Raw genomic sequence first — 57,671 nt, 5'->3', positions numbered from 1 at the left:
CGCCGGCCACGCGCACACGCGTTCCGTCCAGGAATTCATGTTTCACGTTGACGACGCCGTAGACGTTCGATGACCTGTTCACGCCGGCTGTTTGCCAATTGCTTTTGTAGTCCAGCGCGATGCCGAGGCGGCCCAGCAAGCTGTCGCCCTTGTCGCTTTCGATATGCGCGCCGAACTTGTCGTTGAAGCTGTCGAAGCGGGTCGCGGCGTATGTCAGTTGCGCCTGCGGGATCAGGGAGAGTCCCTCTGCCAATCCGAAAGCCTTGCCCGCTTCGACGCCCAGCCCGTAGCTCTGGGCCTTGCGGCCCTTCTTCAGCGTGCCGGCCAGCCGGGAATCGAGGTCGCTGTCGAACCACGCCGCCTGGGCCTGGGTATCGAGGTAGACGCCATTTTCGCCGTACCAGGTCAGCGTCGGCGTCAGGCCATAGGAGGTGGTGTCGATCGCGCCGTCGCCGTACGCCGACGACACGCGCGTGTCGGCCTTGCCGTAATGAAAGGCCAGGCCGCCCACCAGACGGGAGCCCTCTGCCTGACCGGCCAGGACGCGGTCAACGCCGAATTGCGCCTTCCAGCTATCGATGTCCTGCCGCGCGCCCGTGGTGGACACAGAAGGTTCGAGCCGGCTCGTCGTGCCCTCCAGGCGGCTCCATACGCCGTTGCGGCGTGCGTCCGCGGGATCGTAGACGCGATTGCCGACGCGCTGGCGCAGGGTGGGCAACCGGCTCAGGTGAAGCAGCGTATTGGCATAGGCTTCATAGACCGGCACGCCGGGCTGATAAAGCAGGGGAGGCTCCGCGCCCGGCGAACCGCCGCCGGCGGGCGGGGCGCCGGGGCCGGCCGGCGGCGCCCCGGGATCGGTAGGGGGCGCGCCGGGATCGGTCGGCGGGGAGCCTGGATCGGTCAGGGACGACCGCAAGTACCAGCCGCCGTCAGCCTGATCCTGTTGCAGCACATAGCCATAGGCGCCCGCCACCAACGCCGGACGTCCCGCGATGACGTAGTCGCCGTTGGCCAGGTCGAATTGTCCCGCCGAGACGCCATCGACCTGCACGACCTGTATGCCTCGCTGGGTCTGCGCGCCAACGCCTCCCATGTTCTTCACCGTGACCGGCGTCGTGCCGGCGCTGTCGCCCGTGATCACCAGTTTGTCCGTCGGCGAATCGTCGGCGCCAAGCCGCGTGCGGACTTCCAGATTGCCGCCTTGCGCCGCATAGTCGCCGGCGATCGTCAGGGTGCCGAAGCCGCTGCGCGGACCCGGCGCGATCGTGCCCCGATTGGCCGTCGCGCCCACGCGCCCGGTGCCGGTGAGCCGCGCGCCCGCGAACACATTGACCGGTCCGCCGAGGGTGCCATCCACCTGCAGCGTTCCGGCCTGGGCATCGGTGGTCCCCATGAACGCGGCGCTGTTGCCCGACAAGGTCAGCGTGCCCGCGCCCAGCTTGGTGAAGCGCGAGCTTCCGGAGAAAGCGGTCGTCACGCCGACGTCGTGTCCGTTCGTGTCGAACCATGCGCCTTCGCCGCCCACGGCCTGCGTGGCGAAGCCTTTCAGGAAGTCGCGTTCGTCACGATTGGCGCGCAGGACGCCGCCATCCAGGTTGAAGGCGGCGTTGCCGGCGCCCTTGATCACGGAGCCGGTTTCCAGCACGCCGCGGCCGCTGCCATCGCCGGTCAGGTTCAGCGTGCCGGTGGCGGTGCCGGCAATGGCGACCCACGTATTGCTCGCTGCAACCGCCAGCCCGCCTTTTTCGATAGTGAGGGCGCCCGTGCCTTCCGAGCCGACTTCAATGCGGTCGCTTGCCGAGAGCGTCGAGATGTCGGCCGTCGCGCTGGATACGGTCACCGTGCCGACGCCGCCTGCGCCTGCGCCGATGTAGACCGTCGCCGCGGCGCCGGGCCCGGTCGAGCCTTCGGTGTGCACGGCGGCGCCATCCTGGACGCGCAGATCCCCGGTTCCGTAGAAACCGACGTAGATGTTGTTCAGGGGGGCCCAGACCGATGCGCGGCCCGATACCGTGACGCGTCCATCGCCGCTGGCGTCCCAGCCGATGATCCCCTGACCGCTATGCACGGCGCCGCCGTTGTCGATTTGCAGCGTGCCGCGGCCGGCCCCGCCGATGTCGAACGCGCTGACCGGAGCGAGGTTCCAGGCCGACCCCGGTCCGGAAACGACGACGCTTCCGATGCTGCCGTCGGCGGAGCCGATGCTGCCCGATGCGCTTTGCGCCACGCCTCCGTTCAGAATGCGGAGCGTGCCGTTACTGCCGGGGTCGTTGCCGACATATACCGGGCCGAGGCTGGTCCAGGTCGACGGGCCTGACACCGTCAGCGTGCCCACGCCGCCATTGAGATTGCCTATGAATGCCCAGTCGTTGCGGACGGTTCCGCCATCGCTGATGGTCAAGGTCCCGGTGAGGGAATTGCCAACGATCAGATCGCCCCCGACAGACCAGTCCGGCGTCTGGACCGTCCCGGGCTGCACGTCCCCCGTACCGGAGACTGTTTGAGCGCTCGAGGCGGTTGCGAAGCCGGTCGCGGAGGCGACCAGGATTATCCATTTCGACCACCCCGCGCCATTGCAACTCGCTGCGACCACGGCAAATCCTCCCCGAAATAATTGAGAACCTTATCGGTATCGATACGGCACGCGGCGCGCCGTTTTCATAGGTAATTACCCGCGTCGACCGGCGCGGACAGGCCAAGCGCGGCGCCGGCGACCGTGCAGTTCCGTCCTTTCCGCTTTGCCGCATAGAGCAGGTCGTCCGCGCGCTTCAAGGCGTGGGCCAACGGTTCCCCCGCCTGTACCAGCGTCACGCCCATGCTGGCCGTGAAACGCGAATTGGGCGCGTGCGGCGTCCAGCGCTGCGCCACGAAGTTCGCGCGGATATCCTCGGCGACTGCGGCGGCGCGCTCCAGGCTGGTTCCCGGCAGCAGCACCAGGAACTCTTCTCCGCCCAGCCGAGCGGCGAAATTCCCTGCCTCTGCCGCCGTTCTGAGCAGGCCGCCAAATCGCGCCAGCACCATGTCGCCAAACGGATGCCCGAACACATCGTTGATGCGCTTGAAATTATCGATGTCCGCCATGATCAACGCGGTCGGCGTGGCGGACCTGGCGACGGTGCTGAAAAGACCATCGAGGCCCTGTCGGTTCAGCAGGCCTGTCAACGCGTCGGTATGGGCTTGTTGGCGGTATTTCTCTATGGCGTCGTAGCTCGTCGCGATGAACACCGCGAACGTCAGGACGATGCTCCCCAGCAGCCCCGTGTATTGGATCAGGGTTCCCCAGACGGACGTCCTCCATTCGTCCATGGCGACAGGCGTCGGCGCGGCGATATACAGGATGCACTGTCCGGTCAGCACCAGCGCGATGAAGAGAAACGCGGCGGTGAGCACCTTGTCTGACGTGGTCGCGACCTGCCTTGCAAAGGAGACAGTGGCCCGCCAGATCACGAGCGCGCAACAGGCCTGGACGAAGAACGTCTCCAGTTTTGCGCTGGAGAATAGGACGACCGAGACGATCACCATCGCCGTCGAGGCCAGCAGGACCGCAATATCGATGTAGGGAGAGGGCGGTGCGCGGCGACGGCTCTGGAGCGCGCGACAGGCCAATATGACGCCGCCCAGAATGAACGCGTCCTCGACCACTTGTTTGTAAGGGGAAAGCGCGTTGGCCGGCACGAGCATGACGGCGTACCCGGTGCCCAGGCAGGCGAGGGCGCTGCCCCACCGGACGGTATTGAAGCCCACCATGCGCGCGGCCCAGAGTCCGATGGCGCACATCAGGATCGCCGCGGGCACGGACCATTCAAGCAGGGTTGCGGGCATAGACGGGTGAGACCGTGGAACGGATGCAGCAAATGTTGTGTCGGAAAAGATTACAGTGTGTAGCAATGTATCGCTAGCGGCCAACCGTCAAGGATTGCAAGCGATGCGGGCACTGGACCGGGTTTGGCCGCCTCGGGCCTGCGCTTACAATGCCGCCCATGGAAAAAGTACGTATCTCCAAGCTCATGTCCGAGCGTGGGCTGTGTTCGCGCCGCGAGGCCGACGCCTATATCGAGCGCGGCTGGGTCCGCGTGGACGGGGTGGTGGTGTCCGAGCTGGGCGCCCGGGCCTTTCCCGATCAGGTCATTACGCTGGAGCGCGCCGCGCAGGCGCGCCAGACCGCGCGCGTCACGATTCTGATCAACAAGCCGGTGGGCTATGTGTCGGGCCAGGCCGAAAAAGGCTATACGCCCGCGGTCGCGCTGATCGACGCCCGGTCGCGCTATGCCGGCGACCGCGAACCGCGCCGGTTCGAGCGCGGCCACCTGGACGGGCTGGCGGTGGCCGGCCGGCTGGACATCGATTCGCAGGGCCTGCTGGTGCTGACGCAGGACGGGCGCATCGCCAAGCACCTGATCGGCGAGGACTCCAGCGTGGACAAGGAGTATCTGGTGCGGGTGCAGGGCAGCCTGTCGGAGAACGGGCTGGCGCTGCTCAACCACGGCCTGTCGCTCGATGGCAAGCCGCTGCGCCCGGCGCAGGTGCGCTGGCAGAACAGCGACCAGCTGCGTTTCGTGCTGCGCGAAGGCAAGAAACGCCAGATCCGCCGCATGTGCGAACTGGTCGGCCTGAAGGTGGTGGGCCTGAAGCGCGTGCGCATCGGGCGCGTGGCGCTGGGCGACCTGCCGCTGGGGCAATGGCGCTACCTGCGCGAAGACGAGCGTTTCTGAACGCCGGGCCGCGCGGCCCGATTGGTCGTGTGCGCCGACATCTGTAGTCGGGGCCCGCCAGTTTTTTCAGTCTGTTTCCGGCACAGGCTTATGTCATCAAACCGGGAGTATCCTTCGCCTGCCCGCTGCTTCCCAGGCGCTCCATCAGGAATTCGATGAAGATCCGGGTCTTGGCGGGCAGAAGCCGGGTCTCGGTCACCGCATACACCGGAAACGGCCCCAGTTGCCAGTCCGGCAGCACACGCTGCAACTGGCCCGACTGCTGTTCGGCCAGTTGGCCGCCCACCAGCACCGCGATGCCGGCCCCCAGCATGGCCAGGCGCCGCGCCATGGCCACGCCGTTGACGGAAAAGCGGTTGCCCGGCGTGAATTCGATGTGCTGAATGCCGTCGGTCAGCGGCCAGCGGGTCACCCGTCCTGCGCCTTCGGCGCGGAACTCGATGCACTCGTGGCGGGTCAGGTCGCTGGGGTGCCGGGGTTCTCCGTGCTTCTCCAGGTATTCGCGCGAGGCGTACAGGTAGGCGGGCAGCATGCCCAGCAGCCTCGCGATCTGCGTCGAGTCGGGCAGTTCGCCGATCTCGATGGAAACATCGCAGGTCTGGAACACGCGCGAAGCGTGGTCCGGATTGGCCAGGTCCAGGAAAAACGTGACGTCGGGGTAGCGGCGGGAAAACTCCATGAACGATTCAGCCAGGAAGTCCGTGCCGAAATCCGCGGGCATGTTGACCCGCAGCGGCCCGGCCGGCGTGTCCACCAGGTTCTGCAGTTCCTCGTGGGCGATCTGCGCCTCGGCCACGATGCGCTGGCAGCGTTCGAAGTACAGGCGGCCGGCGTCGGTCAGCTCGACCTTGCGGGTGGTGCGGCTCAGCAGCCGCAGCCCGACCGAGCGCTCCAGGTCGGCGACCTGGCGCGAAAGCGTCGATTTGGGCACCCCGAGGGTGGCCGCGGCGCGGCTGAAGCTGCGGGTTTTCGCGACTTCGACGAAAAGTTCCATGCCTTGCAAGCGTTTCATGGCGGAATTCTGTCATATCAAGGGCTTGGAAATTGTCCCATATATGGAATGAAGTTTTCTCTAGATGACTCTTTGTTTCTCGGGCGGGATAACGCAGAATGCGAGTTCTGCAATGCAGCAATGCGACAAAGCCCAGCCTGCGTGTTCTAGGCAAATCCATCCGGCCAATCCACGCGGACCGCGCGACAGCGGTCCCGGGGACGCGTTTTCTTCCGGGGCCCGCCCGGCAGGCGACGCCTACGGGCCGCAGGGCCCGCGCAGCGGGTGCGGCATGGGTAATTTTTTGGAAATCGGGAATGCAATCTATGAATAAGAACAGCGCTATGTGGCGCGGCGCGGCGATCGCCACGCTGACGGCATCGGCACTTACACTGGCGGCCTGCGGCAAGCAGCAAGAGGCCCCCCAGGCAGGCAAGCCACAGGTGACCGTGGTGACCCTGGCCACCCAACCCGTTTCCCTGACCACCGAACTGCCGGGCCGGACTTCGCCCTTCCGGGTGGCCGAGGTCCGGCCCCAGGTCAATGGCATCGTCCAGAAGCGCCTCTTCACCGAGGGCGGCGAGGTCAAGGCCGGGCAGCAGCTCTACCAGATCGATCCCGCGCTGTACCAGGCCAGCCTGGACAGCCAGCGCGCCGCGCTGGCGCGCGCCCAGGCGCAGCAGAAGACGGCCGCGCTGCTGGCCGAGCGCTACAAGCCGCTGGTGGCTACGCGCGCGGTCAGCCAGCAGACCTACGACAACGCCGTCGCCGCGCGCGACCAGGCTGCCGCCGACGTGCTGTCGGCCCGCGCCGCGCTGGACACGGCGCGCATCAACCTGGTCTACACCAAGGTGCTGTCGCCCATCGACGGCATCATCGGGCGCTCCACGGTGACAGAGGGCGCGCTGGTCACGGCCAACCAGACCGGGGCGCTGGCCACGGTGCAGCAGATCGATCCGATCTACGTCGACGTGACGCAGTCCACCGTGCAGCTGCTGCGCCTGCAGAACGCGCTGGCCAGCGGCGAGCTGAAGAAGGCCGACGGCGAACAGGCCGCGCTGGTGACGCTCACGCTGGAAGACGGTTCGCAATACGCGCAGCAGGGCAAGCTGCAATTCTCCGAAGTCACGGTCGATCCGGGCACCGGCTCGGTCACGCTGCGCGCGGTGTTCCCTAACCCGGACCGCCGCCTGCTGCCGGGCATGTTCGTGCGCGCCCGCCTGGCCGACGGCGTCGCCGCCGACGGCCTGCTGGTGCCGCAGCGCGGCGTGACCCGCAACCAGCGCGGCGTTCCGACGGCGCTGGTGGTCAACGCCAAGAACCAGGTCGAACTGCGTGAACTCAAGACCGACCGCGCCATCGGCGACAAGTGGCTGGTCACCGAAGGCCTGGCCGCCGGCGACAAGGTCATCGTCGAAGGCGTGCAGATGGTGCGCCCGGGCGTGGAAGTGATCGCCACCGAGGCCAGCGCCAAGGCGCCGCAAGCGGCGCAGCCGCAGGCGGCCGCGGCGGCGAAGCAGTAGTCAGGGAGCTCGCATGGCAAAGTTTTTCATAGATAGGCCGGTATTCGCCTGGGTGATAGCAATCGTGCTGATGATGGCCGGTGCGCTGTCCATCCTGGGGCTGCCGGTCGCCCAGTACCCCAACATCGCGCCGCCGGCCATCGGCATCGCGGTGACCTACCCGGGCGCCTCGGCGCAGACCGTGCAGGACACCGTGGTCCAGGTGATCGAGCAGCAGATGAACGGCCTGGACGGCCTGCAATACATCTCCTCGGAAAGCAATTCCGACGGCAGCATGTCCATCACGCTGACCTTCGCGCAGGGAACCAACCCCGACACCGCGCAGGTGCAGGTGCAGAACAAGCTGTCGCTGGCGCAGCCGCTGCTGCCGCAGGAAGTGCAGCAGCAGGGCATCCGCGTCACCAAGGCCACCAAGAACTTCCTGATGGTGGCCGGCTTCGTGTCCACCGACGGCTCGATGACCAAGGACGACCTGGCCGACTACGTCGCGTCCTACGTCCAGGACCCCATCAGCCGCACGCAGGGCGTGGGCGACTTCCAGCTGTTCGGTTCGCAGTACGCGATGCGCATCTGGCTGGACCCGGCCAAGCTGGTGAACTTCGGCCTGACCACGGTCGACGTGGTCAACGCCATCAAGGAGCAGAACGTACAGGTGTCGTCCGGCCAGCTGGGCGGCCTGCCGTCAGTGCGCGGCCAGCAGCTCAACGCCACCATCATCGGCCCGTCGCGCCTGGAGAAACCGGAAGACTTCGAGCGCATCCTGCTCAAGGTCAACACCGACGGCTCGCAGGTGCGCCTGGGCGACGTCGCCAGCATCGAGCTGGGCGGGCAGACCTACGCCATCGACAGCTACTACAACGGCAAGCCGGCCTCGGGCCTGGCCGTCAAGCTGGCGCCGGGCGCCAACGCGCTGGACACGGCGCAGGCGGTGCGCGACACCATCAACAGCCTGAAGCCTTACTTCCCGCCGGGCATGGACGTCGTCTATCCGTATGACACGACGCCGTTCGTCAGCCTGTCGATCCATGAAGTGTTCAAGACGCTGATCGAGGCCATCATCCTGGTGTTCCTGGTGATGTACCTGTTCCTGCAGAACTTCCGCGCGACCATCATCCCCACGCTGGCCGTGCCGGTGGTGCTGCTGGGCACGTTCGCAGTGCTGGCGGCGTTCGGCTATTCCATCAATACGCTGACCATGTTCGGCATGGTGCTGGCCATCGGCCTGCTGGTCGACGACGCCATCGTGGTGGTCGAGAACGTCGAGCGGGTGATGGCCGAAGAAGGGCTGTCGCCCAAGCAGGCGACGCGCAAGTCCATGTCGCAGATCACCGGCGCGCTGATCGGCATCGCCATGGTGCTGGCCGCCGTGTTCATTCCCATGGCGTTCTTCGGCGGCTCCACGGGCGTGATCTATCGCCAGTTCTCCATCACCATCGTGTCGTCCATGGTGCTGTCGGTGATCGTGGCCATCGTGTTCACGCCGGCGCTGTGCGCCACGCTGCTCAAGCCGATTCCCAAGGGCCATCACGGTTCCAAGAAGGGCTTTTTCGGCTGGTTCAACCGCAGTTTCGACCGCAGCAGCAACGGCTACGCCAACACGGTGGCGCGCGGCCTGAACCGCAGCAAGCGCCTGATGCTGATCTACCTGGCGCTGGTGATCGCCATGGGCTGGATGTTCACGCGCATTCCCACCGCCTTCCTGCCGGACGAGGACCAGGGCATTCTGTTCGCCCAGATCCAGGCCCCGGCCGGCTCGACGGCGCAGGCGACCCAGGCCGTCATCGACGACGCCACCGCCTATCTGCTGAACGAAGAGAAGGACGCCGTGGTGTCGGTGTTCGCGGTCAACGGCTTTAACTTCGGCGGCCGCGGCCAGAACGCCTCCATGCTGTTCATCAAGCTGCGCGACTGGGAAGAGCGCGGCGACGCCAGCCTGAAGGCCGGCGCCGTGGCGGCGCGCGCCAACGCGCACTTCGCCAAGACCGAGCGCCGCGCGCAGCTGTTCGTGGTGCCGCCGCCGGCCGTGATGGAGCTGGGCAACGTCACCGGCTTCGACTTCCAGCTGATGGACCGCGCCGGCGTGGGCCACGAGAAGCTGCTGGCCGCGCGCAACCAGCTGCTGGGCGAAGCGGCCAAGAGCCCGGTGCTGCGCGGCGTGCGTCCCAACGGCATCGAGGACGCGCCGCAATACCAGCTCGACATCGACCGCGAAAAGGCGCGCGCGCTGGGCGTGGCGGTGTCGGACATCAACGCCACGCTGGCCACCGCCTGGGGCTCGTCGTACGTCAACGACTTCATCGACCGCGGCCGCGTGAAGAAGGTGTTCGCGCAGGGCGAGGCTTCCTCGCGCATGCTGCCGGAAGACCTGGACAAGTGGTACGTGCGCAACAAGGCCGGCGACATGGTGCCGTTCTCGGCCTTCTCCAAGGCCACCTGGAGCTTCGGCCCGCAGAAGCTGAACCGCTACAACGGCGTGCCGTCGTACAACATCCAGGGCCAGGCGGCGCCGGGCTACAGCTCGGGCGCGGCGATGGAGGAAATGGAGCGGCTGGCGGCCAAGCTGCCGGTGGGCGTGGGCTTCGAGTGGACCGGCCTGTCGTTCGAAGAACGCCTGTCCGGCGCCCAGGCGCCCGCGCTCTACGCGATTTCGCTGATCGTGGTGTTCCTGTGCCTGGCGGCGCTGTATGAAAGCTGGACCATCCCGTCGGCGGTGATGCTGGTGGTGCCGCTGGGCATTATCGGGGCGTTGCTGGCGACCATGATGCGCGGCCTGTCCAACGACGTGTACTTCCAGGTGGGCCTGCTCACCACCATCGGCCTGGCGGCCAAGAACGCCATCCTGATCGTGGAGTTCGCCAAGGAGCACTACGAAGCCGGCGCCAGCCTGACGGAATCGGCCATCCACGCCGCCCGCCAGCGCCTGCGTCCCATCCTGATGACGTCCATGGCGTTCATCCTGGGCGTGACCCCGCTGGCGATCTCCACCGGCGCCGGCTCGGGCAGCCAGAACGCCATCGGCACGGGCGTGATCGGCGGCATGCTGACCGGCACCTTCCTGGCCATCTTCTTTGTTCCGGCCTTCTTCGTGGTCATGCTGCGCGTGTTCAAGGTCAAGCGCATGAGCGAAAACGTCGACGAGCACGACGCCAGCGCCACGGAAGGACAATCGCAATGAAATACCCGATGAGAACCTTGCTGTCTGTATCCCTGGCGGCGGCCCTGGCGGGCTGCTCGCTGGCCCCGACCTACGAACGGCCGGAGGCGCCGGTCGAGTCGGCCTATCCCACCGGCGCGGCCTACGACTTGGCCCAGCCGGCCGACGCGGGCGGCCTGGCCACGGCCGATATCGGGTGGCGCGACTTCTTCGAAGACCCGCTGCTGCAGCAGCTGATCGAGCAGTCGCTGGCCAATAACCGCGACCTGCGGGTGGCGGCCCTGAACGTCGAGGCCGCGCGCGCGCAGTACCGCATCCAGCGCGCCGACCTGATGCCCAGCGTCGGCATCGCCGGGCAGGAGAGCGCCCAGCGCACGCCGGCCGACCTGTCGCCCAGCGGACGCGCCACCACCAGCCACAGCTACCAGGTGGGCGCCGCGATGTCGGCCTGGGAGCTGGACCTGTTCGGCCGCATCCGCAGCCTGAGCGACCAGGCGCTGGAGACCTATCTGGCGCTGGACGAAACGCGCACCGCGGCGCAGCTCACGCTGATCGCCGAGGTGGCCAACGCCTACCTGACGCTGCGCGCGGACCAGGAACTTCTGGCGTTGACCCGCGACACCCTCAAGAGCCAGGAGGATTCCTTCAAGCTCACCCAGCAGAGCTACGACCAGGGCCTGTCCACGGCGCTGGACCTGAGCCAGGCCGAAACCTCGCTGCGCACCGCCCAGCGCAACCTGTCGCAGTACACGCGGCAGGCCGCGCAGGACCGCAACGCGCTGGTGCTGCTGGTGGGCCAGCCGCTGTCGCCCGAAATCACCGCGGCGCTCGACCAGGCCCAGCGGCTGGACGACGGCATGCTGCCGACCACGCTGCCGGCCGGGCTGCCCTCGGACCTGCTGGTGCGGCGTCCGGACATCCGCGCCGCCGAGCACCAGTTGAAGGGCGCCAACGCCAACATCGGCGCGGCCCGCGCGGCGTTCTTCCCGACCATCAGCCTGACCGGCTCGGCCGGCACCGCCAGCGCCAGTCTGGGCGGCCTGTTCGAAGGCGGCTCGGGCGCCTGGAGCTTCGTGCCCCAGATCACGATGCCGATCTTCGCCGGCGGCTCGCTGCTGGCTGGCCTGGACCTGGCCAAGGTGCAGAAGAACATCCAGGTCGCGCAATACGAGAAAGCCATCCAGACCGGCTTTCGCGAAGTGGCCGACGCCCTGGCCGGGCGCGGCACGCTGGACGAGCAGATCGAGGCCCAGCGCCTGCTGGTGGCCGCCAACCAGCGCGCCTATGACGCGTCCGACCAGCGCTTCCGCCAGGGCATCGACGACTACCTGAGCGTGCTGGACTCGCAGCGCTCGCTCTACAGCGCGCAGCAGGCGCTGGTGGAGACCCGGCGGGCCCGCCTGTCCAACCTGGTCACCTTGTACAAGGTGCTGGGCGGGGGCTGGACGGAACGCACCGCGAGCGCGCAGGCGGGGTCCTGATGGGTTTCGCGCGATCGAGTCCGGGGGTACTGGCTGCAGGGTGCCGCGCTGCACCCATCCTACGATTGGCGGCGCTACCTGCGTAGGATGGGTGCAGCGCGAGACCTGCTAAGCAAGAACCCGGACATCCACCGCGCGAAACCCATCAGCCGGCGCCAGCCGGCAACACCCTCTACAAAAAAAACGGGGCTGGTCGAAAGACCAGCCCCGTTTTTCATCCATTCATACCGTCAAGCCCTTTTCTTGGCGATCAGGCCCACCACGAACAGCACGATGATCGCGCCGACGACCGATCCGATCCAGCCGGCCGGTTCGCCGGGGGCGTACCAGCCCAGCGATTGCCCGAGGAAGCCGGCGACGACGGCGCCGATGATACCCAGAATCGTGGTCATGATGATCCCCATGTTCTGGTCTCCGGGCATGATGGCGCGGGCGATCAGGCCCACGATGAACCCGACGATGATCATGATGATGATGCTCATGCGCGTACTCCTTACTAGAGTAAAAGGGGGCAGTGTGCACAGATGATACCCATGCCCGGGTCGCGCCGGCTGTAACAACAAGTATGCGGCGCGCGCCGGCTCAGGAAGTCAGCTCGATCAGCTGGCGCACATCCTTGGTCAGCGCCTCGACGCTGTCGGTGTCCGAGGCCAGCAGGCGGGCCTTGCCGTCCTTGTCGAAGATGTACACGCCGCGGCTGTGGGTGACCTCGTACATGTCGGCGTCGTCGCCCGGGCGCGGCTTTTCGATCTGGTAGGCCACGCGGTAGCGGCGCGCCAGGTCGGCGATCTGCTTTTCGTCGCCGGTGACGCCGATGGCGTTGCTGTTGAAGGCGTTGACGTAGGCCTGCAGGATGTCGGGCGTGTCGCGGTGCGGGTCCACGCTGACGAACAGGATGCGCACGTCCTTGGCCTCGTCGCCCAGGTTCTGCAGCACGGCCGTCAGTTGCGCCATGGTGGTGGGGCAGATGTCGGGGCAGCTGGCGTAGCCGAAAAACAGCAGCACGGTCTTGCCCTTGAGGTCGTCGCTGCTGACCGTTTTGCCGCCGGCGCCGGACAGCGAGAATTTCAGGTCGGGCAGGTGGCCCTTGACGTTGTAGAGGGTCCAGTCGACGTTTCTTTCGCCGCAGGCGGCAAGGAATACGCAGAAAGCCAGCAGCAGGCCACGCCAGGCGCGGCCGGAAATGAGGTGTCGCATGAGTCCAAAGGCCGGTTGCAGGGTAAACCTCTGGATTCTACCCGCAAGCCGTGACCGCAAAATACAAACGGCCCGCGCGCGGCGGGCCGTCAGGCGTCGTGGCGTCGTGGGATCAGGCCGGCGTCATGCCGCTGTGGCGCAGCAGCGCGTCGATGCGCGGGGCGCGTCCGCGGAAGGCGGCGAAGGATTCCGCCGCCGGGCGCGAGCCGCCCACGGCCAGCACCTCGCGCCGGAAGCGCGCGCCGGTGGCGGGGTCCAGCGTGCCCAGCGCGTTGCCGGCCTGCAGGGCGGCGGCTTCCTCGAAGGCCTCGTAGGCGTCGGCCGACAGCACCTCGGCCCACTTGTAGCTGTAGTAGCCGGCGCCGTAGCCGCCGGCGAACAGGTGCGAGAAGGCATGCGGGAACCGGTGCCAGGCCGGCGGGAACAGCACCGCCACTTCCTTGCGCACTTCCTGCAGCAGCTCCATCACCTCGGCGATCGAGGCGCCGGTGGCGCGGTCGTGCATCAGCATGTCGAACAGCGCGAACTCGATCTGGCGCACCGTCTGCATGCCGCTCTGGTAGTTGCGGGCGGCGACCAGGCGGTCGTAGAGCGCGCGCGGCAGCGGCTCGCCGGTGTCGACGTGGGCAGACAGCTTCTGCACCACGGCCCATTCCCAGCAGAAGTTCTCCATGAACTGCGAAGGCAGTTCGATGGCGTCCCATTCCACGCTGGCGAACGCGGACGCGCCCGGCTCGTCGACCTCGGACAGCAGGGCATGCAGTGCGTGGCCGGTTTCATGGAACAGCGTGATGACGTCGTCGTGAGTCAGGACCGCGGCCTTGTCGCCGTTGGGGCGCGAGAAATTGCAGGTCAGGTAGGCGATGGGCGTCTGCAGGCGGCCGGCCACGACCCGGCGGGTGCGCTCGCTGTCGACCCAGGCGCCGCTTTGCTTGCCGGCGCGCGCGTACAGGTCCAGGTACAGATGGCCGATGAGCTTGCCGTCCGGGCTTTCCACGCGCACGCCGCGCACGTCGGCATGCCAGGACGAGACCGGGGTTTCCTGCAGGCGCACGTCGAAAAGCGTCTCGATGACCTCGAACAGGCCGGCCAGCACGCGCGGTTCGGTGAAATACTGCTTCACCTCGTCCTCGGAATAGGCGTAGCGCGACTCGCGCAGGCGTTCCGAGGCAAAGGGCACGTCCCAGGGCTGCAGTTCGTCCAGGCCCAGTTCGGCGCTGGCGTAGGCCTTGAGTTCGGCCAGGTCGCGTTCGGCGAACGGCTTGGCGCGCGCGGCCAGGTCGCGCAGGAACACGGTGACTTCGCGCGCGTCACGCGCCATGCGGGTCTGCAGGCGCAGCGCCGCGAACGTGCCCAGGCCCAGCAGGCCGGACTCTTCGGCGCGCAGCGCCAGCAGTTCTTCGATCAGCGGGGAATTGTCGTAGCGCGCGTCGCCCTGTTCGGAGGCCACCGTGCCGTAGCCGCGGTACAGCGCCTCGCGCAGCGAGCGGTCCTGCGCGTACTGCATCACGGGCAGGTAGCAGGGCATTTTCAGCGTCAGCTTCCAGCCCGGCTTGCCGTCTTCCTCGGCGGCGGCGCGGGCCGCGGCCCGCACGTCGGCGGGGATGCCGGCCAGGCGCGATTCGTCCTCGACCAGCAGCGACCAGGCGTCGATCGCGTCCAGCACGTTCTCGGAGAACTTCTGCGAAGCCTGGGCCTCGCGGTCGGAAATGGCGGCGTAGCGTTCCCGGTCGGCGCCCTGCAGCTCCACGCCGCTGAGGCGGAAGTCGCGCAGCGCCATGTCGACGATGCGGCGGCGCACCGGCGTCCAGGACGCGAAATCGGGGGCGGCGGCCAGGCGCTGGTATTGCTTGTACAGGCCTTCGTGCAGGCCGACCCAGGTGGAGAATTCGGTGACCAGGGGCAGGGCGGCGTTGTAGGCCTCGCGCAGCTCCGGCGTATTGACCACGGCGTTCAGGTGGCCGGCCACCGACCAGGCGCGCCACAGGCGTTCCGAGGCGGTGTCCAGCGGCTCGACCACGGCTTCCCAGGTCGGCGCCAGTTGCGGGTCGGCGGCCGCGTCCACGGCCTGGCGGGCGATGCCCAGCAGCTGCTCGACGGCCGGCACGATGTGCGCGGGCTTGACGGCCGCGTAATCGACGAGGTCGGAGACTGGGGCGAGCAGGGGATTCTGGGTCATGGTGTTACAGGCTGGAAAGGGGTGAACGGCGCCCGGGCGCCGGCAAGGGCATGAGAATCAGGTGAGGGCGATCTGCCCGAACGCAAGGGCAGATCGCAGGACCGGCGCCGCGGCCAGGGCGGCCGCCGGCGCGCCGGCCGTCAGGCCGCGGCCCGTTCCGCCGCCTCGACGGTATTGACCAGCAGCATCGCGATGGTCATGGGGCCCACGCCGCCCGGCACGGGCGTGATGGCGCCGGCCACTTCCTTGGCGGAAGCGAAGTCCACGTCGCCGCAGAGCTTGCCGTCGGCGCCGCGGTTGATGCCCACGTCGATGACGACGGCGCCGGGCTTGATCATCGAGCCGTCGATCATGCCGGGCTTGCCGGTGGCGACCACCAGCACGTCGGCGCGGCGGGTCTGCGCCGCCAGGTCGCGCGTCTTGGAGTTGCAGATGGTGATGGTGGCGCCGGCCTGCAACAGCAGCATGGCCATCGGCTTGCCGACGATGTTGCTGGCGCCGACGATCACGGCCTCGGCGCCGCGCAGCGCCACGCCTTCGGATTCCAGCATCTTCATCACGCCGTAGGGCGTGCAGGGGCGGAACAGCGGCTGGCCGGTCATGAGCAGGCCGGCGTTGCTGATGTGGAAGCCGTCCACGTCCTTCTCGGCCGCGATGGCCTCGATGACCTTGTGCGAGTCCATGTGCTTGGGCAGCGGCAGCTGCACCAGGATGCCGTGGATGGACGGATCGCGGTTCAGTTCGCCGATGCGGGCCAGCAGTTCGGCCTCGGGCATGTCGGCGGGATACTGCTCTTTCACGGAATGCAGGCCGGCCTTTTCGCAGGCGGCGACCTTGTTGCGCACGTAGACCTGGGAGGCGGGGTCTTCGCCCACCAGCACCACGGCCAGGCCGGGGCGGGTGCCCTTGGCGGCCAGGGCGGCGACGCGTTGGGCGACTTCTTCGCGGATGCGCTGCGACAGGGCGGCGCCGTCAATAATCCTGGCTGTCATGCATGAGCCTCGGGTTTGGCCAAGGCCACTTTCATCAAATCTGCAACAGTGGTCACTTCAAGTTTTTCCATGATGTTGGCGCGGTGCGCCTCGACGGTCTTGATGCTGATGCCCAGGTCGTCGGCGATCTGCTTGTTCAAGCGGCCGGCGACGATGCGCTCCAGCACCTGTTGCTCGCGCGCGGTCAGGCGCGCCAGCATGGCTTCGTGGTCCTTCTGGGCCTGGTGCTTGCTGACGCGCTGCGTCGCCTGCTCCAGCATGCGCGCCACGATTTCGCGCAGATCGGATTCGTTGAACGGCTTTTCCAGGAAGTCGACCGCGCCTTTCTTCATGGTGGACACGGCCATGGGCACGTCGCCGTGGCCGGTGATGAAGACGATGGGCAGCGGCGCATTGCGGGCGATCAGCTGTTCCTGCAGTTCAAGGCCGCTCATGCCGGGCATGCGCACGTCGGCGATCAGCACGCCGACCTGGCTGGCGTCGTAGTCTTCCAGGAACGATTCGCCGCTGGCGTAGGCGCGAACGCGGTAGCCATTGGCCTCCAATAGCCAGCGCAGCGAATCGCGTACCGCTTCGTCGTCGTCGACAATGAATACCGTGCTCGACAGGGGGGGCGTGTTCATGCGTGCAACTCCTCGGACTGATCGTTCTGGGCCTGCGTCTGGGTCGCAGCGCAGGGCAGGGTAAAGCGGAAGATGGTGCCGCCGGCGGGGTTGGGGTCTGCCCACAGGCGGCCGTGGTGCGATTCGATAATGGTACGGCAGATATTCAGCCCCATGCCCAGGCCCTGGGTCTTGGTGCTGAAGAAGGGTTCGAACAGGCGCTCGGGCTCGGCCAGGCCGTGGCCGCGGTCGACCACGGCCACTTCGATATGCTGGTCGTGCAGGATCACGGCGACCTTGAGCTCGTCGGATTCGCTCTTTTCCATGGCCTCCAGCCCGTTCTTCAGCAGGTTCAGCAGCACCTGCTCGATCAGGATGGGGTCGGCCAGCACGTCCGGCGCGTTCGACGGCACGAAGCTGTCGATGCGGATGCGGCGCTTGCGCGCGTCGATCTCGGCGAAGCCGATGGCGTTGTCGACGATGCGGCCGATGGCCACGCGCTGGCGGCGCGGCTCGCTGCGCTTCACGAATTCGCGGATGCGGCTGATGATCTTGCCGGCGCGCTCGGCCTGCGAGGCGGCCTTTTCCAGTGCCGGCAGCAGCATGTTGGGGCTGGTGTGGCCGGCCTTGACCAGGGCCACCGCGCCCATGCTGTAGTTGGCGATGGCGGTCAGCGGCTGGTTCAGTTCGTGCGCCAGCGAGGAGGCCATTTCGCCCATGGTGGTCAGGCGGCTGGTGAGCTGGATCTTCTCCTGCTGCACGCGCGAGGCTTCCTCGTGGACGCGGCGCTCGGTGATGTCGCGCGCCACCTGCATGCGCACGCGGCGCCCGTCGGTCCAGGCCAGCATGCGGTGGTGCACCTCGAACCAGCGCTGCACCGAAGGCGCGAAGACTTCGACCGACTCGTCGGTGAAGCGGCCGCGGCGGCCGGCCAGCAGCTCGTCGTGGCCGCCGGTCTGGGCGCCGAAGACGCGGCGGTAGGTGCGGTTGGCGAACAGCAGCTCCAGGCCGTCGTGGGTGTCGGCGGTGACCGAGATGGCGTCGTCCAGGCCTTCCAGCACCGTCATGAAGCGTTCATGCGCGGCGGTCAGCGCCTCGCGGATGCGCTTGGGTTCGGTGATGTCGGTCATGGAGGTCATCCAGCCGATCTGGTTGCCGTTGGGGTCGAGCAGCGGCGAGACGTACATGCGGGCGGTGAAGCGCGAGCCGTCGCGGCGCTGGGCCTCGACTTCCAGGCCGCTGCTGGGCGTCTTGCCCGACATCAGCACGTCCAGCGTGTGCTGGTGCTGCTCGTGGCGGCCCGGCACCCAGTAGGGGAAGGGCGGGCTGCGGCCGATCAGGTCGGCCTCGTTCCAGCCGATCATGCGGCAGAAGGCCGGATTGACATAGGCGATGCGGCCTTCCATGTCGAGCACGCGCATGCCGGTGGACATGGAGTTTTCCATGGCCCGGCGAAAACCCGTTTCCGCGATCAGCGCGGCCTCGGCCGACGAGCGAAAGCGCGTATAGCGCCACAGCATCAGCAGGCTGATGACGATCACGCAGGACAGCGCCAGCACCACCCAGATCAGGCGCTGCTGGCGCATTTCCTGGTCGATCGTCACGAACATGACGCTGTCGTCGTGGATGCGCTGCAACCAGAAGAACACCGCCATCACGCAGATATAGAGGATCAGCACCATGGCGGGCGTGACCCAGTACACCCCGCGTCGGCGCGTGCGGGCGTGGTCGTGGAACGGCGTGGGTATATTGGACTTGGGCGCGCTGGACATGGAATTCGGGCCAGATAGACCGGGCATTTTAGTGCCTATTGGCGGTGAATTGCCGGGAATCGACACCTGCTTTTGGAGGACATATCCAAAGGGATGAAAAGATGGCGTTCAGTTTCTGGTCAACTTTCCATATTATGAAATGCCGTACCGCAACATGAAATTTTCCTTGCGACCGGTTATCCTTCCTTCTTAGAATGCCGGCTGATAGGGAACCCCTGACCGGGCCCCTGGCAGCTCTCTGTACACCCCGACCCATGCATGACATGGTAGCCCGGATGATCCCGGCTACCATGGCATGTCCGCGAGCAGACAAGAAGCGGGTGTGGTCACGAACGAACCCAACAGGAGACACACGATGTCCTCTTTCGCCCAGGCTGGCGCCGTGCAGGCCGCCAACGACGAAGACACCCTAGAAACCCAGGAGTGGCTCGAAGCCCTGGCGGCAGTCCTCGACCGCGAAGGACCGCAGCGCGCCCACTACCTGCTCGAACGCCTGATCGATGAGGCGCGCCGTTCCGGCGCCCACATCCCGTTCTCGCCCAACACCGCCTACGTCAACACCATCCCGCCCGGCCTGGAGCCGGCGCATCCGGGCAACCTGGAACTGGAAGCCCGCATCCGTTCGTACGTGCGCTGGAACGCCATGGCCATGGTGGTCAAGGCCAACAAGCACAATCCGCCCGACGGCGGCGACCTGGGCGGCCACATCGCCTCCTTCGCCTCGCTGGCCACCATGATCGGCTGCGGCCAGAACCACTTCTGGCACGCCGAGGACGAAAACCACGGCGGCGACCTGGTCTACTTCCAGGGCCACACCTCGCCCGGCATGTACGGCCGCGCCTACCTCGAAGGCCGCCTGACCGAAGACCAGCTCAACCACTTCCGCCAGGAAGTCGACGGCAAGGGCCTGTCCTCGTACCCGCACCCCAAGCTGATGCCGGACTTCTGGCAGTTCCCGACGGTGTCGATGGGCCTGGGCCCGCTGATGGCCATCTACCAGGCGCGCTTCCTGAAGTACCTGCACGCCCGCGGCATCGCCGACACCAGCAAGCGCAAGGTCTGGGTGTTCTGCGGCGACGGCGAAATGGACGAACCCGAGTCGCTGGGCGCCATCGCCCTGGCCGCGCGCGAAAAGCTCGACAACCTGATCTTCGTGATCAACTGCAACCTGCAGCGCCTGGACGGCCCGGTGCGCGGCAACGGCAAGATCATCCAGGAACTGGAAGGCGACTTCCGCGGTTCGGGCTGGAACGTGATCAAGCTGATCTGGGGCGGCTACTGGGACCCGCTGCTGGCCCACGACAAGGAAGGCATCCTGCGCCAGATCATGGAAGACACCGTGGACGGCGAGTACCAGGCGTATAAGGCCAACGACGGCAAGTTCGTGCGCGAGAACTTCTTCGGCAAGCACCCCAAGCTGCTGGAAGCCGTGTCGCGCATGAGCGACGAGGACATCTGGCGCCTGAACCGCGGCGGCCATGACCCGCACAAGGTGTTCGCGGCCTTCGACGCGGCCACCAAGCACGAAGGCCAGCCCACCGTGATCCTGGCCAAGACCATCAAGGGCTACGGCATGGGCCACGTCGGCCAGGCCAAGAACCCGACCCACCAGCAGAAGAAGCTGGAGCTGGATTCCATCCGCGAATTCCGCGACCGCTTCGCCATCCCCATCCCGGATGACAAGCTGGCCGATCTGCCGTACTTCAAGCCGGCCGACGATTCCCCCGAAATGAAGTACCTGCACGAGCGCCGCGCCGCGCTGGGCGGCTACCTGCCGCACCGCCGCCAGAAGGCCGACGAGCAGCTCAAGGCCCCGGCGCTGGACGCCTTCAAGGCCGTGCTGGAGCCCACCGCGGAAGGCCGCGAAATCTCCACCACCCAGGCTTTCGTGCGCATCCTGAACCAGATCCTGCGCGACAAGGAACTCGGTCCGCGCGTCGTGCCCATCCTGGCCGACGAATCGCGCACCTTCGGCATGGAAGGCCTGTTCCGCCAGATCGGCATCTACGCGCCGGAAGGCCAGAAGTACACCCCGGTCGACAAGGACCAGGTCATGTACTACAAGGAAGCGGCCGACGGCCAGCTCCTGCAGGAAGGCATCAACGAAGCGGGCGCCATGAGCTCGTGGATCGCGGCGGCCACGTCGTACTCCTCGAACAACCGCATCATGATCCCGTTCTTCATCTACTACTCGATGTTCGGGTTCCAGCGCATCGGCGACCTGGCCTGGGCGGCCGGCGACATGCAGGCGCGCGGCTTCCTGCTGGGCGGCACCGCCGGGCGCACCACGCTCAACGGCGAAGGCCTGCAGCACGAAGACGGCCACAGCCACATCCTGGCCTCGACCATCCCCAACTGCGTCTCGTACGACCCGACCTTCGGCCACGAACTGGCCGTGATCATCCAGCATGGCCTGAAGCGCATGGTGGAAGACCAGGAGAACGTGTACTACTACCTGACGGTGATGAACGAAAACTACCCGCAGCCCGGTCTGACCAAGGGCGACGAGGAAGGCATCATCCGCGGCATGTACAAGCTGAAGTCGCACGGCAAGGGCAAGAACCGCGTGCAGCTGATGGGCTCGGGCACGATCCTGCGCGAAGTGCTGGAAGCGCAGCAGCTGCTGGAAGCCGACTGGGGCGTGGCCTCCGACGTCTGGAGTGTCACCAGCTTCACCGAGCTGCGCCGCCACGGCCTGGACGCCGAGCGCCATAACATGCTGCACCCCGAGGACAAGAAGCCGCAGGTCGCCTACGTCACCGAACAGCTGGCCGGCACGGAAGGCCCGATCATCGCGTCGACCGACTACATGAAGCTGTACGCCGACCAGATCCGCCCCTTCATCCCCAAGGGCCGCGAATACAAGGTGCTGGGCACCGACGGTTTCGGCCGTTCGGACTTCCGCTACAAGCTGCGCGAGCACTTCGAAGTGGATCGCCACTTCGTCGTCCTGGCCGCGCTGCGCGCGCTGGCCGATGAAGGCAAGGTGCCCGTCGCCAAGGTGGCCGAAGCCATCAAGAAGTACGGCATCAACCCGAACAAAGCCAACCCGCAATACGCCTGAGGGTAAAAAGACATGAGCGATATCGTGCAAATCAAGGTTCCCGACATCGGCGACTTCAAGGAAGTGGAAGTCATCGAGGTCCTGGTTGCGGTGGGCGATACGATCAAGGCCGAACAAAGCCTGATCACCGTCGAATCCGACAAGGCCTCGATGGAGATCCCGGCCTCGCAGGGCGGGGTGGTGAAGTCCATCAACGTCAAGGTCGGCGACAAGGTCGCCGAAGGCACGGTGGTGCTGGAAGTGGAGGCCGCCGACGGCGCTGCCGCGCCGGCCGCCAAGGAAGCCCCGAAGCAGGAAGCGCCCAAGGCCGAATCCCAGCCCGCCGCCGCGCCCGCGGCCAAGGCCGAAGCCGCCGCGCCGGCCGCCGCCAGCGGCCCGGTCGAGATCCAGGTGCCCGACATCGGCGACTTCAAGGAAGTCGAAGTCATCGAAGTCATGGTCCAGGTCGGCGACACCATCAAGCCCGAGCAAAGCCTGATCACGGTCGAGTCCGACAAGGCCTCGATGGAAATCCCGGCCTCGCAGGGCGGGGTGGTCAAGGAAGTGAAGGTCAAGGTCGGCGACAAGGTCGCCAAGGGCTCGGTCGTGGCCGTGGTGGAGGGCGCCGCGCCCGCCGCCGCCCCGGCCGCCAAGGCCGAAGCCGCGCCGGCGCCTGCCGCCAAGGCTGAAGCCGCGCCCGCGCCGGCGGCCGCCGCCCCGGCTCCCGCCCAGCGTCCGGCCCCCACCGCCGCGCTCGAAGACGCCAACCTCAAGCCGGGCCAGCTGCCGCACGCCTCGCCGTCGGTGCGCAAGTTCGCCCGCGAACTGGGCGTGAATCTCAGCAAGGTCAAGGGCACCGGTCCCAAGGACCGCATCACCGCCGACGACGTGCGCGCCTTCGTCAAGCAGGCGCTGGCCTCCGGCGCCACCGCGGCCGCCGCGGGCGGCTCGGCCGACGGCGCCGCGCTGGGCCTGCTGCCCTGGCCCAAGGTCGACTTCACCAAGTTCGGCCCGATCGAAGCCAAGCCGCTGTCGCGCATCAAGAAGATCTCGGGCGCCAACCTGCACCGCAACTGGGTCATGATCCCGCACGTCACCAACAACGACGAAGCGGACATCACCGACCTGGAAGCGCTGCGCGTCACGCTGAACAAGGAAAACGAAAAAGCGGGCATCAAGGTCACGATGCTGGCCTTCCTGATCAAGGCCGTGGTCGCGGCCCTGAAGAAGTTCCCCGAGTTCAACGCCTCGCTCGACGGCGACAACCTGGTGCTCAAGCAGTACTACCACATCGGCTTCGCCGCCGACACGCCCAACGGGCTGGTGGTGCCGGTGATCCGCGACGCCGACAAGAAGGGCATCCTGCAGATCGCCCAGGAGATGACCGAGCTGTCCAAGAAGGCCCGCGAAGGCAAGATTTCCCCCGCGGAAATGCAGGGCGGCTGCTTCTCGATCTCGTCCCTGGGCGGCATCGGCGGCACCTCGTTCACGCCCATCATCAACGCGCCCGAAGTGGCCATCCTGGGCGTGTCGCGCTCCTCGCACAAGCCGGTCTGGGACGGCAAGCAGTTCGTGCCGCGCCTGATCGTGCCGCTGTCGCTGTCCTATGACCACCGCGTCATCGACGGCGCCGCGGCCGCCCGCTTCAACGCCTATCTGGGCGCCTTGCTGGCCGACTTCCGCCGCATCGCGCTGTAAACGGGGAGCCTCATGAGCAATACCGTTCAAATCAAAGTGCCGGACATCGGCGACTTCAAGGAAGTCGAAGTCATCGAAGTGCTGGTCGCCGTGGGCGATACCATCAAGGCCGAGCAAAGCCTGATCACCGTCGAATCCGACAAGGCCTCGATGGAAATCCCGGCCTCGCAGGGCGGCGTGGTCAAGTCCGTCAACGTCAAGGTCGGCGACAAGGTCGCCGAAGGCACGGTGGTGCTGGAAGTGGAGGCCGCTGACGCCGCCGCCGCGCCGGCCGCCAAGCAAGCCCCGAAGCAGGAAAGCCCCAAGGCCGCCGAGGCGCCCAAGGCGGCGCCTGCTGCCGCTGCCGCCGCGCCCGCCGCGGCCAGCTTCAAGGGCGCGGCCGACGGCGAATACGACATGCTGGTGCTGGGCGCCGGCCCCGGCGGCTACTCCGCCGCCTTTCGCGCCGCCGACCTGGGCCTGTCCGTGGTCCTGGTGGAACGCTACGACACCCTGGGCGGCGTCTGCCTGAACGTGGGCTGCATCCCGTCCAAGGCGCTGCTGCACAACGCCGCCATCATCGACGAAGCGCGCGAGCTGGCCGCCCACGGCATCAGCTTCGGCGAGCCCAAGATCGACCTGGACAAGCTGCGCGGCTACAAGGACAGCGTGGTCGCCAAGCTGACCGGCGGCCTGGCCGGCATGGCCAAGGCCCGCAAGGTCACCGTGGTGCACGGCGTGGGCGAATTCGCCGACCCCAACCACCTGACGGTCAAGGCCGCCGACGGCAAGACCCAGACCCTGCGCTTCAAGCAGGCCATCATCGCCGCCGGCAGCCAGTCGGTGAAACTGCCGTTCCTGCCCCAGGACGACCGCATCGTCGATTCCACCGGCGCCTTGCTGCTGCGTGAAATCCCCAAGAAGATGCTGATCATCGGCGGCGGCATCATCGGCCTGGAAATGGGCACCGTGTACTCCACGCTGGGCGCGCGCCTGGACGTGGTCGAAATGCTCGACGGCCTGATGCAGGGTGCCGACCGCGACCTGGTCAAGGTCTGGCAGAAGAAGAACGCCGGCCGCTTCGACAACATCATGTTGAAGACCAAGACCGTCGGCGCCGAAGCGAAAAAGGACGGCATCTACGTCAGCTTCGAAGGCGAGGGCGCGCCCAAGGAGCCGCAGCGCTACGACCTGGTGCTCCAGGCCGTGGGCCGCAGCCCCAACGGCAAGAAGATCGGCGCCGACAAGGCCGGCATCGCCGTGACCGACCGCGGCTTCATCGAAGTCGACCGCCAGATGCGCACCAACGTGCCGCACATCTACGCCATCGGCGACATCGTCGGCCAGCCCATGCTGGCCCACAAGGCCGTGCACGAAGGCCACGTCGCGGCCGAGGCCGCCGCCGGCCAGAAGTCCTTCTTCGACGCCCGCGTCATCCCGTCGGTGGCCTACACCGATCCGGAAGTGGCCTGGGTCGGCCTGACCGAAGACGAAGCCAAGAAGCAGGGCGTCAAGATCGAGAAGGGCGTCTTCCCCTGGGCCGCCTCCGGCCGCGCCATCGCCAACGGCCGCGACGAAGGCTTCACCAAGCTCATCTTCGACGCTGAAACCCACCGCATCCTGGGCGGCGGCATCGTCGGCACCCACGCCGGCGACCTCATCAGCGAACTGGCCCTGGCCGTCGAAATGGGCGCCGACGTCGTCGACATCGCCAAGACCATCCACCCGCACCCCACCCTGGGCGAATCCGTGGGCATGGCCGCCGAAGTCGCCGAAGGCGTCTGCACGGACTTGCCGCCGATGAAGAAGAAGTAAGCAGGCGGCGGTTCGCCGCCGATGTTGCTGATAACGAGCGCCGGTTCCTGAATGGGGGGCCGGCGCTTGTTTTTTGAAGCGGTGTCAGGGGTTGGCTTGCTGGGGCTTGTTGATGGCCTCAAATTGCCGCATTGCTACCGCGTCGATGGCTCCAGCCTCATGAAGCGTGGCAAGTTCGTCACGGAGCGAATCAATGATTTCGCTCGTGATGTCCACGTTCAGCCTATGGGCGAGAGCCGCCTTGGCGGACAGAACCTTGGCATCTCTGAAACCGAGGTCCGGCAGAACGTTGTGAGTAGCATGAGGGGGGGGTGCGCACCATACATATCTCCTGGAAGCTCGGCTCCTCAATCCAAACTATTCGAGTGTGGCGGCAAATACCAGGCAACGGCCTCGACCCGACGAGGATTGGGACGGATTCCTTTGGCTGTGCGCGGCCGCTGCGGGTGCTGCCTATAACCCATTCAAGGCCGGCTCGGACATTCCTTCACCGTACCCCAGGCCCGATGCGGTTCACAGAACTGCTTGCGGGCCGCCCAGGCACAGTCCGGACGTTCAAAAAATCCCAACTGCGCGCAACGTGCAAGCTCGCCTCTGAGCGCATCGAGCCAAGCCCAAGGGTTCTGTGCCGGGATTTCGGTCATGCGCAAGGTCGAGCGCGGCCCCGTCGGCGCGCTAGCCGCCGGTTCGGGCGTGGGTGGGGTGTGCGGTGCTGCGACCGGCTCCGGCGCGGTGGATGGCGGCGGCTCGGGCGCCGCGACTCCCGGCTGCGCTGCCATTGCAGTGTGTGCCTCCGGTTCGACTATCGCCTCTGGCGCAGCCGTGAGCGGCAGAGGTTCCGGCAGCGCGGGTTCGAGCGGCGTCAGCGGCACCCGCTGGGGCCCGGCCGCCGTGGCGCCGGATCGCGCCGTGTTGGGCGAACTCCATGACACCACCAGCAACACCAGCGCGCCGTAGATCGCCAGCGTATAGAGCACGGTCAACGTCGCATAGCCCACGCGCTTGCCGGTGAGGGGACGCGCCTCGTCGCGGCCCAGCAGCTCGCGCCAGCGCACCAGCACTGCGCCCGGCGCGGAGATCAGCCCCCAGCCGAGGCGTCGCAGCAGGTTGGGTTGATGTGGAGGCAGCGTGGCCTGTACCTGCGCGGCCAGCAATTCGCGCAGGGCGCGGTTTTCTTCCAGCAGCCGGCGGGTCTGCTCGTCTTCTGACGCCTGATCCGGTGCCGCGGTACTGCCGGGCTGCGGTGTGTGCGGATCGAGAGGCGAGGTGGTCATCTTGAAAAAAACAGATACAAAATGGTGCGAAGCCAATTATGGGCCACATGGTCCGCCTCAAAGAAGCGAGAAGGTGGCAAAAAAAGGGCTTTCACCTTTGAATCATACGAGTAGTGGCGCGGTTATCGGCTTTGCCCAGGCCTGGGTAGATTGGCAAGATTGACGACCTGATTGCCTACTAGTGTTAGGCAGGTGAGTGGAGTTTCCGTGAATCGTCCAATCTCATCCGAATAGGGCTTATCGCAAATCAACTGTGTGGAGCCGAATGAGAAGTTCCGGTATCCGCAGAGCCACCCAATGGGTTCAGGCTGCGAAGTGACCGTCTGGGTGCAATGGCTCAAGGGTGGAAAACTGTCGACGAGCAAACGATCCTGGTCGGTCCACTTGTCCGGTAGGCGGTAAAGGCTGGGTCTCGCCGCCTTCCCGCCCTTCTCGGCAATGCCCGAGGCAACCAGTGTCCAGTAATTTACTTGCTGCTTGACTGCACTTAGCAGAAGGAGGGACAAGAACGGCGGAAGGAGCAGAATGCCGACGAACGTGCTGACAGCCATTGGCTCGCGGCCCGCTGGTCTGTTTTTTCGGTTGCTCCAGGTGAAAAGAATTCCGGGCACCAACGCGCTGAGAAAAGTGAACCCAACAACACCGATGACGAGAGGAATGCTGTCGGGCTCTTTTCCATAGGCTCGGCTCATTAGAAAGAACGGTAAGAGGAGCAAAAACAGCGCCATCAAGGCAGTGAGGAAAGCGGGTATACCTATCAGAGAAGTATTTTGTTGTTGAGCGCCGTCGGCTCTAGCGGATTCAATCGGATCGGGCGGGCTGGTCCAGACCGCTATGCCGATCAGTAGTGCCGGCGCAGTGTAGACAAGAAGGAGCAGCCAGGTAGGTGGCATGCCTGGTAGCCGAATCACGGTGTAAGTCCATCCTCCCGCGATTAAGCACAATAATGTCCATGCCAACGCTAAACGTCGCGGGACCCTTCCTGGCCGATACGCTGAGGCGACCATAGCGACCAGAAGGGAGGGCAGGGCTAAGCTCAATATCCATAGCAGCCATATCAGGCTACTGAATCACACCGGGAATCGCGGAGGCTGTTTGATTAAAGTAAAACAGGTTCCGCAGCCGGTGCTGCAAGTTGTCGATAGTAACGCGCTTCGGCCTCGGCCGGCGGGATGTCGCCGATCGATCCTAGCAAGCGTTGGTGGTTGAACCAAGACACCCATTCCAACGTGGCGAGCTCCACAGCGGCCTTGGTTTTCCAGGGTGTCCTGCGGTGAATCACTTCCGTTTTGTAGAGACCATTGATCGTCTCGGCCAGCGCGTTGTCGTATGCACTTCCAGTGTTGCCGACAGACGGATTGATGCCGGCTTCACCCAGGCGCTCGGAATAGCGAATGGACACGTATTGCGACCCGCGATCCGAATGATGAATAAGGCCGTCTGCCTGACTGGGGCGACGGTCGTACACAGCTTGCTCAAGCGCATCCAAAACGAAGTCCGTCGTCATGCTGCTGGAGGCGCGCCAGCCGACAATCCGTTTGGCATAAGCGTCGATAATAAAGGCCACATACAGCCATCCTTGCCAAGTGGAAACGTAGGTGAAATCCGCTACCCAGAGCCGGTTCGGACGGTCCGCCTCGAATTGGCGTCGGACCAGATCTTGCGGGCAAGCCGCTGCGCTATCGGGCACCGTCGTGCGAACCCGCTTGCCACGACGCACCCCTTCAATGCCCAGGTCGCCCATCAGGCGTTCGACCGTACATCGTGCCACGCGAATGCTCTCGCGATTCATCTGCTTCCAGACCTTCCGAGCACCGTAGACGCGAAAGTTCTGCTCCCAGACCCTATAGATCTGAGGGCGCAGTTGTTCGTCCTTCTGGGCGCGCTGACTACGCAGCTGCGGCTGCCGACACCGGGCGGCGTAGCGCCTGTAGGCTGACGGGGCGACCTGCAACACCTTGCAGATCGGCTCGACCCCGTATCGATCCCGGTGTTGATCGAGATAGGCGTTTACTTCTTCAGTTCGCGGTCGAGCGCCGCCTGGGCGAAAAAAGCGCTCGCCGACTTCAGAATCTCGTTGGCTCGGCGCAATTCGCGGTTCTCCTTCTCTAACGCCTTGAGACGTTCGCGCTCTTCTGTCGTTACGCCGGGGCGGGTCCCGTTGTTGACTTCCGATCGCTTAATCCAATCCAGTAGGGTCGTCGGTGTGCAGCCGATCTTCGGTGCAATAGACTCGACAGCCGCCCACAGCGACCGGTACTCATCACGATGCTCCTGGACCAGGCGCACCGCGCGTTCACGTACCTCAGGGGAAAACTTGTTGTTCTTGCTCATGGCTCCATTCTCTCAAGAAATGAAGCCTCCTCAAAACCCGGTGTGATTCACTACCCAGAAAAAGCAGTGTTCCAAGGCCGGCTGTGCCGCTGATCGCGAGCATTACCAGAGCTGGGTAATGTAGATCGTTGCTATGGTTCCAAAGAATTAGGACAGGCGGACAAAACGCCAGCGGCAACAGCCAGGGCGAGAATTGGGAAACTGCCTTCAGCATGCGAAGGCGGGCTTTGAAGCGTTGGGCCGGCGTAGCTGGCGAAGCTGTGGAGCCTTCCAATTTTTGAACGGAACTGGATGTAGGCAAAACTTTGCTAGGCTCGGTGTAACCAGTCGATTCTGCCCAAGTTGAGGATGGGGGGGCGGATATCAATCCAGCTTCCAATCTTTGACTGAAGGGATGGATAGCGACCGACGGGACTATCCACAAGATAAGCAGTAGCAGCGATATGCTATACGCGGTCCATTGCGACGGCGTCCAGCTTCCCCACTTTCCCGTGTCCTCGGACACTGTAAGGCAGGTGTACAGTAGCGCGAATAGTGCAGACTGCTGCAGAACAATAAACGCGGCATTACCGTGCTCACGCAGGTGACGATAGGAGGTAACGTACTCGCTGGTTTCCTGCGCAGCTTTCCAGATTCCTCCCGAAACTCGTGCGCTCGCGATATCACGGGCATACTTCGCCGCGCGAAAATCCTGCCGTCTCGCCTGCCAGATGCGGTGCCCTTGGAAGCAGCTAAATGCAAGGACGATCATGAGGGCCGCGACGGCCAGCCACAACCCCCCGTCTGTTGCGGCATGCTTGATTACGATCAAAAGCGTTGTCGCAATGATCAACAGGATACTTGCCATCAACGGAGGAAAATGGCGCTTCTGCGTAGGCGAACTTTGGGTGTCGAGCGAACGGGTTGCGTGAAACACAAGAATTGGCAGAGACGCGAGGTAGGCGAAGGTAAATCCTCCGCCTGCCCATACCAGGAGATCCGGTGCTCCGAGTCCTTGGAGCGAGTGCGATTCGGGGCGCCCGGCCGCTGGCAATACGGATGCGAAAAGTCCCTCGGCGCTCAGTTGCAGGCAGCGCAGGAAAAACATGCCCGTCATGGTCGGAACGAGGTAGCGGACCGCATAATTCTCCCACCAACGATTGTTGCGAGAGGATGCAGGTTCTGACATAGCGAGGCGTTCCTTGTTCGTGCAGATGGCGGCACAGTGAAATGCAAACAAGCCGGCTCTCGCCGGCTTGTATTTGGCCGGGCACGAGGGACCCGGCCCGGAATGGAGAAGGGGAAGGCCTTGCAGCCTGCCCCAACCGTCAGGTGTTGCGGCGCGATTAACGCAGCAGCGACAGAACGGTTTGCGGCACTTGGTTGGCTTGCGCCAGAACCGAGGTGCCAGCCTGTTGCAGGATCTGCGCCTTGGTCATGTTCGACACTTCCGTGGCGTAGTCGGCGTCTTCGATGCGCGAACGAGCGGCGGACAGGTTGTTGATGGTGTTGTTCAGGTTTGCGACAGTGGATTCGAAACGGTTCTGAACTGCGCCCAGGTCGCTGCGCAGGGTATCGACTTGCGAGAGGGCTTTGTCAATGGCGGCAAGGGGATTGGTCGTCGCTGCGAAGGTGGCTTTCGACACATCCTTGTCGCCAATCGTGATGGCACCGGTATCATCAACCGAAATATCCGACGCGCTGACGGCAACGTACACCTTATCGTCTTCTGCCACACCACTGCGCTTAACGCCAGCGCCGGCGGTCACTTCCACGAACAGATTCCCCTTGCTGTCTTTCACCAGCGTACCCTCAGTTGCGTCCAGATCGTCGGCGCCAGTGATGGTTACGGTAGCGGAGGCGAGCGTCGCGGCGTCCGGGTTGTTCAGGAACGCGGCAACGTGCGCCGCGGTGGCCGGGGTGGTGACCGTGCCTTGCGGACCGTTGACGCTCAACTTGTTCAGTCCCAGCGATTCGGCATCGATCTTTTCCAAGTTGATCGTGATCGTTTCGTTGTCGTTGGCACCAACTTGAATCGTCAGCGTGTTGTCTTTCGCCAGAACTTTGACGCCGTTGAACTGAGTTTGTTCCGACACCCGGGTGATTTCCCCCAATCGCTGACCAATTTCAGCCTGGATTGAGTCGAGATCGGTTTGCGAGTTCGTACCGTTCGTGGCCTGCACCGTCAGTTGACGAATACGCTGCAGGTTGTTGTTGATTTCGTTCAGGGCGCCTTCGGTCGTCTGGGCGATCGAGATACCGTCGTTGGCGTTGCGGGCGGCTTGCGTCAGGCCGTTGACGTTGGCGGTGAAGCGGTTGGCGATGGCTTGGCCGGCGGCGTCGTCCTTGGCGCTGTTGATGCGCAGGCCGGAGGACAGGCGCTCGATGGCGGTGCCCAGCGACGATTGCGACTTGTTCAGGTTGTTCTGCGCAACCATCGACAGATAGTTGGTATTGATGACTGCCATGTTGAGGCTCCCAAGAGAGAAAGGCTTCTTCAAACTGGGCAGCAAGGCCGCCCATCGGTGTTAACGGGAAAGTTCGTCGACGGGTGTCTAGGAATCTCTCCGTTGCCAGGATTACGGCAGGCCAAAATCGATCTTTAGGGGAATTTTTGCGAAAGTCGAAATTCTTGTTGTTGCGAGGGGAGAAGAGGGCGCCGATCGCGCCGCCAGCCGCCCCTATATAGAGAAGGCTGCGCCCGCAGCCTCAAATCACCTGCGCGATCTGCCCTTCCTGCGGCAGTTCCTGCCAGGCCTGTTCCTTGAGCTTGGCGCGGATGCGGGCCGTGGCCTGGGAGCGCAGCTGGCAGACGCGCGCTTCGGTCACGTTCATGATGGCGCCGATTTCCTTGAGGTTCAGGCCTTGCTCGTAACAGAGCGACAGCAACAGTTTTTCGCGCTCGGGCAGGGCGTCGATGGCGTGGATCAGGGCCTGGCGGAAGTCGCCGGCCAAGAGGGAGTCCAGCGGATTGCCGTCGGCCGAGCCGTGGGCGAGCGCCGAGGACCAGTCGGCCAGGCCGCCGCCTGTGTCGGAGTCGGCGGCGAAGTCTTCATAGTGGACGATCTGCACGCCCTGGGCGTCATGCAACAGCGTCTGATATTCACCCAGGCCGATTTCGAGTTGTTGCGCGATTTCGGCTTCGCTGGGGGCGCGCATCAGGCGCTGCTCCAGCTGCTGGATGGCCTGTTCGATCTTGCGGGCCTTGGCGCGCACGCTGCGGGGCAGCCAGTCCTGGCCGCGCAGCTCGTCGAGCATGGCGCCGCGGATGCGGGTGGTGGCGTAGGTCTCGAACTGGGCGTCGGCGGTTTCCTGGTAACGCCGCACGGCGTCGAGCAGGCCGATCATGCCGGCCTGTATCAGGTCGTCGAGCTCGACGCTGGCCGGCAGTCTGGCGAGCAATTGCAGGGCCAGCTTCCGCACTAGCGGGGCATAGTCGACCAGGCTGTCATCTGCGTGGGGCATTGCGGAATGTCGGACGGAATCTATCGTGGCGCGCCGCTGACTGTTGCCGAGATACGACATTGTCGACAAACGCGCGGGAAGCGAAAGCGAGCCGATTGAGTGGTCGGCAAGGTGCCATTGTGGGCACTGGAAACGGTTTCATTCCCCGAAGAACGCCGCGTTTTGAACGCTTGTTTGCGTGATTGAGGTAAATTTTGTGAAAAAGTTTTATGTCAAGGTGTATCGAAATCGGCAGGTTGCGCAATATCAACAAAGATTTGTCATAAAAGTCATAGAAAATGACAATACCTGTGGTAAATTTTACTTAAATTGCGAACAAATGATACATTTCGCATTAAAGCAGGCCTGGTTTGGGTCTGCGGCAACGGCGATTGCCGGAAATTTGCGTATCTAAGTCCGCGCGGGCGGGATCGGAACTAGGAGTTTGGGCGTGCAACAAGTCGAAAATTCATTGCTGGCAGACATTCGCGAAGTCAATTTGTCATATTTGTTACTAGCTCAGCGCATGCTGCGCGACGACTATGCGGCGTCGATGTTTCGCCTCGGTTTCAGCAACGAGGTGGCCGATATCCTGATGCGGCTGTCGCCGGCCCAGCTGGTCAAGCTGGCCAGTTCCAGCTCGCTGCTGTGCCGTTTCCGGTTCGATGACTACAGCCTGCTGTCGGCGCTGACCCACGACGTGCTGGGTGGTGCGCTGCAACAGGCGCACGCCACGATCCTGCTGGCCAAGCAGCCTGTCGAAGAACTGGCCTGACGGCCTGCCGCGATCCGGAAATATTGTAATGGCCTCGAAGAGCGTATCCCAGGAAGCGGACGACATCCTGCTTGCCAGTTCCATGATCACCCTGGGAGCCCGGCTGCAGGTGCTGGAGGCTGAAACCAGCCTCAGCCACGACCGCCTGGCCCGGTTGTATCGCGAGATCCGCGGCTGCTCGCCGCCCAAGGGCATGCTGCCGTTCTCGGTGGACTGGTTCATGACCTGGCTGCCGAACATCCATTCGTCGCTGTTCTACAACGTGTATTCCTTCCAGAATACGCGCACCAGCAGCAAGGGCATACGCGCCATCATCGACGCCTACCGGCTGTATCTGGAGAACGCCGGCCTGGACAACGCCGAGGCCGCCGAGCCCGTGCTCAGCTTTACCCGCGCCTGGATGCTGGTGCGGTTTTTCGATGGCGGCATGCTGCAGCTGTCGGCCTGCCGCCAGTGCGGCGGCCATTTCATTGCCCATGCCCACGATCCGCAGTCGGATTTCGTGTGCGCGATCTGCCGGCCGCCGCCCCGCGCCGGCAAGACGCGCGCCGCGGCCCGTGCGCGCGCCGGCGCCCGTTGCGCGCCCGCGGCGGACGCCGCGCAGTCCTGAAGGCGGCCCGGCGGGCTGTTTCCAAATACGTCAAAAGCCCTGGAAAACCCCCCGTAACCCACGTTTTTGGAGCGGGGGGAACAGGGGATCATTGACGCCGGTTTTAGACTACGTTGGCAGGGGCCTGATGTGTTGATTGTTATCGGTTTTCTTGTGGTGGCCGTGTCGGTCGTCGGCAGCTTCATCGCGCTGGGCGGCCACCTGGGCGCGCTCTACCAGCCCTTCGAGCTGACGCTCATCTTCGGCGCGGCGTTCGGGGCGTTCCTGGCCAGCAACAGCAAGAAGTCGCTGGCGCTGGTGAAGTCGGCGCTGCCCGACGCGCTCAAGAGTTCGCGCTACGGCAAGGACGTGTACATGGAGCTGATGGCGCTGCTGTACGTGCTGCTGAACAAGGCGCGCCGCGAGGGCCTGATGGCGATCGAATCGCACATCGAGGACCCCGAATCCAGTCCGATTTTCAGCGAGTATCCCCGCATCGCCAAGGACGCGAAGCTCATGGAGTTCATCACGGACTACCTGCGCATCATGATCAGCGGCAACATGAGCTCGTTCGAGATCGAGACCCTCATGGACGAGGAAATCGAGACCTACCGCCACGAGCGCGAAGTGCCGGCGCGGGCGCTGCACCAGATGGCCGACGGCCTGCCGGCCTTCGGCATCGTGGCCGCGGTGCTGGGCGTGATCAAGGCGCTGGCCGCCGTGGACCAGCCGCCGGCCATCCTGGGCGACCTGATCTCCAAGGCCATGGTGGGCACGTTCCTGGGCATTCTGCTGGCCTATGGTTTCGTCGGGCCGCTGGCCTCGCGCATCGAGCGCCGCAGCGACGAGGCCACCAAGGTGCTGGAGTGCATCAAGACCACGCTGCTGGCCAGCATGAACGGCTATCCGCCGCAGCTGGCCGTGGAATTCGGCCGCAAGGTGCTGTTCTCGGCCGTGCGCCCGACCTTCGGTGAGCTGGAAGAGCACGTGCGGCAGGCCAAGTCGGCGACGACCGGCCGCGCCTGACGGAGCCGTCCATGAGCACGGTAAACAACCACCGTGTGGTGATCCGCCGCAAGAAGAGCAAGGGCGGCGGGCACCACGGCGGCAGCTGGAAGATCGCATACGCCGACTTCATCACGGCGATGATGGCGTTCTTCCTGGTGATGTGGCTGATCAGCGTGGTCCCGCGCGAAGAGCTGAAGGGCATCGCGGAGTACTTCCGCATGCCGCTGCGCGTGGCGATCACGGGCGGGCCCAGCAGTTCGGCCGAGACCAGCGCCGTGCCGGGCGGCGGGCAGGACCCGCTGCGCAGCGACGGCGATGTGCGCCGCGGCCAGGGCAACCGGGTCGAGTCCCAGCCCATGGGCGATGCCGAGCGCCGCGAGCAGCACCGCCTGGAAAACCTCAAGAAGCGCCTCGAGAACCTGATCGAAACCAGCCCGGTGCTGCAGACCTTCCGGCCGCAGGTGCTGATCGACCTGACCACCGAAGGCCTGCGCATCCAGATCATCGACAACCAGAACCGTCCCATGTTCGCCACCGGGCGCGCCGAGGTGCAGCCCTATATGCGCGACATCCTGCGCGAATTGGGGCCGGTTCTGAACGAGCTGCCCAACAAGGTCAGCATCTCGGGCCATACCGACGCGGCGCAGTACGCCCGCGGCGAGCGCGCCTACAGCAACTGGGAGCTGTCGGCCGACCGCGCCAACGCTTCGCGCCAGGAGCTGGTGGCCGGCGGCATGAACGAAAGCAAGGTCATGCGCATCCAGGGGCTGTCGTCCAGCATGAGCCTGGTTAAAGATGATCCGTATGCCGCCGTTAATAGGCGTATCAGCCTCGTGGTGCTCAATCAGAGCACCCAGCGGCGCATCGAAAGCGAGAACGCCGCGGCAGCGGAAATCACCGCTCGCGACGCCCGGGAGGTGGGAACGGCGGTGGAGGCGGCCCAGGCCGCCGTCCGCGCCACGACGGCAACCAAACCAGGCGCGGCGCAGAGCAACCCGCCCGCCGAAGGGGTTCGATAGCAATGGCGGCAACGATACTGGTGGCGGATGACTCGGCGACGATGCGCATGATCGTCCAGGCGACGCTGACGGGCGCGGGATGGACGGTGGTGACGGCCGGCAACGGCCAGGAAGCGCTGGATCTGGCCAAGCGCCAGCCGGTGGACCTGGTGGTGAGCGACTGGAACATGCCCGTGCTGGGCGGCCTGGGCCTCATCAAGGGCCTGCGCGAGGACGATCGCTACCAGGACGTGCCGGTGCTGGTGCTGACCACCGAGGACGACGTGGACAGCAAGATGGCGGCGCGCGACCTGGGCGTCTGCGGCTGGCTGTCCAAGCCGGTGGACCCGGACGTGCTGGTGGAACTGGCGGCCGAACTGCTCGACGAGCAGGCCGGCGCTTAGAGCCTGTGCGAGGCTTTTTATGGTTAACAGGCCCTGGGCGGGTTCATTTATGAAGGCGTGCGGACTATGAGTTCTGGATTGGACCTCAGTCAGTTTTACGAGACCTTTTTCGACGAGGCGGACGAGCTGCTGGCGCAGATGGAGCAGCTGCTGCTCGAACTGGACGTCGGCGCGCCCGACATCGAGCAGCTGAACGCCATCTTCCGCGCAGCCCATTCGATCAAGGGCGGCGCGGCGACCTTCGGCTGCTTTCAGCAGCTGGCGGGCACCACCCATCTGCTCGAAAACCTGCTGGACGCGATCCGGCGCGGCGAAATGGCGCTGCGCACGGACATGATTGATATTTTCTTGGAAACGAAAGACGTGCTCAAAAGCCAGCTGGATGCATACCGAGCGTCCGAAGAGCCCGATGAAGCCGTGTTTGAGCGTATCTGCGCCGTCCTGAGGCAGCTTGCGCTGGAGCATAAGGACCCCGGCGCCGCGCCAGCCCCGGCCGTGGCCCCGGCGCCCGTAGCCCCGCCTGCGCCGGCTCCCGCGCCGGCCGAACCCGCCGCGTCGGCCGAACCTGCCGCCGAAGGCGCCAGCGTGGCGCTGCGGGTGCGGATCACCAAGGTGTCCGACAAGGACGCGGCGGCGCTGCTCGAAGAGATGGGCAACCTGGGCACGGTCACCGCCAGCGAGCGCGCCGACGGCGCCCTGACGGTCTGGATGGACAGCACCTGCACGCCGGACGATATCGAGGCGGTGTGCTGCTTCATCGTCGACGGCGACCAGCTCAGCATCGCGCGCGAGGCGGCCCCGGCGGCCAGCGCGCCGGCCGCCCCGCCCGCGCCCGCCGCGGCGCCGGCTCCGGCCTCGGCCGCTGCGGCCGCGCCGCCCGTGGTCGCGGAGTCGGCCGCCGCAGCCGAGGCCATCACCCAGGCCGCGCGCGTGGCCCGGCCGGCCGCGCCCGCGCACGCGGACAAGGAATCCACCTCGATCCGCGTCGGCGTCGAGAAGGTCGACCAGGTGATCAACCTGGTGGGCGAACTGGTCATCACGCAGGCGATGCTGGCGCAGACGGCGTCCACGCTGGACCCGGTGCTGCACGACCGCCTGCTCAACGGCATGGAGCAGCTCGAGCGCAACGCGCGCGACCTGCAGGAAGCGGTCATGTCGATCCGCATGATGCCGATGGACTACGTGTTTAGCCGCTTCCCGCGGCTGGTGCGCGACATCGCCAGCAAGATGGGCAAGCAGATCGAGCTGCAGACCTACGGCCGCGCCACCGAACTGGACAAGAGCCTGATCGAGCGCATCATCGACCCGCTCACGCACCTGGTGCGCAACAGCCTGGACCACGGGATCGAGACCCCGGAGCAGCGGGTCGCCGCCGGCAAGGACCCGGTCGGGCAGCTGGTGCTGTCGGCCCAGCACAACGGCGGCAACATCGTGATCGAGGTGAGCGACGACGGCGCCGGGCTGAACCGCGACAAGATCCTCAAGAAGGCCATCGCCCAGGGCCTGGCCGTGAACGAAAACTCGCCCGACGACGAAATCTGGCAGCTGATCTTCGCGCCGGGTTTCTCCACCGCCGAGAAGGTCACGGACATTTCCGGCCGCGGGGTCGGCATGGACGTGGTGCGCCGCAATATCCAGGACATGGGCGGCCACGTGCAGCTGTCGTGCGAGCCGGGCAACGGCACCACCACGCGCATCGTGCTGCCGCTGACCCTGGCGATCCTGGACGGCATGTCGGTGCGGGTGGGCGAGGAAACCTTCATCCTGCCGCTGAACCACGTGACCGAATCGCTGCAGCCCACCAATGACCAGATCTATTCGGTGGCGGGCAACGAGCGCGTGATGCACGTGCGCGGCGAATACCTGCCGCTGGTCGAGATGCACCGCGTGTTCTCGGTGGACGGCGCGCAGGCCGATCCCACCCAGGCGATCGCCGTCATCATGCAGGCCGAGGACCGCCGCTTCGCGCTGCTGGTGGACCACCTGATCGGCCAGCACCAGGTGGTGGTCAAGAACCTGGAATCCAACTACCGCAAGGTGCCGGGCATTTCCGCCGCCACCATCCTGGGCGACGGCAGCGTGGCCCTGATCGTCGACGTTTTTGCGCTTGCGCGCGCCAACCGTGAGCGTTGGTCGCAGCCCGAAGCCATTCTGAATTGATGGAGAACCAAGCTCATGGCAGCTAAACCGCAAGCGCCCGCCGCGCGCAATGAAGATGTCGGCAGCGAATTCCTGGTGTTCACGCTGGGCGACGAAGAATACGGGATCGATATCCTGAAGGTGCAGGAGATCCGCGGCTACGACGCCGACACGGTCACGCGCATCGCCAACGTGCCGCCTTTCATCAAGGGCGTGACGAACCTGCGCGGCATCATCGTGCCCATCGTGGACCTGCGCATCAAGTTCAACCTGGGCCGCGTGGACTACACCGAGCAGACCGTGGTCATCATCCTCAACCTGGATCGCCGCGTGGTCGGCATTGTGGTCGACGGCGTGTCCGACGTGCTGATGCTGAACGCCGGCCAGGTCCGCCCGGCGCCGGAATTCGGCGCCACGCTGTCCACGGAATATCTGACCGGCCTGGGCACCGTGGACGAACGCATGCTGATCCTGGTGGATATCGAGAAGCTCATGACCAGCGATGAAATGGCGCTGGTGGAGAGGGCCGCTTCCTGATCGGAAGCGTGGTCGGGACCCGGCCGCAAGCAGGGCAGAGGCGCCATATCCGATCGATGTGGCGCTTTCCTTTAACGATTGCAGTCTAGGAGTGGTGCTTGTGATGCGCAAGTTTTTCGCGAACATGACGATACGCAGCAGCCTGTTGTGGGTGCTGGGATTCTTCTCATTCATGTTGGTGATAGGGGCGGCGCTCGGCGTCCTGTCCCTGCGCATCAGCAACGGAACGCTGGCGGACATCAAGCAGTCGCAGGAACTCGACGACGCCGTCTCGCGCGTGGTGTCCAGCTACAAGGACACGCTGCACGGCCTGGGCCGGGCGGCCACCTCCAACTATGCGGACATCGTGCGCAACGTCGGCCAGGCCACCTTGCTCAGCAGCGGCCTGTCGTCGGAGGCCAGCGGGCTGCTGGAGCGCGCCAAGGCCTCGATGAACAAGGGCCAGGCCGAGTTCGAGTACTACAAGAGCCTGGCGCGTCCCGATGAAGCCGCCGAATCGCTCAAGGAAATCGACGAGTCCTACGGCGCGCTGGTGCAGCAGGGCCTGAACCCGCTGGTCGCGGCGCTCGAAAAAGCCGACATGCCGGCCTACCAGAAGCAGGTGCAGACCGTGCAGGACGCCCTGGAAGGGCGTTTCGCGCGCGCGATCGAGAGCTTCGACTTCTGGCGCGCCAGCAAGATGATGGACGCCCACGAGGTCGCCCAGGTCCGCTACCAGTTCGTGCTGGTGGCCGTCGGCGTGGGCGGCGCGATCGCCGCCTTGCTGGTGTTCGCCACCTACATATTCCTGCGCCGCCGCGTGCTGCAGCCGCTGAAGGAGGCTGGCAGCCACTTCGATCGCATCGCCGGCGGCGACCTGACGGCCCGCGTCGAAGTGCGCAATACCAACGAAATCGGCCAGCTGTTCGCGGCGCTCAAGCGCATGCAGGAAAGCCTGACGCGCACCGTGGCGTCGGTGCGCCGCGGCGTGGACGAGATCACCGTGGGTTCGCAGGAGATCGCGGCCGGCAATACCGACCTGTCCAGCCGCACCGAGCAGCAGGCGGCCTCGCTGGAAGAAACCGCCGCCTCCATGGAGCAGCTGGCTTCGACGGTCAAGCAGAACGCCGACAACGCGCGCCAGGCCAACCAGCTGGCGGCCAGCGCGTCCGACGTGGCCGAGCGCGGCGGCTCCGCGGTGTCCGAGGTGGTGGGCACGATGGAGCAGATCTCGGCCAGCTCGCGCAAGATCTCCGAAATCGTGTCGGTGATCGACGGCATCGCGTTCCAGACCAACATTCTGGCGCTGAACGCCGCGGTGGAAGCGGCGCGCGCCGGCGAGCAGGGCAAGGGCTTTGCCGTGGTGGCGGGCGAGGTGCGCGCGCTGGCGCAGCGCAGCGCCCAGGCGGCCAAGGAAATCAAGGGTTTGATCGAGGATTCGGTGACCAAGGTGGGCGCCGGCTCCGAGCAGGTGGAACGCGCGGGCGCGACCATGCAGGAGATCGTGGCTTCGGTCAAACGCGTGACCGACATCATGGGAGAGATTTCGGCGGCGTCCGAAGAGCAGTCCAGCGGCATCGAGCAGGTCAACCGCGCGGTGTCGCAGATGGACGAGGTGACGCAGCAGAACGCGGCGCTGGTCGAAGAAGCCGCGGCGGCCGCCGGCTCGCTGCAGGAGCAGGCGCTGCGCCTGGCCGATGCGGTGGCGGTGTTCAAGATCAACGCGGGCGAAGTCATCGAAGTGCCGGCCCAGCGGCTGTCGTCGGCGCGGCGCGGCGATGACGATTCACGCCTGCAGGCGCCCGACGCGCTTGCGCTCGGGCACTGAGGATGGCCGTGGCAAGTCCGGCTTACGCGGCCCCGTCCCTGTCGGTGGACCGCCAGTTTGATTTCCGCGACGCCGATTTTTCGCGCGTGCGCAGGATGATCCACGCCCATGCGGGGATCTCCCTGGGCACGCACAAGCGCGAAATGGTCTACAGCCGGCTGGCGCGGCGCCTGCGCGCCCTGGGCCTGCAGGATTTCGGCAGCTATCTGGACCAGCTCGAGAATTCGCCCGGCGCGCCCGAATGGGAAGATTTCGTCAACGCGCTCACCACCAACCTGACCGCTTTCTTCCGCGAGTCGCATCATTTTCCGATCCTGGCCGATTTCGCCAGGCGCCGCAGCGGGCCGGTGTCGGTCTGGTGCTGTGCCGCGTCCACCGGCGAGGAACCGTACTCCATCGCCATGACGCTGGTCGAGGCGCTGGGCCCGCGTGCCGGCTCCAGCACGGTGCTGGCCACCGACATCGACACCAATGTGCTGGCGCGCGCGCGTACCGCCGTCTATCCCGAGGAACGCGTGGCCAAGATGGACGTGGAACGGCTGCGGCGCTTCTTCCTGAAGGGCCGCGGCGCCAACGCCGGGCAGGTGAGGGTGCGGCCGGAAATCGTGGACATGGTGCGCTACGAGACCCTGAACCTGCTGGCGCCGAACTGGGGGCTGGAGGAGCGGTTCGACGCCATCTTCTGCCGCAACGTAATGATTTATTTCGATAAACCCACCCAGGCCAGGATACTGGAACGGTTCGTGCCGCTGCTCAAACCCGGCGGACTGCTGTTTGCGGGCCATTCCGAGAATTTCACCTACATCAGCCGGGACTTTCGCCTGCGAGGGCAGACGGTCTACGAATGTGCGGGCCAGGCCTGAACGGGGCAGTAACCATGAAGAAAATTAGCGTTTTGTGCGTGGACGATTCGGCCCTGGTGCGCGGCTTGATGACCGAGATCATCAACAGCCAGCCGGACATGGAAGTGGTCGCGACCGCGCCGGACCCGCTGGTGGCGCGCGAGCTGATCAAGCGCCACAACCCCGACGTGCTGACCCTGGACGTGGAAATGCCGCGCATGGACGGGCTGGATTTCCTCGAAAAGCTGATGCGGCTGCGGCCCATGCCGGTGGTGATGGTGTCCTCGCTGACCGAGCGCGGCGGCGAAATCACGCTGCGCGCACTGGAGCTGGGCGCCATCGACTTCGTCACCAAGCCCAAGCTGGGCATCCGCGACGGGCTGCTCGAATACACCGAAATCATCGCCGACAAGATCCGCGCGGCCTCGCGCGCGCGGCTGCGCGCGCCCGCGCCGCACGCGGCCCCGGCGTCGCCGGCGCCCATGCTGCGCCGGCCGCTGGCCAGCTCGGAGAAACTGGTCATCGTCGGCGCGTCCACCGGCGGCACCGAGGCCATCCGCGAAGTCCTGCAGCCGCTGCCGCCGGACAGCCCGGCCATCCTCATCACCCAGCACATGCCCGCCGGCTTCACGCGCTCGTTCGCGCAGCGGCTGGACGCGCTCTGTGCGGTCACGGTGCGCGAGGCCGTGCACGGCGACCGGGTGCTGCCCGGCCACGTATACCTGGCCCCCGGCGGCGAGACCCACATGCGGCTGGGGCGCAGCGGCGCCAACTACGTGATCGAACTGGAGGCCAGCGAACCCGTGAACCGCCACCGCCCGTCGGTGGACGTGCTGTTCAATTCCGCGGCGGCGGCCGCCGGCAAGAACGCCATCGGCGTCATCCTGACCGGCATGGGCAAGGACGGCGCCGCGGGCATGCTGGCCATGCGCCGCGCCGGGGCCCACACGATCGCGCAGGACGAGGCCAGCTGCGTGGTGTTCGGCATGCCCCGCGAGGCCATCGCCATCGGCGCGGCGGAAGAAGTGGTTTCGTTGTCCGCGATGAGCGAACGCATTCTGACTCGCCTGGGAGACCGCGGCCACCGCGTATGACGCGCGCGCACGGTCGTTCCCAAGCAAACTTTTCTGGAGTAGAAGATGGTAGACAAGGGCATAAAGATTCTGGTGGTGGATGATTTCCCCACCATGCGGCGGATCATCCGCAACCTGCTGAAAGAGCTGGGTTTCGAGAACGTGGACGAGGCCGAGGACGGCGCGATCGGGCTGGAGAAGCTGCGCAACGGCGGCTTCCAGTTCGTGGTGTCGGACTGGAACATGCCCAATCTCGACGGCCTGGAAATGCTCAAGCAGATCCGCGCCGACGCCGCGCTGGCCTCGCTGCCGGTGCTGATGGTCACGGCCGAGGCCAAGAAGGAGAACATCGTGGCGGCGGCCCAGGCCGGCGCCAACGGTTACGTGGTCAAGCCTTTCACCGCGGCGACGCTGGAAGAGAAGCTCACCAAGATCTTCGAGAAAATTGCCGGCTGAGGTGCGCGATGAGCACGGAAACGATTAACCCGGGCGATTCCCCCGACCTGATCCACCGCATCGCCTCGCTGACGCGCATGCTGCGCGACAGCATGCGCGAGCTGGGCCTGGACCAGGCCATCAAGGACGCCGCCAACGCCATTCCCGACGCCCGCGACCGCCTGCGCTACGTGGCGCAGATGACCGAGCAGGCCGCCAACCGGGTGCTGAACGCGACCGAGCAGGCCGGTCCCATCCAGGACGGCCTGACACGCTCGGCGCAGGCCCTGGACGCGCGCTGGCAGCAATGGTTCGACCAGCCGCTGGAGCTGCCGCAGGCGCGCGAGCTGGTGCAGGACACCCGCGCCTACCTCCAGGACGTGCCCAAGCAGGCGCAGCAGACGCAGTCGCACCTGATGGAAATCATCATGGCGCAGGATTTCCAGGACCTGACGGGCCAGGTGATCATGCGCATGATGGACGTGGTCGGCGCGATCGAGCGCGAGCTGCTGCAGGTGCTGCTGGACAACGTGCCGCAGGAGCGCCGCGAGGAGGCCAACAGCCTGCTCAACGGCCCGCAGATCAGCCCGCAGGGCAAGGCCGACGTGGTCACCAGCCAGGACCAGGTCGACGACCTGCTGGCCAGCCTGGGATTCTGATGCCTGCAAGGGGGAGGGGCGGCCCGGTGCGCGGCGCATCCGGGAATAGCGCCGCTTTCCCCCCGTTTCTTGGCTGATCGCTAAAGCCCCGGGCCTCCTAGAATCTCCGCGGGCCGCTCGCAATCCCCGAATCCGCGAGCGGCGACGACACCGCAGAGCATGGCCGAAGAAAGCGACCTCGAAAAAACCGAAGCCGCCTCTCCCAGGCGCCTGGAAAAGGCGCGCGAGGAGGGGCAGATTGCGCGTTCCCGCGAGCTGGGCACGTTCATGATGCTGGCTGCGGGCGTGGGCGCGATCTGGGCCGGAAGCGGGGCGCTGTACCGGTCGCTGACCGGCGTGCTGCGTAACGGTCTGGGATTCGACCGGCGCGTGGTCTCGGACCCGGGCGCCATGGTGCAGGGGGCGGTCGACGGCTTCGGCCAGATCCTGCTGGTGCTCTTGCCGATCTTCGGGCTGCTGGCGGTGGTCGCGGTGCTGTCGAGCGTGCTGCTGGGCGGCATCGTCATCTCGGGCAAGCCGCTGCAATTCAATTTTTCCAAGCTCAGTCCGCTGTCGGGCTTCAAGCGCATGTTCTCCTCGCAGACCGTGGTGGAGCTGATCAAGGCGCTGGCCAAGGCCGGCCTGGTGGGCGGGGTCGCGGTATGGGTGATCTGGCGCTACCACGACGACATGCTGAGCCTGATGCACGTGGCGCCGTCGGCGGCGCTGACCCGCGCGCTGACGCTGGTGGCCATGTGCTGCGCCTTCATCGTGGCCTCGCTGCTGGTCATCGTGCTGCTGGACGTGCCCTGGCAGATCTGGAGCCACCTGAAAAAGCTGCGCATGTCCAAGGAGGACGTGCGCCAGGAACACAAGGAAAGCGAGGGCGACCCCCACGTCAAGGCCCGCATCCGCCAGCAGCAGCGCCAGGCGGCGCGCCGGCGCATGATGGCCGAGGTGCCCAAGGCCGACGTGGTGGTCACCAACCCCACCCATTACGCCGTCGCGCTGCGCTACGAAGAAGGCAAGAACGGCGCGCCCCGCGTGCTGGCCAAGGGCACCGGCCTGATCGCCGCCAAGATCCGGGAACTGGCGGCCGAGCACCGCATCCCCACTCTGGAGGCCCCGCCGCTGGCGCGCGCCCTGCATCAACACGTCGAGCTGGGACAGGAAATCCCGGCCGAGCTATATACCGCGGTGGCAGAAGTGCTGGCGTGGGTTTTCCAGCTGCGTTCCTGGCGCTCCGGATGGGGAGCCGAACCGGTCGCCCCGACCCGGCTGGCCGTGCCCGCCGAGCTGGACCCGCTGTCCGACACCGCAGCACAAGGAGCTTGAGGAATGAGCGCTTTGCTCACCATGTTGAAAAGTAACGGAGCCGTGCATGCGCGGCTGCTGGCCGGCCCCATCCTGATCGTGATGGTGCTGGGCATGATGGTGCTGCCGCTGCCCACCTTCCTGCTGGACCTGCTGTTCACCTTCAACATCGCCTTGTCCGTGATGATCCTGCTGGTGGCCATGTTCACGCGCAAGCCGCTGGACTTCGCCGCGTTCCCGGCCGTGCTGCTGTTCGCCACGCTGCTGCGCCTGTCGCTGAACGTGGCCTCCACCCGCGTGGTGCTGCTCAACGGCCACACCGGCCCGGACGCGGCCGGCAAGGTGATCGAGGCCTTCGGCCACTTCCTGGTGGGCGGCAACTTCGCCGTGGGCATCATCGTTTTCGTGATCCTGACCATCATCAACTTCATCGTCATCACCAAGGGCGCGGGGCGTATCGCCGAAGTGGGAGCGCGCTTCACCCTGGACGCCATGCCCGGCAAGCAGATGGCCATCGACGCCGACCTGAACGCCGGCCTGATCGGCGAGGACGAGGCGCGCAAGCGCCGCGCGGAGGTGGCCCAGGAGTCGGACTTCTTCGGCTCGATGGACGGCGCCAGCAAGTTCGTGCGCGGCGACGCCATCGCCGGCCTGCTCATCATGGCGATCAACGTCATCGGCGGCCTGGTCGTGGGCGTGGCGCAGCACGACATGTCGATGGGCGAATCGGCGCGCGTCTATACGTTGCTGACCATCGGCGACGGCCTGGTGGCGCAGATCCCGGCGTTGGTGATTTCCACCGCGGCCGGCGTGGTGGTGTCGCGGGTCTCGACCGACCAGGACATCGGCCAGCAGATGATCAGCCAGCTGTTCTCCAACCCCAGCGTGCTGTTCCTGACCGCCGGCATCATCGGCATCATGGGGCTGATCCCCAACATGCCGCACGTGGCCTTCCTGACCCTGGCCGGCGCGCTGGCCTGGGGCGGCTGGATGCTGCACAAGCGCAAGACCGCCGCCGCGGCCGCCGCCGCCGAGGTTCCCCCGCAGGCCATCACCCAGGCCCAGGCCGCCGCGGCCGAGGCCAGCTGGGACGACGTCTCCATGGTGGACCAGCTCGGGCTGGAAGTCGGCTACCGCCTGATCCCGCTGGTGGACCACGCCCAGAACGGCGAACTGCTGCACCGCATCCGCAGCCTGCGCAAGAAATTCGCGCAGGACGTGGGCTTTCTGCCGCCGGTCGTGCACATCCGCGACAACCTCGAACTCAAGCCCAACGACTACCGCATCCTGCTCTCGGGCGTGGAAGTGGGCCACGGCGTGGCCATGCCGGGCCAGTGGCTGGCCATCGACCCGGGCGGCGTGACCATGCAGATCAAGGGCACCCCGACCACCGATCCGGCCTTCGGCCTGCCGGCGTTGTGGATCGACGGCAGCCTGCGCGACCAGGCCCAGGTGGCCGGCTACACCGTGGTCGACGCCGGCACCGTGGTCGCCACCCACCTGAACCACCTGATGCACCGCCACGGCTCGAACCTGCTGGGCCGCCAGGAAGTGCAGCAGCTGCTCGACCGCATCGGCCGCGACGCGCCCAAGCTGGTCGAGGACCTGGTGCCCAAGACCCTGTCGCTCACCGTGCTGCAGAAGGTTCTGCAGGGCCTGCTGGCCGAAGAAGTGCCGATCCGCGACATGCGCACCATCATCGACACCCTGTCCGAGCACGGCCCGCGCCTGGCGGCGCAGGCCGCCGGCGCCGGCAGCCAGCCCGACATCAACGAACTCATCGCGCTCACGCGCCGGTCGCTGGGCCGCGCCATCACGCAGCAGTGGTTCCCGGGAGAGGGCGAACTGCGGGTCATCGGCCTGGACGTCAAGCTCGAACGCGTGCTGTCGCAGGCCATGACGACCAGCGGCGGCCTGGAGCCGGGCCTGGCCGACACGCTGCTGCGCGAAACGCAGGCCGCCGTCGAGCGCCAGGAATCGCAGGGCAACGCGCCGGTGCTGCTGGTGTCGCCCGTGCTGCGCGCGCCGCTGTCGCGCTTCCTGCGCCACCATCTGCCGCAGCTGGGCGTGCTGTCGAACACTGAAATACCCGATGAGCGCATGGTCCGCGTGACCGCGCTGATCGGCGGAGGTAATGGGGCATGAAGATAAGCCGTTTCTTTGGGATCAACAGCCGCGAAGTGATGCGCCAGGTGCGCCAGGCCCTGGGCCCGGACGCGCTGATCGTGTCGAACCGCAGCGTGGAAGGCGGCGTCGAGGTGCTGGCGACGGTGGACGAGGCCCATGACGAGACGCCGGCGCACACCGCCCCGGCGGCGGCTCCGGCGCCCGCGCCGGCGCGCTCCATCGCCGCCTACCGCTCGGCGTACGAGGCGCCGGCCCAGCCGCAGGCCATGCCCGATCCCAGTCCCATCCCTGCGCCCAGCCCGGCAGCCAGCGCCATTCCCACGCCCATGCCCACGCCTGCGGCGGCTCCCGCGCCGTCGATGGCGCGCATGCCCGACGCCCCGCTGCGCCAGCCTCCGGCCATGCCGCAACCGGCCTTGTCCGGCGACGCCGCGGCCGGCCTGCAGGACGCCATCAGCGCCTTGCGCGGCGCGCTGGAAAGCCGCATGGACGGCCTGATCTGGGGTTCGCGCCAGGGGCCGGGCCGCGAGCCTGCCGCCGCGGCGCTGTTCCGCAGCCTGCTGGACGCCGGCTTCAGCACCAAGCTGGTGCGCACGCTGGTCGAGCGCCTGCCCGAGGGCATGACGCCGCAGTCCGCGCTGGACTGGGCGCGCAACGAACTGGTCACGCACCTGCCGGTGCTGCGCTCGGAGGACGAATTCCTGGGCGGCGGGGTCTATGCCCTGGTCGGCCCCACCGGCGTGGGCAAGACCACCACGCTGGCCAAGCTGGCCGCGCGCTGCGTGGCGCGCGAGGGCCGCGACCAGGTGGCGATGCTGACCACCGACAATTTCCGGATCGGCGCGCTGGAGCAATTGCAGATCTACGGCCGCCTGATGGGCGTGCCGGCCCATTCGGTGCGCGACGCGGGCGAGCTGCGCCGCGTCCTGGGCGAGCTGGGCAGCCGCAAGATCGTGCTGATCGACACCACCGGCATCAGCCAGCGCGACCGCCAGGTGGCCGAGCAGGCGGCGATGCTGTGCAACGCCGGCAAGCCGGTGCGCCGGCTGCTGGTGCTCAACGCCGCCAGCCAGGGCGATACGCTGGACGAGGTCGCGCACGCCTATCGCAACGGCGTGGGCGAGGACGTGGCCGGCTGCATCATCACCAAGCTGGACGAGGCCACCCGCCTGGGCGCGGCGCTGGACACGGCCATCCGCCACCGCCTGCCGATCCATTACGTCTCGGTCGGGCAGAAAGTGCCCGAGCACATGGAGCTGGCCCGCGCCGACGCGCTGGTGGACCGGACGTTCTCCATGGTCGAGCGGGCGCGCGCGCTGTACACGCCCAGCGAAGCCGACCTGGCCTCGCTGGTGCCGGCCGCGCGCGAGGCCGAAAGCGCCGACCCGGCGCGCCGCCGCCAACTGCTGGCTTCGGCCATCCTGCGCCCGCAGGGCGCGGCGGCCTCGGTCGACGCCGCGCAGAACCTGGACGACACCATCGCCTGGCTGGAGAACGACGCGGCCTGCGTGCAGGCGCGCGCCGCCTGGCGCGAGTACGTGGGCGACGGCGCCACGCTGGCGGCGCTGGGCGACGAGCCGGCGGCCATGGTGCGCCGCGAATTTTCGGCCGTCTGCGGCCGCCACCTGCTGGCCGTGCACGGCAAGGCCGCCATGCAGGGCGAAGGCCTGCCCGGCGGCGCGCTGCTGGGCACGCTGCTCATGAGCGACCGCGGCGCGGCGCTGGCCGCGCCCGCGCAGCAGCTGGCGCTGGCGCACGGCACGCTGGCCTCGTTCGCGCCGGCGCAGCCGGCCCAGGCCGATGCGGCCGTGGCGCTGCAGGCGCGGGTGGAATGGCTGGGCGGCAAGCTGGAGCGCCTGCCGGTGGTGCATATGCTGGAGTCCGGCACGGCGGCCCTGTGGCCGGCGTTGAGCGGGCAGGGCGTGTCGTGGGTGGCGCGCTGCGCCGGCGGCCAGCGCGTGATCCAGGACGACTGCCCCACCAATCTGAACGCCGTGGGCAAAAGCCTGGGCTATCTGCCCGTGGGCCAGCCCGGCGACATGCCGGGCCTGTACGCGGCGTCCGGGAACGGGCGCGTGCCGCTGGCGCTGTGGGCCTCGGGCACGGAAGTCGCGCTGCCCGGCCGCGGCGAGCGCGCGCCGCTGCGGCTGGTCTGCGCCCGCCTGATCGACACGGTCAGCGGCGAGGTGGCCGGGCAACTGTTCGGCATGACCAACCTGCCGGCCTCCCAGGCCGACGCCGCCACGGTGGCGCGCTGGCTGGTGCTGCAGAATGAAGCCCGCGCCGCGTTCCGCTTCATGCCCGCCGCATGGCAGGCGCTGCCCGCCGTCGATGGTCCGCACGCGCTGGCGCGCCAGGCCCTGATGGCCGGCCAGCTGGCCGCCGCGTCCTGGCAGCTGGCGCATTCCCCGGCCGCCGCCATGGTGCAGCAGCCCCTGTCGGGCATCATGGGCACCGAGCGCAAGCTACCCGCCCGCCTGCTGCCGGTGGCGCTGCTGAAGATGTACGCGCTGCTGGAGATGACGGCGTAATGGCGGGGGAATGATGGTGCGATGCCGGCGCAATGGCGTAGGATGGGTGTAGCGCGAGAATGATTCACGTAGGAAAGAGGCGTGCAGCGCGCGTAACCCTTCGGCCGGCGAAAGCCGGCTTTTTTCTGGGCAAAAATATTCTTGGCGCTACGAAAAGCGGCGGCTTTCGCCGCCTGATGGGTTACGCGCGCTCGACACTTGAGTTCTTGTGTAAAGCATTTTCGCGCTGCACCCATCCTACGGATTCAAAGAATCCCGCAGACCCGCGATCCACGAATCCTTAACCCGCCACAATAGGCTTGCGGCCCGGGGCGCTGCGGGCGCCGCGGCCGCGGGCGTCGTAGGTGGCGGGAGCGCCGGCGGCGCCGAGGTTGCGCAGGGCGTCCAGCGATTGCTGGGTGTAGCGCAGGTGCACGTCGATCAGGGCGCCGTTGCGCAGATTGATTTCATTGGCGCTGGCCGATTTGGCCAGCAGGGCCTGCCAGACTTCCGCCAGTTGCGGGTGCAGCACGGCTGCCTGTTCGGTGCCGGCGTGGCCGGCGGGCAGGCCGATTTCGGCCAGCAGGCCGTCGCGCGTCTGGCTGAGGTCCACGAGCTTGCGCGCCACGCTGCTCTTGCGTTCGGTGATCTCCTGCAGCCCGCCGATATTGGCCGGGCCCACCAGCACCTCGGTCTCTTCTTCCAGGATGGCGGAGAACTCGGTGATCAGGGCGTCTTCCTGCCGCATGCAGGATTGCAGGGAGTCGACGGTGTGCGCGGTCATGCTGGGACTCGGGTAGGGAAGGGTTGCGGGGCGGCCTATTTGAGCAGGTCGCGGGCGCTGGCGATCAGGCTGTCGGCGATGCGGCCGGTGTCGATCTTGAGCTGGCCGGAGGCGATGGCGGCGCGGATGGCGGCCACGCGCTCGACGTTGATGTCGTTGGAGCCGTCCTGCAGCGCAAGCATCTTGCGCGAGGCCGAGCTCAGCGCCACCTGCGAGCTGCTGCTGCCGCTGGCGCTGCCGGCGCCATAGGCCTGGGCGACCGCGGACTCGGGGCGGTTGCCCAGGGCTTCCGCCGAGAGGGGCCGGTTGGTGGTGGTTGTGATTTTCAAGATTATCTCCGCAGGGCGTCCAGATCCGCCTACTTATGCCTGGGTAACGACAGGGCCGGGACGAACTTTAGGGCAGGCAGGGCTTTGACGCAACGCGACATGTAACAACTTCTACAGCTGCATTTCAACCAGGCCGGCATTGCGCACGATACCGCTGACCACCTGGCCGTTGGCGGTGCGCACCTGCACCATGGAGCCGGGCGCGGCGTTTTCCAGCGCCTCGCCTTCGCTGCTGACCACGAAGCCGTTGCCGCGGGCGTTGATGCGCACGTTGGAGCCGCGCAGCACCGACTGGGCGCTGCGCAGCGAAGCGCTGCGGATCGTCTGCCCGGCGTTGATCCGGTAGGCGGCGCTCATGCCGGCCACGGCCTGCGGGTCGGTGATGGCGCCGCGGGGCAGGGCGACCAGGTCGCCGTCGCGCGGGGCTAGGTCGTCCGGGCTGAGGGGTTGGCCGGCGGCGATCGGGCGGGCGGCGACGTAATACTGGCCGGGCACGCTGACCGTGGCCTGCACGTAAGTGGTCCAGGGCGCCGGCGCGTTGCAGCGCACCCCGACGGTCATGCGCGGGCGCAGCTTCATGCCGGACGGCAGAAATGGGGACATGGCATCGCAAGGCGTCAGGCCCTGCGCCCGCGGCGGATCGATGGCGATTACCGGCTGGCCGGGCAGCGCGGCCAGCTGATCCAGCAGATAGGCCTGCGCGGCCTGCGCGATGGCCTCGGCGGGCTGGAGCTGGGGCTGGACCTGCTGGGCCTGCGCGCCCGCCAGGGGCAGCAGCGCGGCGGCCAGGCAGGCGGCGCCCGCGTGTAGGCGTCTTGCGGTGCTTTTCATGATGCATGAATTGTAGAAGTGCGCCGCGCCCGGCAAGACCTGAATTGGATGAGAAATAACGGTTTATTTGGCTGATTGTGGCGCGCCGCGGACCCCTATCATGCCGTCATCCAATGGGATACCGGCGCGTCCGGCCTCCCGTGCCCACCCGAATTGCAATGCACCAAGGCGCCACGATGCTAGACAGGCTTAACGAAGATTTCCGCTTCTTCCAGCAGTCCCTGGGGCTGCGCGCGCAACGCCAGGAAGTGCTGTCGTCGAACATCGCCAACGCCGACACGCCCAACTACAAGGCGCGCGATTTCGACTTCAAGACGGCGATGGCCAACGCCATGGAAGGCAGCAAGCGCCTGGCCGACACCTCGCTCACGCTGACCTCGGCGCGCCACATCCCGGCCAAGGCCGTGTCGCAAGGCCCCACCGAACTCCTGTACCGCCTGCCGTACCAGCCCAGCCTGGACGGCAACACGGTGGACATGGACATCGAGCGCGTGCAGTTCGCCGATAACACCTTGCATTACCAGAGCACCATGCAGCTGCTGTCAGGCCGTATCCGGACCATGATGGCCGCCATCCAGGAATGATTACTGAACGGAGCGCCAGGCCATGTCCCTGTTGAGCATTTTCGATATCGCCGGTTCGGCGCTGAGCGCGCAGTCGCAGCGCATGAACGTCGCCGCCAGCAACATGGCCAACGCCGACAGCGTGGTCGGCCCCGACGGCCAGCCCTACCGGGCGCGCCAGGTCGTGTTCCAGGTCAATCCGGCCGCCGGCCAGGCGCTGGGCCAGGAAATCGGCGGCGTGCGCGTGGCGGGCGTGGTCCAGGACCCGTCGCCGCTCAAGCGCGTCTACGACCCGCAGCACCCCATGGCCGACGAGCAGGGCTACGTCAGCATGCCCAACGTCGATCCGGTGGCCGAGACGGTCAACATGATCGCGGCCTCGCGTTCGTACCAGGCCAACGTCGAGGTGCTGAACACAGCCAAGGCGCTGATGCAGAAAACGCTGACCATCGGCCAGTCCTAATTTTGAGCAAGTGAATTCATGTCCACTATCGACCAAACCACCAGCCAGACCGGCCTGGGGCTCGCCCAGACCGGCGCCAACTCCAACAGCGCGGCGCAAGGCCTGCAGGACCAGTTCCTGACGCTGCTGGTGACGCAGCTGCAGAACCAGGACCCGCTCAACCCCATGCAGAACGCCGAGCTGACTTCCCAGCTTGCGCAGATCTCCACGGTGGAAGGCATCACCAACCTGAAGAACACCATGCTGGCCATCAGCGGCCAGATCGACGTGTCGCAGTCGATGAACGCCGTGGCGATGATCGGCAAGGGCGTGCTGATCCCGGGCACCAAGGTCAAGGTCGGCGTGGACGGCGACAACGGCGCCGAGCGCGTGGTCACGCCCTACGGCGTGGACCTGCAGGGCGACGCCGCCAAGGTCCAGGTGCGGATTTCGGACTCCAACGGCGTGGTGGTGCGCACCATCGAGCTGGGCGAGCAGGAAACCGGCGTCTACACGCTCAACTGGGACGGCAAGAACGACAGCGGCGTGGCGCTGGAGCCGGGCGCCTACAACGTGTCCATCCTGGCCACGGACGCCGACGGCAAGAAGGTGAATTCGGAAGTGCTGAGCTATGGCCAGGTCAAGAGCGTGGGGTATTCCACCAATGGCCTGCGCCTGGACCTGGGCCTGGACGGCCAGACCAGCATGCTGGATGTGCGCAAGGTGATCGGCGCCTGAGGCGGGCGCGGCGTATCGGTGCCGGCGCACGCGCGGCGGCTTCACTCAGTTTAAGGATTAGCGAGAGAAAACATGGGCTTCGGACAAGGATTGAGCGGCTTGAACGCCGCGGCGCAGAACCTGGACGTGATCGGCAACAACATCGCCAACTCGGGCACCGTCGGCTTCAAGTCGTCGGCCGCCTCGTTCGCGGACGTCTACGCCAGTTCGCGCGTCGGCCTGGGCGTGAAGGTCGCCGGCATCAGCCAGCGCTTCACGGTGGGCACGGTCAACGGCGGCGGCGGTGAATACGACATCGCCATCGACGGCGCCAAGGGCATGTTCCGCGTCACCGACCAGAGCGGCGCGGTCATGTACACCCGCAACGGCGAATTCCTGGTCGACAAGAACAACTTCATCGTCAACGCCCAGGGCTACCGCCTGACCGGCTACCCGGCCGGCGCGGTCGGCGCCAACCCGGTCGAGCTGCAGCTGCCCACCGCCAACGTGGCGCCCAAGGCGACCGGTTCGAGCACGACCGTGGCCAACCTGGACGCCAACGCCAAGGTGGTGTACCAGACGGATACCGTGGTCGCAGACGCGAAGCCGGGTTCGGTCACGCTGAACGGCAACAACTATACCTTTACGAAGAATGCTGCGGGGCAGCTGGAGTGGGTGCCCGGCAACCCGCCGCCCACCGTATATGGCACGGCGCCCGCGACTGTCGAACTGGATGGCGACGGCCAGGTGATCGCTGGCGATCTCGCCAATATCGACGGCTTCGTGGATTACACTGCGGCGGTCATCGAGCCGGCCCGTCCGTTCGACCCGACGATTTCCAGCAGCTACACCAGCGCCTCGCCCATGACCGTGTACGACTCCCTGGGCAATTCGCACCAGGTGATGCAGTACTTCGTCAAGCGCCCGTCCGAAGGCGGCGCCAGCGTGTACGAGGTCTATTACACGATGGACGGCAAGGCCATGCAGCCGACCGCGCAGGGCACCGACGGCACCTGGAGCAGCGGCCCCAACCAGAATTCGCTCACCAAGCTCACCTTCAACAACGCCGGCACGCTGACCAGCGCGCCGGTGGTGAACCTGCGCTTCGAGCAGCCCGGCGGCAACACCACGCCCGCCGATCCGCTGACGATCGCCATGAACTACACCGGCACCACCCAGTACGGCAGCGACTACAAGCTGGTCGCCAAGCCCGACGGCTACAGCTCCGGCGAATTCAGCGGCATCAACATCGGCGGCGACGGCAGCCTGGTGGCCAGCTACACCAACGGCCAGACCCAGGTGGTCGGCACCATCGTGCTGGCCGACTTCTCCAACCTGCAGGGCCTGCAGCCGGTGGGCAACAACGCCTGGACCGAAACCGCCGCTTCCGGCCAGCCCATCCTGGGCCAGCCGGGCACCAACGGCATGTCCACGGTGGTGGGCCAGGCGACGGAATCGTCCAACGTCGACATGAGCAAGGAACTGGTCAACATGATCATCGCGCAGCGCACCTACCAGGCGAACTCGCAGACGATCAAGACCCAGGACGAAATCATGCAGGTGCTCATGAATCTCAAATAGAGCCCACCCCCGGAGCGCCTGCGGCGCTTCCCCCTCAAGGGGGCGCGCCTGCGGACCGGCGGAGCCGGATCCGCGGCGCCCCGCTCGGGGAGAGACCGAGTCTTGCGGGTTCATGCCAGACGGAACAGGAAATGGATCGGATTATCTACACCGCGATGAATGGCGCGGCGCGCATCACGGAGCATCAGGCCGTGCTGTCGAACAATATGGCCAACGTGAACACCCCGGGTTTTCGCGAGCAGATCGCGCTGTACCGGTCGGTGCCGGTCGCCGACGGGGTCAGCCTGCCCACGCGCGTGTCGACGGTGGCTTCGACGCCGGGCAACAGTTTCCAGATGGGAACCATGCAGACCACCGGCCGAGACCTGGACGTGGCGCTGGCCGACGAGCGCGGCTGGCTGGCGGTGCAGACGCCGCAGGGCGAGGCCTATACCCGGGCCGGCAGCCTGCAGGTAGGCGTCAACGGACTGTTGCAGACCTCGCTGGGCCAGCCGGTGCTGTCGGACCAGGGCGGGCCCATCGACGTGCCCGACCAGGCCGCGCTGACGATCACCTCGGACGGCACGATCACCGCGATCGGCGCGGGCGACGCGCCCAACAATATCCTCAACCTGGGCCGGCTCAAGCTGGTGAACCCGCCGCGCGAGCAGCTGGTGCACGGCGACGACGGCGTGTTCCGCCGGGCGCCGGTCGACGGCCAGCCCGCGCCGCCGCTGCCGGCCGATCCCAGCCTGCGGCTGCTGGCCGGGGTGCTCGAGGGCAGCAACACCAATCCGATGGCGGCGATGGTCGGCATGATCGCCAACGCCCGCCGTTTCGAGCAGCAGATGCAGGTGATCCAGCAGTCGGACCGCAACGCCGAGCGCGCCAACGGCATTCTGTCGATAAGCGCCTGACCCGGCGCCCGATTCAAAACCAATACCCAATACGCGCGCGGCCGGGCCGCGCCACCAGGAGTACTACATCATGATGCGTTCGCTGTGGATCGCCAAGACGGGCCTGGAAGGTCAGCAGACCTCCATGGACGTGATTTCCAACAACCTGGCCAACGTCTCGACCAACGGCTTCAAGCGCGGCCGCGCGGTGTTCCAGGACCTCATGTACCAGACGCTGCGCCAGCCCGGAGCCCAGGTCGGCGACGCCACCCAGCTGCCCTCCGGGCTGCAGCTGGGCACCGGCGCGCGCGTGGCCGCGACCGAGCGCATCCACACCACGGGCAACCTGAACAACACCGGCAGCGAAATGGACGTGGCCATCAACGGCCGCGGCTTCCTGCAGGTGGAGCTGCCCGACGGCACCCAGGCCTACACCCGCGACGGCGCGCTGCAGCGCGACCAGAACGGCCAGCTGACCACCGTCAGCGGCTACGTGATCCAGCCGCCCATCAACGTGCCCGACAACGCCCTGTCCATCACCATCGGCAACGATGGCATGGTCTCGGTGACCCAGCCGGGCGCGGCCGGCGTCAACGTGCAGATCGGGCAGCTGCAGATCGCCACGTTCATCAATCCCACCGGCCTGCAGAGCATCGGCGAGAACCTGTACCTGGAAACCGATTCCTCGGGTCCGGCCAACCTGCTGCAGCCGGGCGTGGACGGCGCCGGCTCCATCATGCAGAACTACGTCGAAACCTCCAACGTCAACGTCGCCGAAGAGCTGGTCAACATGATCACCACGCAGCGCGCCTACGAAATGAACAGCAAGGCCGTCAAGACGTCGGATGAAATGCTGGCCCGCCTGACCCAACTGTGATGTCCATCTCCGTCCTGCGCCTGGCGAGCGTCGCGGCCCTGGCCGCGCTGGTGGCCGGCTGCGCCATGATTCCGCCCGAACCCATCGTGACCGGGCCGACCACGGCCGTGCCGCCGGCGCCGCCCATGCCCGCGGCGCAGCCCACGGGCTCGATCTACCAGCCCACCGCCTACGGCAACTATCCGCTGTTCGAGGACCGCCGTCCGCGCAACGTCGGAGACATCGTCACCATCGTGCTCAACGAGAAGACGAACGCCTCCAAGAACGTCGCCACCAACACCAACCGCAGCGGCAGCGCCACACTGGGCATCGCCGCCGCGCCGTCGTTCATGGACAGCTGGGCCAACGCCAACCTGAATACCGACGCCAAGGGCGGCAACGTGTTGCAGGGCAAGGGCGACAGCACCGCCAACAACGCCTTCACCGGCACCATCACCACCACGGTGGTGGGCGTGATGTCCAACGGCAACCTGCAGGTGGCCGGCGAGAAGCAGATCGCCATCAACCGCGGCAGCGAGTACGTGCGCTTCTCGGGCGTGGTGGACCCGCGCTCGATCACCGGCACCAACACCGTGTCGTCCACCCAGGTGGCCGACGCCCGCATCGAATACCGCAGCAAGGGCGTCATGGACGAAGTCCAGACCATGGGCTGGCTGCAACGCTTTTTCCTGATGGCATCGCCGTTCTAATGTTTTATGCGCGGGCGCTTTGGACAACTGAAATGAAGCATTCCATCTTCTTCCGCCTGCTGGCGCACGTCTGCGTCGCCGCCGGCCTGTTGGCCGGGACCGGCGCGGTGCAGGCCGAGCGGCTCAAGGACCTGGCCTCGATCCAGGGCGTGCGCGGCAACCAGCTGATCGGCTACGGCCTGGTCGTGGGCCTGGACGGCAGCGGCGACCAGGTTCGCCAGACGCCGTTCACGCAGCAGAGCCTGACCAATATGCTGTCCCAGCTCGGCATCACCGTGCCGGCCGGCAGCAATATGCAGCTCAAGAACGTGGCGGCCGTGATGGTCACGGCGACCTTGCCGGCGTTCGCGCGGCCCGGCCAGACGCTGGACGTGGTGGTGTCCTCGATGGGCAACGCCAAGAGCCTGCGCGGCGGCACGCTGCTGATGACGCCGCTCAAGGGCGCCGACAGCCAGGTCTACGCCATCGCCCAGGGCAACATCCTGGTGGGCGGCGCGGGCGCGTCGGCCGGCGGCTCCAGCGTGCAGATCAACCAGTTGAACGGCGGGCGCATCAGCGCCGGCGCCATCGTCGAGCGCGGCGTGCCCACCACGTTCGCGCGCGACGGCTACATCCACG

Annotated in this window: 48 protein-coding genes and 1 other annotated feature (2 of these 49 cut by a window edge); of the genes, 30 read left to right on the top strand and 18 right to left on the bottom strand. The window is 66.4% G+C overall.

Annotated features, from left to right (window positions below):
* Both AC1IQ6_RS15720 and AC1IQ6_RS15715 read right to left on the bottom strand, forming a co-directional pair.
* A protein-coding gene (locus tag AC1IQ6_RS15720; protein WP_485864900.1) for an autotransporter family protein crosses the window boundary here: on the bottom strand, positions 1-2,593 show its 5' portion. Its footprint begins 164 nt before the window's first position; 2,593 of the gene's 2,757 nt are visible here — the first part of the coding sequence; the start codon lies at positions 2,591-2,593; the stop codon falls past the left edge of the window.
* 65 nt (positions 2,594-2,658) lie between these two features.
* Positions 2,659-3,822: a GGDEF domain-containing protein gene (locus AC1IQ6_RS15715; RefSeq protein ID WP_485864899.1), complete on the bottom strand. Its 1,164-nt coding sequence runs from the start codon at positions 3,820-3,822 to the stop codon at positions 2,659-2,661.
* Between the two features lie 158 nt (positions 3,823-3,980).
* Here AC1IQ6_RS15715 and AC1IQ6_RS15710 point away from each other — a divergent pair, with 158 nt between their 5' ends.
* Positions 3,981-4,712 (top strand): pseudouridine synthase, encoded by a 732-nt coding sequence (locus AC1IQ6_RS15710; RefSeq protein WP_102771801.1) that lies wholly within the window; start codon positions 3,981-3,983, stop codon positions 4,710-4,712.
* A gap of 88 nt (positions 4,713-4,800) precedes the next feature.
* Here AC1IQ6_RS15710 and AC1IQ6_RS15705 read toward each other — a convergent pair whose 3' ends face one another.
* Complete coding sequence (locus AC1IQ6_RS15705) at positions 4,801-5,706, bottom strand: LysR family transcriptional regulator (RefSeq protein WP_111825306.1); 906 nt, start codon at positions 5,704-5,706, stop codon at positions 4,801-4,803.
* Positions 5,707-6,029: 323 nt separating this feature from the next.
* Here AC1IQ6_RS15705 and AC1IQ6_RS15700 point away from each other — a divergent pair, with 323 nt between their 5' ends.
* Genes AC1IQ6_RS15700 through adeC form a run of 3 tightly spaced genes read left to right on the top strand, consistent with a single transcriptional unit; the run spans position 6,030 to position 11,861 of the window.
* The gene (locus AC1IQ6_RS15700; RefSeq protein ID WP_111825305.1) at positions 6,030-7,226 is read left to right on the top strand and encodes an efflux RND transporter periplasmic adaptor subunit; all 1,197 of its coding nucleotides are present in this window, start codon (positions 6,030-6,032) and stop codon (positions 7,224-7,226) included.
* Between the two features lie 13 nt (positions 7,227-7,239).
* Complete coding sequence (locus AC1IQ6_RS15695) at positions 7,240-10,401, top strand: efflux RND transporter permease subunit (RefSeq protein ID WP_111825304.1); 3,162 nt, start codon at positions 7,240-7,242, stop codon at positions 10,399-10,401.
* Positions 10,398-11,861: an AdeC/AdeK/OprM family multidrug efflux complex outer membrane factor gene (adeC, locus tag AC1IQ6_RS15690; protein ID WP_102770869.1), complete on the top strand. Its 1,464-nt coding sequence runs from the start codon at positions 10,398-10,400 to the stop codon at positions 11,859-11,861. Before AC1IQ6_RS15695 ends, adeC begins: the two co-directional genes overlap by 4 nt.
* 230 nt (positions 11,862-12,091) lie before the next feature.
* On the opposite strand, the gene AC1IQ6_RS15685 is transcribed toward adeC, so the two are convergent.
* The 6 genes from AC1IQ6_RS15685 to AC1IQ6_RS15660 form a co-directional block, all read right to left on the bottom strand.
* On the bottom strand, positions 12,092-12,343 hold the full coding sequence (locus AC1IQ6_RS15685) for a GlsB/YeaQ/YmgE family stress response membrane protein (RefSeq protein WP_102770870.1): 252 nt from the start codon (positions 12,341-12,343) through the stop codon (positions 12,092-12,094).
* A gap of 100 nt (positions 12,344-12,443) precedes the next feature.
* Positions 12,444-13,058, bottom strand: a complete 615-nt coding sequence (locus tag AC1IQ6_RS15680; protein ID WP_102770871.1) for an SCO family protein — start codon at positions 13,056-13,058, stop codon at positions 12,444-12,446.
* A gap of 112 nt (positions 13,059-13,170) precedes the next feature.
* Positions 13,171-15,237: a M3 family metallopeptidase gene (locus AC1IQ6_RS15675; RefSeq protein ID WP_485864898.1), complete on the bottom strand. Its 2,067-nt coding sequence runs from the start codon at positions 15,235-15,237 to the stop codon at positions 13,171-13,173.
* A gap of 140 nt (positions 15,238-15,377) precedes the next feature.
* The gene (folD, locus tag AC1IQ6_RS15670; protein ID WP_485864897.1) at positions 15,378-16,229 is read right to left on the bottom strand and encodes a bifunctional methylenetetrahydrofolate dehydrogenase/methenyltetrahydrofolate cyclohydrolase FolD; all 852 of its coding nucleotides are present in this window, start codon (positions 16,227-16,229) and stop codon (positions 15,378-15,380) included.
* Positions 16,226-16,852, bottom strand: coding sequence for a response regulator transcription factor (locus tag AC1IQ6_RS15665; RefSeq protein ID WP_102770874.1), 627 nt, complete (start codon positions 16,850-16,852; stop codon positions 16,226-16,228). The genes folD and AC1IQ6_RS15665 overlap by 4 nt, the downstream gene beginning before the upstream one ends.
* A complete protein-coding gene (locus tag AC1IQ6_RS15660) occupies positions 16,849-18,603 on the bottom strand; it encodes a PAS domain-containing sensor histidine kinase (protein ID WP_043545732.1) in 1,755 nt (584 codons plus the stop codon). The genes AC1IQ6_RS15665 and AC1IQ6_RS15660 overlap by 4 nt, the downstream gene beginning before the upstream one ends.
* A 355-nt stretch (positions 18,604-18,958) precedes the next feature.
* Between AC1IQ6_RS15660 and aceE the strand changes: the two genes are divergently transcribed.
* Genes aceE through lpdA form a run of 3 tightly spaced genes read left to right on the top strand, consistent with a single transcriptional unit; the run spans position 18,959 to position 25,138 of the window.
* A complete protein-coding gene (gene aceE, locus AC1IQ6_RS15655) occupies positions 18,959-21,667 on the top strand; it encodes a pyruvate dehydrogenase (acetyl-transferring), homodimeric type (RefSeq protein WP_102770875.1) in 2,709 nt (902 codons plus the stop codon).
* 12 nt (positions 21,668-21,679) lie between these two features.
* On the top strand, positions 21,680-23,344 hold the full coding sequence (aceF, locus tag AC1IQ6_RS15650; RefSeq protein ID WP_102770876.1) for a dihydrolipoyllysine-residue acetyltransferase: 1,665 nt from the start codon (positions 21,680-21,682) through the stop codon (positions 23,342-23,344).
* Between the two features lie 12 nt (positions 23,345-23,356).
* Entirely contained in the window at positions 23,357-25,138 is a 1,782-nt protein-coding gene (gene lpdA / locus AC1IQ6_RS15645; protein WP_485864896.1) for a dihydrolipoyl dehydrogenase, read from the top strand.
* 464 nt (positions 25,139-25,602) lie between these two features.
* On the opposite strand, the gene AC1IQ6_RS15640 is transcribed toward lpdA, so the two are convergent.
* From AC1IQ6_RS15640 to AC1IQ6_RS15615, 6 genes are all read right to left on the bottom strand, one after another.
* The gene (locus AC1IQ6_RS15640) at positions 25,603-26,448 is read right to left on the bottom strand and encodes a hypothetical protein (RefSeq protein ID WP_485864895.1); all 846 of its coding nucleotides are present in this window, start codon (positions 26,446-26,448) and stop codon (positions 25,603-25,605) included.
* 86 nt (positions 26,449-26,534) lie between these two features.
* Positions 26,535-27,305: a hypothetical protein gene (locus AC1IQ6_RS15635; protein WP_485864894.1), complete on the bottom strand. Its 771-nt coding sequence runs from the start codon at positions 27,303-27,305 to the stop codon at positions 26,535-26,537.
* A gap of 206 nt (positions 27,306-27,511) precedes the next feature.
* Positions 27,512-28,746, bottom strand: a protein-coding gene (locus tag AC1IQ6_RS15630) for an IS3 family transposase (RefSeq protein ID WP_485864893.1) whose coding sequence is annotated in 2 segments (ribosomal slippage) — positions 27,512-28,467 and positions 28,467-28,746 — 1,236 coding nt in all. Because the reading frame shifts where the segments join, the coding sequence is not laid out codon by codon here.
* Positions 28,352-28,468 (bottom strand) — a sequence feature (AL1L pseudoknot). It overlaps the preceding gene by 117 nt.
* Positions 28,718-29,914: a hypothetical protein gene (locus AC1IQ6_RS15625; protein WP_485864892.1), complete on the bottom strand. Its 1,197-nt coding sequence runs from the start codon at positions 29,912-29,914 to the stop codon at positions 28,718-28,720. The genes AC1IQ6_RS15630 and AC1IQ6_RS15625 overlap by 29 nt, the downstream gene beginning before the upstream one ends.
* Before the next feature lie 157 nt (positions 29,915-30,071).
* Entirely contained in the window at positions 30,072-31,193 is a 1,122-nt protein-coding gene (locus tag AC1IQ6_RS15620) for a FliC/FljB family flagellin (protein WP_485864891.1), read from the bottom strand.
* A gap of 241 nt (positions 31,194-31,434) precedes the next feature.
* Positions 31,435-32,190 (bottom strand): RNA polymerase sigma factor FliA, encoded by a 756-nt coding sequence (locus tag AC1IQ6_RS15615; protein ID WP_102770884.1) that lies wholly within the window; start codon positions 32,188-32,190, stop codon positions 31,435-31,437.
* 430 nt (positions 32,191-32,620) lie between these two features.
* On the opposite strand from AC1IQ6_RS15615, the gene flhD reads away from it, so the two are divergent.
* From flhD to flhF, 15 genes are all read left to right on the top strand, one after another.
* The gene (gene flhD, locus AC1IQ6_RS15610) at positions 32,621-32,944 is read left to right on the top strand and encodes a flagellar transcriptional regulator FlhD (protein ID WP_006219025.1); all 324 of its coding nucleotides are present in this window, start codon (positions 32,621-32,623) and stop codon (positions 32,942-32,944) included.
* A gap of 28 nt (positions 32,945-32,972) precedes the next feature.
* A complete protein-coding gene (gene flhC / locus AC1IQ6_RS15605) occupies positions 32,973-33,554 on the top strand; it encodes a flagellar transcriptional regulator FlhC (RefSeq protein WP_485864890.1) in 582 nt (193 codons plus the stop codon).
* Positions 33,555-33,683: 129 nt separating this feature from the next.
* A complete protein-coding gene (motA, locus tag AC1IQ6_RS15600; RefSeq protein WP_102770886.1) occupies positions 33,684-34,559 on the top strand; it encodes a flagellar motor stator protein MotA in 876 nt (291 codons plus the stop codon).
* 11 nt (positions 34,560-34,570) lie between these two features.
* Positions 34,571-35,560, top strand: coding sequence for a flagellar motor protein MotB (gene motB, locus AC1IQ6_RS15595; RefSeq protein WP_102770887.1), 990 nt, complete (start codon positions 34,571-34,573; stop codon positions 35,558-35,560).
* Positions 35,561-35,562: 2 nt separating this feature from the next.
* Complete coding sequence (locus tag AC1IQ6_RS15590; protein WP_102770888.1) at positions 35,563-35,943, top strand: response regulator; 381 nt, start codon at positions 35,563-35,565, stop codon at positions 35,941-35,943.
* A 66-nt stretch (positions 35,944-36,009) separates the two neighbouring features.
* Positions 36,010-38,103: a chemotaxis protein CheA gene (gene cheA, locus AC1IQ6_RS15585; RefSeq protein WP_485864889.1), complete on the top strand. Its 2,094-nt coding sequence runs from the start codon at positions 36,010-36,012 to the stop codon at positions 38,101-38,103.
* Positions 38,104-38,118: 15 nt separating this feature from the next.
* Positions 38,119-38,619 (top strand): chemotaxis protein CheW, encoded by a 501-nt coding sequence (gene cheW / locus AC1IQ6_RS15580; protein ID WP_485864888.1) that lies wholly within the window; start codon positions 38,119-38,121, stop codon positions 38,617-38,619.
* A gap of 103 nt (positions 38,620-38,722) precedes the next feature.
* Positions 38,723-40,426, top strand: coding sequence for a methyl-accepting chemotaxis protein (locus tag AC1IQ6_RS15575; RefSeq protein ID WP_102770891.1), 1,704 nt, complete (start codon positions 38,723-38,725; stop codon positions 40,424-40,426).
* A 2-nt stretch (positions 40,427-40,428) separates the two neighbouring features.
* Positions 40,429-41,289 carry a CheR family methyltransferase gene (locus tag AC1IQ6_RS15570; protein WP_102770892.1) on the top strand — a complete coding sequence of 287 codons (861 nt, stop codon included), beginning with the start codon at positions 40,429-40,431 and terminating at the stop codon, positions 41,287-41,289.
* Positions 41,290-41,303: 14 nt separating this feature from the next.
* Positions 41,304-42,362 (top strand): protein-glutamate methylesterase/protein-glutamine glutaminase, encoded by a 1,059-nt coding sequence (locus AC1IQ6_RS15565; protein ID WP_102770893.1) that lies wholly within the window; start codon positions 41,304-41,306, stop codon positions 42,360-42,362.
* A gap of 45 nt (positions 42,363-42,407) precedes the next feature.
* Positions 42,408-42,797 carry a chemotaxis response regulator CheY gene (cheY, locus tag AC1IQ6_RS15560; protein ID WP_054425971.1) on the top strand — a complete coding sequence of 130 codons (390 nt, stop codon included), beginning with the start codon at positions 42,408-42,410 and terminating at the stop codon, positions 42,795-42,797.
* 8 nt (positions 42,798-42,805) lie between these two features.
* Positions 42,806-43,435, top strand: a complete 630-nt coding sequence (gene cheZ, locus AC1IQ6_RS15555; RefSeq protein WP_102770894.1) for a protein phosphatase CheZ — start codon at positions 42,806-42,808, stop codon at positions 43,433-43,435.
* 159 nt (positions 43,436-43,594) lie between these two features.
* Positions 43,595-44,749, top strand: a complete 1,155-nt coding sequence (gene flhB / locus AC1IQ6_RS15550; RefSeq protein WP_102770895.1) for a flagellar biosynthesis protein FlhB — start codon at positions 43,595-43,597, stop codon at positions 44,747-44,749.
* A 3-nt stretch (positions 44,750-44,752) separates the two neighbouring features.
* Positions 44,753-46,873 carry a flagellar biosynthesis protein FlhA gene (gene flhA, locus AC1IQ6_RS15545; RefSeq protein ID WP_102770896.1) on the top strand — a complete coding sequence of 707 codons (2,121 nt, stop codon included), beginning with the start codon at positions 44,753-44,755 and terminating at the stop codon, positions 46,871-46,873.
* Positions 46,870-49,386 carry a flagellar biosynthesis GTPase FlhF gene (gene flhF / locus AC1IQ6_RS15540; protein ID WP_485864887.1) on the top strand — a complete coding sequence of 839 codons (2,517 nt, stop codon included), beginning with the start codon at positions 46,870-46,872 and terminating at the stop codon, positions 49,384-49,386. The genes flhA and flhF overlap by 4 nt, the downstream gene beginning before the upstream one ends.
* 280 nt (positions 49,387-49,666) lie before the next feature.
* Here flhF and AC1IQ6_RS15535 read toward each other — a convergent pair whose 3' ends face one another.
* The 3 genes from AC1IQ6_RS15535 to flgA all read right to left on the bottom strand — a co-directional run bounded on the left by AC1IQ6_RS15535 (position 49,667) and on the right by flgA (position 51,309).
* Complete coding sequence (locus AC1IQ6_RS15535; RefSeq protein WP_102770898.1) at positions 49,667-50,149, bottom strand: flagella synthesis protein FlgN; 483 nt, start codon at positions 50,147-50,149, stop codon at positions 49,667-49,669.
* Positions 50,150-50,184: 35 nt separating this feature from the next.
* Positions 50,185-50,478: a flagellar biosynthesis anti-sigma factor FlgM gene (gene flgM, locus AC1IQ6_RS15530; RefSeq protein ID WP_102770899.1), complete on the bottom strand. Its 294-nt coding sequence runs from the start codon at positions 50,476-50,478 to the stop codon at positions 50,185-50,187.
* 111 nt (positions 50,479-50,589) lie between these two features.
* Positions 50,590-51,309, bottom strand: a complete 720-nt coding sequence (flgA, locus tag AC1IQ6_RS15525) for a flagellar basal body P-ring formation chaperone FlgA (RefSeq protein WP_485864886.1) — start codon at positions 51,307-51,309, stop codon at positions 50,590-50,592.
* A gap of 176 nt (positions 51,310-51,485) precedes the next feature.
* Here flgA and flgB point away from each other — a divergent pair, with 176 nt between their 5' ends.
* The 8 genes from flgB to flgI all read left to right on the top strand — a co-directional run.
* On the top strand, positions 51,486-51,893 hold the full coding sequence (gene flgB / locus AC1IQ6_RS15520; RefSeq protein ID WP_102771803.1) for a flagellar basal body rod protein FlgB: 408 nt from the start codon (positions 51,486-51,488) through the stop codon (positions 51,891-51,893).
* 22 nt (positions 51,894-51,915) lie between these two features.
* A complete protein-coding gene (gene flgC / locus AC1IQ6_RS15515) occupies positions 51,916-52,335 on the top strand; it encodes a flagellar basal body rod protein FlgC (RefSeq protein WP_102770900.1) in 420 nt (139 codons plus the stop codon).
* Between the two features lie 18 nt (positions 52,336-52,353).
* A complete protein-coding gene (locus AC1IQ6_RS15510; RefSeq protein ID WP_102770901.1) occupies positions 52,354-53,052 on the top strand; it encodes a flagellar hook capping FlgD N-terminal domain-containing protein in 699 nt (232 codons plus the stop codon).
* Between the two features lie 72 nt (positions 53,053-53,124).
* Positions 53,125-54,612: a flagellar hook-basal body complex protein gene (locus tag AC1IQ6_RS15505; RefSeq protein WP_485864885.1), complete on the top strand. Its 1,488-nt coding sequence runs from the start codon at positions 53,125-53,127 to the stop codon at positions 54,610-54,612.
* 131 nt (positions 54,613-54,743) lie between these two features.
* Positions 54,744-55,508 (top strand): flagellar basal body rod protein FlgF, encoded by a 765-nt coding sequence (locus tag AC1IQ6_RS15500; RefSeq protein ID WP_102770903.1) that lies wholly within the window; start codon positions 54,744-54,746, stop codon positions 55,506-55,508.
* A 70-nt stretch (positions 55,509-55,578) separates the two neighbouring features.
* On the top strand, positions 55,579-56,364 hold the full coding sequence (gene flgG / locus AC1IQ6_RS15495) for a flagellar basal-body rod protein FlgG (RefSeq protein ID WP_102770904.1): 786 nt from the start codon (positions 55,579-55,581) through the stop codon (positions 56,362-56,364).
* Positions 56,364-57,053 carry a flagellar basal body L-ring protein FlgH gene (locus AC1IQ6_RS15490; protein ID WP_485864884.1) on the top strand — a complete coding sequence of 230 codons (690 nt, stop codon included), beginning with the start codon at positions 56,364-56,366 and terminating at the stop codon, positions 57,051-57,053. The genes flgG and AC1IQ6_RS15490 overlap by 1 nt, the downstream gene beginning before the upstream one ends.
* A gap of 32 nt (positions 57,054-57,085) precedes the next feature.
* A protein-coding gene (gene flgI / locus AC1IQ6_RS15485) for a flagellar basal body P-ring protein FlgI (RefSeq protein ID WP_485864883.1) crosses the window boundary here: on the top strand, positions 57,086-57,671 show its 5' portion. 539 nt of this gene lie beyond the right edge of the window; 586 of the gene's 1,125 nt are visible here — the first part of the coding sequence; the start codon lies at positions 57,086-57,088; the stop codon falls past the right edge of the window.

It is taken from the genome of Achromobacter sp. MUI-25009338 (assembly GCF_057359325.1).
This window is presented reverse-complemented; position numbering and strand designations above follow the sequence as displayed.

Coding starts and splice junctions, on each gene's coding strand:
- flgB (WP_102771803.1), top strand. CDS start 51,486: ATGCTAGACAGGCTTAACGAAGATTTCCGCTTCTTCCAGCAGTCCCTG.
- AC1IQ6_RS15675 (WP_485864898.1), bottom strand. CDS start 15,237: ATGACCCAGAATCCCCTGCTCGCCCCAGTCTCCGACCTCGTCGATTAC.
- flgC (WP_102770900.1), top strand. CDS start 51,916: ATGTCCCTGTTGAGCATTTTCGATATCGCCGGTTCGGCGCTGAGCGCG.
- AC1IQ6_RS15620 (WP_485864891.1), bottom strand. CDS start 31,193: ATGGCAGTCATCAATACCAACTATCTGTCGATGGTTGCGCAGAACAAC.
- AC1IQ6_RS15685 (WP_102770870.1), bottom strand. CDS start 12,343: ATGAGCATCATCATCATGATCATCGTCGGGTTCATCGTGGGCCTGATC.
- AC1IQ6_RS15500 (WP_102770903.1), top strand. CDS start 54,744: ATGGATCGGATTATCTACACCGCGATGAATGGCGCGGCGCGCATCACG.
- AC1IQ6_RS15695 (WP_111825304.1), top strand. CDS start 7,240: ATGGCAAAGTTTTTCATAGATAGGCCGGTATTCGCCTGGGTGATAGCA.
- aceF (WP_102770876.1), top strand. CDS start 21,680: ATGAGCGATATCGTGCAAATCAAGGTTCCCGACATCGGCGACTTCAAG.
- AC1IQ6_RS15660 (WP_043545732.1), bottom strand. CDS start 18,603: ATGTCCAGCGCGCCCAAGTCCAATATACCCACGCCGTTCCACGACCAC.
- flhA (WP_102770896.1), top strand. CDS start 44,753: ATGAGCGCTTTGCTCACCATGTTGAAAAGTAACGGAGCCGTGCATGCG.
- motB (WP_102770887.1), top strand. CDS start 34,571: ATGAGCACGGTAAACAACCACCGTGTGGTGATCCGCCGCAAGAAGAGC.
- AC1IQ6_RS15705 (WP_111825306.1), bottom strand. CDS start 5,706: ATGGAACTTTTCGTCGAAGTCGCGAAAACCCGCAGCTTCAGCCGCGCC.
- cheA (WP_485864889.1), top strand. CDS start 36,010: ATGAGTTCTGGATTGGACCTCAGTCAGTTTTACGAGACCTTTTTCGAC.
- flhB (WP_102770895.1), top strand. CDS start 43,595: ATGGCCGAAGAAAGCGACCTCGAAAAAACCGAAGCCGCCTCTCCCAGG.
- cheY (WP_054425971.1), top strand. CDS start 42,408: ATGGTAGACAAGGGCATAAAGATTCTGGTGGTGGATGATTTCCCCACC.
- AC1IQ6_RS15615 (WP_102770884.1), bottom strand. CDS start 32,190: ATGCCCCACGCAGATGACAGCCTGGTCGACTATGCCCCGCTAGTGCGG.
- AC1IQ6_RS15575 (WP_102770891.1), top strand. CDS start 38,723: ATGCGCAAGTTTTTCGCGAACATGACGATACGCAGCAGCCTGTTGTGG.
- AC1IQ6_RS15590 (WP_102770888.1), top strand. CDS start 35,563: ATGGCGGCAACGATACTGGTGGCGGATGACTCGGCGACGATGCGCATG.
- flgA (WP_485864886.1), bottom strand. CDS start 51,309: ATGAAAAGCACCGCAAGACGCCTACACGCGGGCGCCGCCTGCCTGGCC.
- folD (WP_485864897.1), bottom strand. CDS start 16,229: ATGACAGCCAGGATTATTGACGGCGCCGCCCTGTCGCAGCGCATCCGC.
- AC1IQ6_RS15565 (WP_102770893.1), top strand. CDS start 41,304: ATGAAGAAAATTAGCGTTTTGTGCGTGGACGATTCGGCCCTGGTGCGC.
- AC1IQ6_RS15505 (WP_485864885.1), top strand. CDS start 53,125: ATGGGCTTCGGACAAGGATTGAGCGGCTTGAACGCCGCGGCGCAGAAC.
- adeC (WP_102770869.1), top strand. CDS start 10,398: ATGAAATACCCGATGAGAACCTTGCTGTCTGTATCCCTGGCGGCGGCC.
- AC1IQ6_RS15680 (WP_102770871.1), bottom strand. CDS start 13,058: ATGCGACACCTCATTTCCGGCCGCGCCTGGCGTGGCCTGCTGCTGGCT.
- AC1IQ6_RS15715 (WP_485864899.1), bottom strand. CDS start 3,822: ATGCCCGCAACCCTGCTTGAATGGTCCGTGCCCGCGGCGATCCTGATG.
- AC1IQ6_RS15700 (WP_111825305.1), top strand. CDS start 6,030: ATGAATAAGAACAGCGCTATGTGGCGCGGCGCGGCGATCGCCACGCTG.
- AC1IQ6_RS15490 (WP_485864884.1), top strand. CDS start 56,364: ATGTCCATCTCCGTCCTGCGCCTGGCGAGCGTCGCGGCCCTGGCCGCG.
- cheW (WP_485864888.1), top strand. CDS start 38,119: ATGGCAGCTAAACCGCAAGCGCCCGCCGCGCGCAATGAAGATGTCGGC.
- lpdA (WP_485864896.1), top strand. CDS start 23,357: ATGAGCAATACCGTTCAAATCAAAGTGCCGGACATCGGCGACTTCAAG.
- AC1IQ6_RS15710 (WP_102771801.1), top strand. CDS start 3,981: ATGGAAAAAGTACGTATCTCCAAGCTCATGTCCGAGCGTGGGCTGTGT.
- flhC (WP_485864890.1), top strand. CDS start 32,973: ATGGCCTCGAAGAGCGTATCCCAGGAAGCGGACGACATCCTGCTTGCC.
- AC1IQ6_RS15635 (WP_485864894.1), bottom strand. CDS start 27,305: ATGCCACCTACCTGGCTGCTCCTTCTTGTCTACACTGCGCCGGCACTA.
- AC1IQ6_RS15625 (WP_485864892.1), bottom strand. CDS start 29,914: ATGTCAGAACCTGCATCCTCTCGCAACAATCGTTGGTGGGAGAATTAT.
- AC1IQ6_RS15570 (WP_102770892.1), top strand. CDS start 40,429: ATGGCCGTGGCAAGTCCGGCTTACGCGGCCCCGTCCCTGTCGGTGGAC.
- AC1IQ6_RS15510 (WP_102770901.1), top strand. CDS start 52,354: ATGTCCACTATCGACCAAACCACCAGCCAGACCGGCCTGGGGCTCGCC.
- flhF (WP_485864887.1), top strand. CDS start 46,870: ATGAAGATAAGCCGTTTCTTTGGGATCAACAGCCGCGAAGTGATGCGC.
- flgG (WP_102770904.1), top strand. CDS start 55,579: ATGATGCGTTCGCTGTGGATCGCCAAGACGGGCCTGGAAGGTCAGCAG.
- AC1IQ6_RS15665 (WP_102770874.1), bottom strand. CDS start 16,852: ATGAACACGCCCCCCCTGTCGAGCACGGTATTCATTGTCGACGACGAC.
- cheZ (WP_102770894.1), top strand. CDS start 42,806: ATGAGCACGGAAACGATTAACCCGGGCGATTCCCCCGACCTGATCCAC.
- AC1IQ6_RS15535 (WP_102770898.1), bottom strand. CDS start 50,149: ATGACCGCGCACACCGTCGACTCCCTGCAATCCTGCATGCGGCAGGAA.
- aceE (WP_102770875.1), top strand. CDS start 18,959: ATGTCCTCTTTCGCCCAGGCTGGCGCCGTGCAGGCCGCCAACGACGAA.